The following is a 57,671-nucleotide window of genomic DNA, read 5'->3' as shown; positions in this document are numbered from 1 at the left end:
GATTCCCTTTTAACTCAAGGAGGCCGGCAGTCGCAGTCTACGGTTAAGAAGGTCGGGAATCCAGACTGCCAGCCATCATCTTCTCACAGAACTGGACATCAGCAGGTGAATGCCTACAATCGCCCGGCAAGCTAGTTTATTACCAGGATTAAAGATGACACCCGAACAGCTCCCGATTGAACAATACGACGCGCAACTGGCGGAAAAAGTCAGCCGTTTACAGGCGATGATGGTGCCCTTTGCCGCGCCTGACGTGGAGGTGTTCCGCTCACCGGTCAGCCACTACCGTATGCGCGCCGAATTCCGTATCTGGCATGATGGCGACGATCTGTACCACATCATCTTTGATCAAGAGACTAAGCAGCGCATCCGTGTGGATCAATTCCCTGCTGCCAGCGCGTTGATCAACCAGTTGATGCCAAAATTGATCGATGCGATCCGTGATAACAAAGCGCTGCGTTTCAAGCTTTTCCAAATCGACTACCTGTCGACGATGAGCAATCAGATTGTGATTTCGCTGTTGTATCACCGTAAGTTGGAAGCGGACTGGACGGAAGCCGCCACCGCGCTGCGCGACACCCTGCGCGCTGAAGGCATCGATGTGCAGTTGATTGGCCGTGCGACCAAAACCAAAATCTGCCTTGATCGCGATTACGTCGATGAATGCCTGCCCGTAGCGGGCAAAGAGATGATTTATCGTCAGGTGGAGAACAGCTTCACCCAGCCTAATGCGGCGATGAACATTCAGATGCTGGAATGGGCGCTGGATGTCACTCAGGGCTCACGTGGTGATTTGCTGGAGCTTTACTGCGGCAACGGCAACTTCTCACTGGCGCTGGCGCGAAACTTCCATCGCGTACTGGCAACCGAGATCGCGAAACCTTCGGTGGCGTCGGCGCAGTACAATATTGCCGCCAACCATATCGACAATGTGCAGATCATTCGCATGGCGGCGGAAGAGTTTACGCAGGCGATGAATGGCGTGCGCAGCTTCAACCGCTTAGAAGGTATCGACCTGAAGAGCTATCAATGCGAGACCATCTTTGTCGATCCACCACGCAGTGGCCTGGATGAGGAAACCGTGAAGATGGTGCAGGCGTATCCACGCATCCTGTATATCTCCTGCAACCCGCAAACCCTGTGCGACAATCTTGCCACGCTGAGTGAAACGCATGACGTGTCGCGGCTAGCGTTGTTCGACCAGTTCCCGTACACCCATCATATGGAATGCGGCGTCTGGCTCACGCGTAAAGCGTAAAACAAAACGGGAACCCTGCGGTTCCCGTTGTTGTATTTAGCTTTTGTTCCTGGCGCGGCGGAAGCGAGTGGCAATCCAGAACACCAGCGCCACCATCAAAATGGTCGGGATGAAGTTGGAACCGATATCCGGATATTCAGCACGCACCAGCGCGCTATACACCAGAATACCCAACAGGAAAAACGCCGCGGCCAGTGAAGGCATGCCATCGGGCATATTGCGGTTAAGATAACGCTGATGCAGACACCAGGCTGCGAGGCCAAGGGCGATCAGCGGGAATATCGAAAAAGGCACAAACGTACTGAACAGCACCGAAAAGGAGCCGTTGATCGCTAAACCGGTGATAAAAGCCAACAACAGGGTTCCTTTATCGCGTGGGTCTTGCTCAATCATTTCATTATCCTTATCACATTACTCTTCGGGTTTTTCCAGGGTCACCGCCAGACGTTCCTGCTCCCGGCGATACCAGTAATAAGCGCCTTTGGCGATCATGCGCAATTGCAGCACCAGGCGATCTTCCAGCTTGCGACGCTGTTCGATATCCACATCCAGCGCTTCCGCACCGGCGCTGAACACGATGGTCACCATGGCTTCGGCCTGCGCTTCGGTAAAGCTGCGCGGCATCCGATTTTCCAGCTCAAGGTAATCCGCGAGCTCAGCAATAAAGTGCTGAATTTCTCGCGCAACTGCGGCACGAAACGCGGCCGATGTTCCGGAGCGCTCGCGTAGTAAGAGACGAAAAGCGTTGGGATTGTTCCCGATAAATTCCATAAATGTGGAAACGGAGGTCTTGATGATGCTGCCGCCCTTGGCAATGCGCTGGCGTGCCTGGCGCATCAACTGGCGTAACATCAGGCCGCTTTCGTCGACCATGGTCAAACCCAGTTCATCCACATCTTTAAAGTGACGATAAAACGAGGTAGGTGCAATCCCGGCTTCACGCGCAACTTCACGCAAACTCAGGCTGGCAAAACTCCTTTCTGCACTTAACTGACTGAAGGCTGCTTCAATCAGCGTACGTCTTGTACGTTCTTTCTGTTGCGCCCTGACGCCCATTTTCCCGGCCTTTTAAGTGATCTGGAAGGCACTATAACAAACTTTTCAGCGTACAGTGGCGCAAAGTTTGTGACCGCCTGTGTACCTCACGCTTTGTCAAAACTGGGGATTTTTCGCTGTTAGAATTCAGAAGTGCGCGGTGAGATGTTAGAATCTCGTTGTAAAAATGTGATAGAAAAATAGGACGTACTGGTATGCAAAAGTCTTACGATTACGATGCCATTGTGATTGGCTCAGGTCCTGGCGGCGAAGGTGCGGCAATGGGCCTGGTGAAGCAGGGAGCGCGCATTGCAGTGATCGAACGCTACCATAATATCGGCGGCGGTTGTACTCACTGGGGGACCATCCCCTCCAAAGCTTTACGTCACGCTGTCAGCCGTATTATCGAGTTCAATCAAAACCCTCTTTATAGCGATCACACCCGACTCCTGCGCTCCTCATTTGCTGACATTTTGAATCACACCGAAAACGTTATCAGTCAGCAAACGGCAATGCGTCAGGGATTTTATGAGCGCAACCGTTGTGAGCTTTATCAGGGCGATGCCCATTTTGTTGATGCCAACACCATCGAAGTTGAACAGCCCGATGGCACCCGCGAACGCTTAACCGCAGAAAAATTCGTGATTGCGTGCGGTTCACGTCCTTACCATCCTGCAGACGTCGACTTTACGCACCCACGCATTTACGACTCCGACTCCATCCTCAATCTGCATCATGAACCTGGCCATGTGATCATCTACGGTGCCGGTGTGATTGGTTGCGAATACGCATCAATTTTCCGTGGCCTGAACGTCAAGGTGGATTTGATTAACACCCGTGATCGTTTGCTGGCATTCCTCGATCAGGAAATGTCAGATTCGCTCTCCTATCACTTCTGGAACAGCGGCGTGGTGATTCGTCACAACGAAGAGTTCGAGAAGATTGAAGGTGTGAGTGATGGCGTGATCATGCACCTGAAGTCGGGCAAGAAAGTGAAAGCGGATTGCCTGCTGTATGCGAACGGCCGTACCGGTAACACCGATTCACTGGCGCTGGAAAATGTTGGGCTGGAAGCTGATGGTCGTGGCCTGTTGAAAGTGAACAGCATGTACCAGACTGCGCAGCCGCACATCTATGCAGTGGGCGACGTGATTGGTTATCCGAGCCTGGCTTCAGCCGCCTACGATCAGGGCCGAATTGCGGCACAGGCGATCATTAAAGGTGAAGCCACTGCTCATTTGATCGAAGATATTCCCACCGGGATTTATACCATTCCGGAGATCAGCTCAGTGGGTAAAACCGAACAGCAGCTGACTGCGATGAAAGTGCCTTACGAAGTGGGTCGTGCGCAGTTCAAACATCTGGCGCGTGCGCAGATTGTGGGGATGCACGTGGGTAGCCTGAAGATTCTGTTCCATCGTGAAACCAAAGAGATTTTAGGTATTCACTGCTTTGGCGAACGTGCGGCAGAAATTATTCACATCGGGCAAGCCATTATGGAGCAGAAGAACGGCGGCAACACGATCGAGTACTTCGTGAATACCACCTTCAACTATCCGACCATGGCCGAGGCCTATCGCGTCGCGGCGCTCAACGGCTTAAACCGCCTGTTTTAACGACGTGTCCAGATGACCCTGCATGTGGGTTTTGATTGCTTCTGCCAGCTGCTCATAGCGGCTGCGCAGAGGTGATCCTGGGCGATAAACCAAAGCAATCGTGCGCTGCGGAACCGGCTTATAGCAAGGCAGATAGCACACGCCATCACGCACTCGCTCATTCGGCACCGCCAGCGAAGGCAGCAAAGTAATGCCGCTTCCTGCCGCGACCATGTTGCGTAGCGTTTCCAGGCTGGTTGCGCGGAAATGGGTATCTTCATCCGCACCGGCTTCAAAGCAGAAGCCCATGGCTTGATCGCGCAAGCAGTGGCCATCTTCCAGCATCAGCAGCTTTTCGCCGGCCAGATCAGACATCGGCACACGATCGCGATCGTGCCATGGATGATCCTTGTAGATCGCCAGCTTCATTGGCTCATCAAACAGCGGCACCTCAATAAAGGCTTCGCTCTCTTTCACCAGCGCCAGAATCGCGCAATCCAGTTTGCCACTGTCGAGTTGTGCCAGCAGTTGCTGCGTTTGCGCTTCGTGCAGGTACATTTCGAGTTTAGGGAAGGTTTGATGCAGCATGGGAATGATCTGCGGCAGCAAATACGGGCCAGTGGTTGGAATCAGACCAATATGCAGCGGTCCGGACATCGCTTCGCCCTGTTGGCTCGCCATCTCCTTCAGCACTTTGACTTCGCGCAGCACAGTTCGCGCCTGATCCACCAGCAACAGTCCAGCCTGGGTAAATAACACCTTACGGCTGGTACGCTCCAGCAGCATCACACCGAGCTCATCTTCAAGCTTTCGAATTTGACCGCTCAAGGTAGGTTGGCTGACATGACACGCATCAGCTGCACGCCGGAAATGGCGATGCTCCGCAAGCGAAACCAGATACTCCAGATCACGAATGTTCATTGATTTCCTCCAAACCACGATAGCCCGTGGCGATAGATAGAATAGCAATGAACGATTGGCCCTATCAAGCGATGAACAGGAATAATACCGGCCATAGCAAGCAATGTTGAAAAAGACGCTGAGATGACGTCGAGCATCACCTGCAATCAGCGGTAAAAATCAAAGTGTTGGCCGGGAGTGCCAGCCCTTGATGATGTGCCTATAACAATATGTATTTCTGAAGCTAGAGGTTGGCGGGCTACCGAAAAGGAGCCCGCTCTTTTTTTAGCCTAAACGCTTTTTCGCTTCAGCGATGGCAAATGCGACTTGCTGAGGCGACACACCGCCCTGTGCATTACGCTTGTCGAGGCAGGATTGCAGCGACAGAATCGGATAAACGTCATCCTCAATCACCGCACTGAACTGCTTCAATTGCGCCAGGCTTAACGCTTCCAGCGCCACGCCCTGCTTGATCGCTTCAACCACGGTTTCACCAACAATGTGGTGCGCTTCACGGAACGGTACACCTTTGGCCACCAGATAATCCGCCAGTTCGGTGGAGTTGGCGTAACCCTGCTCGGCCGCTTCCTGACAACGTGGACGTTTCACCTGAATGCCGTCCAGCACCAGTACTGACATATGCAGACAATCAACCCAGGTATCGAGCGCATCGAACAGGCCTTCTTTGTCTTCCTGCATGTCTTTGTTGTAGGCGAGCGGCAAGCCTTTCAGTGTCATCATCATGCCGGTCAGTGCGCCTTGTACACGGCCACATTTGCCGCGAATCAGCTCCAGTGCATCCGGGTTTTTCTTCTGTGGCATCAATGAAGAACCCGACGTTACTTTGTCAGACAGTTCAAGGAAGCCCGCTTCGCCAGTGTTGAAGAAAATCAGGTCTTCTGCGAAACGTGAAAGGTGAATCATGCCGATTGAGGCATCCGACAGCAGCTCCAGCACGTGGTCACGATCAGACACGGTATCAAGGCTGTTACGTGTGGCAGAGGCAAAGCCTAACCAGCCCGCCAGCTGCTGGCGATCGATTTCATATGCGGTGCCGGCCAGTGCGCCACAGCCCAGCGGGCTCACGTCTAGGCGCTTCAGCGTATCCTGCAGACGGCTTTCGTCACGCGCCAGCATTTCGACATACGCCAGGCACCAGTGCGCAAAAGTCACCGGCTGCGCGCGCTGCAGGTGCGTATAGCCCGGCATCACCGCATCCTGATTGGCTTCAGCGGTGGCAACGAGGGCTGATTGCAGTTCACGCGTGGCGTCCAGCAGCACTGCGACCTGCTCTTTGCACCACAGTTTCAGATCGGTAGCGACCTGATCGTTACGGCTACGGCCAGTGTGCAGTTTTTTGCCCAGTGCGCCGACTTTGTCGATTAGCTTGCCTTCTACCCAGCTATGGATATCTTCGGCATCGCTTTGCAGAATCTGCTCTGGATTGGCGTGCACTTCTGCCAGCAGTTCATTCAATGCGGCTTCCAGTTGCTGCTGCTCATCGCTGCTCAGCACATTCACGGTAACCAGCGCTTTAGACCACGCTACCGAACCGGTGATGTCCTGCTCCGCCAGACGATAGTCAAAACGCAGTGAATCGTTGAACTGTTTAAACCGTTGGTCTGCTGCCTGCGAAAAACGTCCGCCCCAAAGTGCCATCTGCTTAACTCCTGAATGCTGTTATAGAAAGGGCGGCCCGAAGCCGCCCTTGCAAAATGTGTTATCTGCCGCGGTATTACTTCTTCTGCTCGTTCAGTGCACGAATGCGTGAAGAGAGAGAGAACAGACGGATGAAGCCGCCCGCGTGGCTGTGGTCGTAAACTTCGTCTTCGCCGAAGGTCGCGAACTCTTCCGAGTACAGGCTGTTCGCCGAGGTTTTCTGAATCGCAGTGGCGTGGCCTTTATACAGCTGCAGTACCACTTCGCCATTCACCTCTTCTGCCAGGGACTCGGCAGCAGCCTGGATAGATTTACGCAGCGGCGCAAACCAGCGACCGTCGTAAACTACATATGACATTTCGTGGCCCAGCTGCTCACGCCATTTGAAGCTGTCACGATCCAGTACCAGCTGCTCAACCGCACGCAGTGCGTTGACCATAATGGTGCCGCCAGGGGTTTCATAGCAGCCGCGAGATTTGATACCGACCAGACGGTTTTCCACGATGTCGATACGACCCACGCCGTGTTTCGCGCCCAGCACGTTCAGTTTTTCCAGACACTGGAACGGGCTCAGCTTCTCGCCGTTTACCGCCACCACACGACCTTTCTCAACGGTCACAGTGACGTTCTCTGGCTGATCTGGCGCTTCCAGTGGATCAACGGTCCACACCCAGCAATCTTTGTTCGGTGCATTCGCTGGGCTTTCCAGCACGCCACCTTCAGTAGAGATGTGCCACGCGTTCTCATCACGGCTGTAGATTTTTTCCAGTGATGCCGTCGTTGGGATGTTACGCACTTTCAGGTAATCCAGCAGCGCTTCACGTGAACGCAGATCCCACTCACGCCATGGCGCAACCACTTTCAGCTGTGGCGCCAGTGCGGTGTAGGTGGTTTCAAAACGCACCTGATCGTTGCCTTTACCGGTCGCACCGTGGCACAGCGCGTCTGCACCGACTTTCAGCGCCAGCTCAACCTGCGCTTTGGCGATGATTGGACGTGCCATTGAGGTGCCCAGCAGGTAAGTGCCTTCGTACAAAGCACCGGTTTGCAGCACGGGATACACGTATTCGCTGATGAACTCTTCACGCAGGTCAGCAACGTGACACTCAGATGCACCAGACTGCAGCGCCTTCTTCTCAACGCCTTCCAGATCGGCTGGGTCCTGGCCAATGTTGGCCACGAATGCCACCACTTCACAACCGCCGTAATTCTCTTTCAACCATGGAATGATGGCCGAAGTATCCAGACCGCCAGAATAGGCCAGAACGATTTTTTTGATGTTTTGCGTGCTCATGTCTTAAATCCTTGATTATGCGAGAATCCGGGTGCCAATCGACACGCCGTTGAAAAGGGTTGGCAGCTGTTCAGCATGGCGCCAGCTGGCGATATCAACCGGACGACCTAAAGTACGTGCGGCATCGAGTGCCGCGTTCACTTTAACGATCATGCCATCAGTAATAATGCCCTGATCGATCAGCTGCTGTGCTTTATCGGCCGTCATCTCTTCGATACGTTGACCTTTGCCATCGAGAATACCGCTGACATCTGAAAGCAGGACTAAATCAGCACCAATGGTCGCTGCCAGCGCGGTCGCTGCCTGGTCAGCGTTGACGTTCATCAGATCGCCGCCGTCAGTAATACCGATGGAGCTGATCACCGGCATATAGCCCGCGCTCAGTAAGGTATTCACCAGCGCTGGATTACCTGGCGTCGCGTTGCCTACATGCCCGAGTTCTTCATCGAACTGCGCCACGTTTACCAGGCCCGCATCACCGAGGCATAAGCCCACAGCACCAATGCCGTACTTCTTCGCCCAAGCCAGCAAGGTCTTGTTCGCTGTACCCGCCAGGGCACCAGTAATAATGTCAATCTGATCGGCTGGCGTCACGCGCAAACCGTTCTTCTTTTTCACTGGCAGAGCGAGCTTCTTCATCAGCTCGTCAACCAGGCAGCCGCCGCCGTGCACAATGATCAGCGGACGCTGATGTTCATTGCGGTAGGCCAGCAGCGCATCAAACAAGCGGGCCAGCGCTTCTTCGCTATCCAGCAGTACGCCACCCAGCTTAATAATCAATGGATTCATTGCAGTTTCCGTCCGTTAAATCAGAGACAATGTTTCAGGGTAGCCGAAACGAATATTCAAACACTGAACCGCCTGCGAAGAGGCACCTTTCAGCAGGTTATCTTCGGCCGCCACCACAATCAGGTGCTCGCCCTGCATGGCAAAGCCAATATCGCAGAACGGCAAGCCGACCACGGCTTTCAATGCCGGGACACCTTTGTCATACACACGCACCAGCGGTTTGTCGTGGTAAGCCTTGTGGAAGGCATCTGCCACGTCTTGCTGCGTCACGCCCGCTTTCAGGCGGCAGGTGGTGGTCGAAAGAATACCGCGCGGGAAGCTACCCAGATGCGGGGTGAAAATCACAGGCGTACCGAGATGCGCCACGATTTCAGGATGATGACGATGATTGAACAAGCCATACGGCTGCAGGCTCACTTCACAGAAGCTGGTGCCGACGTTGGCTTTACGCCCTGCGCCGCTCACACCACTGGTGGCATTGATCACCGGCCATTGTGCATCGTTAAGCAAACCGGCTTCGACCAGCGGCTTCAATGACAATTGTGCAGCCGTTGGATAGCAACCCGGCACAGCAACCAACTGTGCATCTTTGATTTTGTCATGCTGCCATTCGGCCAGGCCGTAAACGGCTTTATCCAGCCAATCCTGATGTTGATGGCTGAAACCATAATATTGAGTATAGAAAGCATCGTCGTTGACACGGAACGCACCGGAAAGGTCAAACACCACACAGCCTGCTTTGAGGAATTCGGGTGCCAGATCGTGGCTGACTTCATGCGCGGTCGCGAGGAACACCACATCGACTTTGTCTGCCCACTCGGAAGCCTCACTCAGCGGCTGCAGCGGCAAATCGACAATGCCTTTCAGCTGCGGATGCAGATCGGAGAGTAATTTTCCGGCGTCCGGGCTTTGCGCTGAAACCGCCAAAGCGGTTATGTTCATATGCGGATGGCGATTCAGGTAAGTGGCAAGCTCTACGCCAGCATAACCACTGGCACCAACGATCAGCGTATTCAACATCAGGCTGTAACCCTTTTTACAGTCACTCATTCCGGGTCGCGGCTTTGCCCCGTTGCCCACGATGCCGTTTGCAGATGATTTTACGCTTCACTTGCAAACGACGTTATTGTATTTTTATTCACTATTAATGCATGAATATTGATACATCCTAACCCAAGGACCGTCAACAGTGAAGACAAAATTACCACCTTTTATCGAACTCTACCGCCAGCTGATTGCCACACCATCGATCAGCGCCACTGACAGCGCGCTGGATCAGAGCAATGAAACTTTAATCAATTTGCTGGCGGGCTGGTTCCGCGATTTAGGCTTCAGTGTTGAAGTCCAGCCAGTCCCGGGTACGCGTCATAAATTCAATATGCTGGCACGCAGCGGTTTGGGTGCTGGCGGCCTGCTGCTGGCAGGCCATACCGATACCGTTCCGTATGATGATGGCCGCTGGACGCGCGATCCTTTCACCCTGACCGAGCACGACAACAAGCTATACGGTTTAGGTACGGCGGATATGAAAGGCTTCTTTGCTTTTATTCTGGATGCGCTGCGTGACGTTGACGTGACCAAACTGAGCAAGCCACTGTACATCCTCGCCACCGCCGATGAAGAGACCACCATGGCCGGTGCGAAGTACTTTTCCGAATCCACCCAGTTGCGTCCAGATTGCGCCATCATTGGTGAGCCGACCTCACTGAAGCCGGTGCGCGCGCACAAAGGTCATCTGTCGAACGTGATTCGTATTCAGGGTCAGTCAGGCCACTCCAGCGATCCTTCACGCGGTGTGAACGCCATTGAGCTGATGCATGAATCCATTACCCAGCTGATGCAACTGCGCAATACCCTGAAAAATCGCTATAACCACGATGGATTTGCGATTCCTTACCCGACCATGAACTTTGGTCACATTCACGGTGGCGATGCCGCGAACCGTATCTGCGCCTGCTGCGAATTGCACATGGATATTCGTCCGCTGCCGGGCTTAACTCTGAGCGATTTGGATGGCTTGCTGAATGAAGCCTTGGCGCCAGTAAGCGAACGCTGGCCGGGGCGTTTAACGGTAGGTGAACTGCACCCGCCGATTCCTGGCTACGAATGTCCGGCCGATCATGAGCTGGTGAAAGTGGTAGAGAAACTGCTGGGCGTGCCGACTGAAGTGGTGAACTATTGCACCGAAGCGCCTTTTATCCAGCAATTGTGTCCAACGCTGGTTTTAGGTCCAGGATCGATCAATCAGGCGCACCAGCCAGATGAATTTATCGATACCGCATTTATTAAGCCAACTCATGCGCTTATCACGCAGGTTGTTCAGCATTTTTGTCACTGATTAACAATAGATGGGGCAATTCACTGTTAAAACAGTAAATTGCCCGGTCATTGTTCGGGATTTGATAATAAGAATAACTTATCTCGCTTCCCCCCAAGTTAATTCTATGAATTTCCGGTAGTTAGCAGCGAATTATCGTCAATTTAAGTCAATTGACGAACAGGAAGAACCGTGGCTAGATAAAAGACGATGTTATGCCCGTTGGGTGTAAGGGTACTTTCAAGACGATAAGGGTGTCAGGGTCAAATGAACGAACAATATTCCGCAATGCGAAGTAATGTCAGTATGCTCGGCAAACTGCTCGGGGATACGATAAAGGATGCACTGGGAGAGAACATCCTCGATCGGGTGGAAACCATCCGCAAACTCTCTAAGTCCTCCCGCGCAGGCAATGACACCGATCGTAAGGAACTGCTGAACACGCTGCAAAACCTGTCTAATGACGAGTTACTACCTGTTGCACGCGCGTTTAGCCAGTTCCTCAACCTGACCAACGTGGCAGAGCAGTATCAGACCATCTCCCGCAGCGGCGATGGCGCGAATAATCCGGAAATCCTGAAGAAGACCTTTGAACGTCTGAAGCAGCAAAACGACATCAGCGAAAGTTCGATTCGCCAGGCGATCGAAGAACTGTCGCTGGAGCTGGTGCTGACCGCTCACCCAACGGAGATCACCCGACGTACGCTGATCCACATGCTGGGCGAAGTGAATAGCTGCCTGCAGCAACTCGACCACAGCGATCTCTCCGATTACGAGCGCACGCAAGTCATGCGTCGCCTGCGTCAGTTGGTCGCACAAGCCTGGCATACCGATGAAATCCGTAAGTATCGTCCAACACCGATTGATGAAGCCAAATGGGGCTTTGCCGTGGTCGAAAATAGCCTGTGGCAAGGCGTACCGGCATTCCTGCGCGAGCTGAACGAGCAGGTTGAAGAGACCTTTGGTATTAAGTTGCCCGTCGATTTCGTGCCGATTAAATTCACCTCGTGGATGGGCGGCGATCGCGACGGTAACCCGAACGTCACCGCACCTATCACACGCCATGCGATGCAGTTGAGCCGCTGGAAAGCCGCCGATCTGTTCCTGCGCGACGTGGGCGTGCTGATTTCTGAACTGTCGATGTCCGAATGCAGCGATGAAGTACGCGAGTTGTGCGGCGATCCAGAAGCGCTGGAACCGTACCGCATGATTCTGAAGCGCATCCGTGGCCAGCTGATGACCACGCAAGCTTATTTAGGCCGTCGTTTGAAAGGCGAGCGCCTGCCGCGCCCTGCCGATCTACTGGTCTCGAACGATCAACTGTGGCAACCGCTGTTCGCCATCTATCAATCTCTGCAACAGTGCGGCATGGGCATCATCGCCAACGGTCAGTTGCTGGATACGCTGCGCCGCGTGAAGTGCTTTGGCGTGCCGCTGGTGCGTATTGATATCCGCCAGGAGAGCACCCGTCACACCGAAGCGATTGCCGAAGTGACACGCTATCTGGGGCTGGGTGACTACGAAAGCTGGTCAGAAGCCGACAAACAGGCGTTCCTGATCCGCGAACTGAATTCCAAACGTCCGCTGCTGCCGCATCAATGGGAGCCGGGCGACAACACCCGTGAAGTACTGGACACCTGTAAAGTGGTGGCTGAAGCACCGCAGGGTTCCATCGCCTCCTACGTGATTTCAATGGCGAAAACGCCATCGGACGTGCTGGCGGTGCACTTGCTGTTAAAAGAAGCCGGTATTCCTTACGCGATGCCGGTAGCGCCACTGTTCGAAACCCTCGACGATTTGAACAACGCCAATGACGTCATGACGCAGTTGCTGAATATCGATTGGTATCGCGGTTTCATCAACGGCAAACAGATGGTGATGATTGGTTATTCCGATTCGGCGAAAGATGCCGGCGTGATGGCCGCCAGCTGGGCGCAGTACGAAGCACAGGATGCGTTGATCAAGACCTGTGAGAAAGCCGGCATCACGCTGACGCTGTTCCACGGACGCGGGGGTTCCATCGGCCGTGGCGGCGCACCGGCACACGCAGCACTGCTGTCGCAACCGCCGGGCAGCCTGAAAGGCGGCCTGCGCGTGACCGAACAAGGCGAGATGATTCGCTTCAAATATGGTTTGCCAGAAGTCACCATCGCCAGCCTGTCGCTGTATACCGGTGCGATTCTGGAAGCCAACCTGATGCCACCGCCCGAGCCTAAGCGCGAGTGGAAAGAGATCATGAACGGTTTGTCAGCCCATTCCTGCGCCATGTATCGCGGCTATGTGCGTGAAAACCCGGACTTCGTACCGTATTTCCGTTCGGCCACGCCAGAGCAAGAGCTGGGTAAACTGCCACTCGGTTCACGTCCGGCGAAGCGTCGTCCTACCGGCGGCGTGGAATCACTGCGTGCGATTCCGTGGATCTTCGCCTGGACGCAGAACCGTTTGATGCTGCCAGCCTGGCTCGGTGCCGGTGCGGCGCTGCAGAAGGCGATGGACGAAGGTCATCAGGATCAGCTGGAAGCGATGTGTAGCCAATGGCCGTTCTTCGCCACCCGTCTGGGCATGCTGGAGATGGTGTTCTCGAAAGCTGACCTGTGGCTGGCGGAGTATTACGATCAGCGTCTGGTTGATAAATCACTGTGGCCGCTGGGTCTGCAGTTGCGCGATCAGCTGGCTGCGGATATCAAAGCCGTGTTGACCATCGCCAACGATGCGCATTTGATGGCTGACCAGCCATGGATCGCCGAGTCTATCGCGCTGCGTAACGTTTACACCGATCCGCTCAACGTGTTGCAGGCTGAACTGCTGCATCGTGCACGTGCGCAGGAAGAGCGTGGTGACGAGCCGGATGCGCGTGTTGAACAAGCGTTGATGGTGACGATTGCGGGTGTAGCAGCGGGTATGCGTAATACGGGCTAGTGGCGTAAAACGCTAATCACGAAGGGGCCAATGTGCCCCTTTTTTAATGGGTGTTGCGCGTCGCGGGAAGAGGCGGCAATTACGTAAAGCCGCTATCTCGTCCCTGATCGCTCGGCGTGCGCCATCCCTGGCGCCCAACGCTTTACTCCATTTGCCGCCTCTTCCCGCTGGGTAACATGGTGCCAATGAAAAGAGGGCACATTGGCCCCCTCATAATTCTATTTAATAAAATCAGTTCGTTAAGGTCGGACGCACACCCAGCGTGTGACAGATGGCGTAACTCAATTCTGCGCGGTTCAGCGTGTAGAAGTGGAAATCCTTCACCCCTTCGCGTGACAGGATTTTCACCATGTCCATGGCGATATTGGCGCCGACCATTTTGCGGGTTTCTGGATCGTCATCCAGTCCGGCAAACATCGCATTCATCCAGCCCGGCACGCGCACGTTAGTCATGGTGGCAAAGCGCTGCAGCTGTTTGAAGTTAGATACCGGCAAAATGCCCGGCACGATTTCGACATCAATGCCTGCCGCAACACAGCGATCGCGGAAGCGCAGGTAACTCTCAACATCAAAGAAGAACTGCGTGATGGCGCGGTTGGCACCGTTATCGACTTTACGCTTCAGGTTGATCAAATCCGCTTGCGCACTTTTCGCTTCAGGATGCACTTCCGGATAAGCGGCTACGGAGATATCAAAATCGCCCACTTCTTTAAGCAATTCAACCAAATCAGCGCCGTACATCTCAGGCTTGCCGCTACCCGGAGGCAAATCGCCGCGCAGGGCCACGATGTGACGGATACCGTTATCCCAGTAATCGCGCGCGATGGTGCGTAACTCATCACGCGTGGCATCAATGCAGGTCAGATGAGGAGCCGCTTCCAGGCCGGTGCGCTCTTTAATGCCTTTGATGATGCTGTGTGTACGGTCGCGTTCGCCAGAGTTCGCACCGTAGGTGACAGAGAGGAATTTCGGTTTCAGGATGCTCAGTCGATCAATCGAACTCCACAAGGTTTCTTCCATTTCACTGGTGCGAGGCGGGAAAAATTCAAAAGAGACATTAATTTGCCCGTTCAGCTCAGCCAGGCTTTGGTTCAACGCTTCGCGCTGATTGGCGTGAAAGAAACTCATCCAGATTACCTCGTCGTCACATATCGATTAACTTGCGGCCTGCGAACATCTATACGTTTAGACGTCCAGATGCACAAAATGAACCATTAGCGCGTTAGCGTCAACTTAAAATTAATGTACAGGCGTGACAAATATTCAATCAAGTTGAAAGAGTTTCATGTTCGCGCAGAGGGTGAAAAGCGCAGACGGCGGGCACCGTCTGCGTTGCAAGGCAGACTACAGCAGTTGTGCGAGGCGATTGATATCCGATTGTAACGCACCGGCTGTCACATCACGGCCAGCGCCCGGCCCGCGGATCACCAGCGGATTATCACGATACCAGCGGCTTTCGATAGCAAACACGTTATCGCACGGCAGCAGTGAAGCCAGCGGGTGTTCCGGACGCACCGCTTCCACCCCCACACGGGCCTTTCCGTTGGCATCGAAACGTGCCACATAGCGCAGCACCAGGCCCATCTCCTGCGCCGCTTCAAAGCGTTGCAGCATTTGGTCATTCAACTCGTCGGCATTCTCGAAGAAGTGGTCAATCGATTCTTCTTCGCAATCCGACGGCACCAGCGATTCAACACGCACCTGATCCGGCTCGATGTCATAACCGGCTTCACGCGCCAGGATGACCAGCTTGCGCATCACATCCTGCCCCGACAGATCTACGCGCGGATCGGGTTCGGTGAGACCTTGCTGCCAGGCCTGATCCACCAGCTCACTGAACGGCACGGTGCCATCAAATTGCAGGAACAGCCAGGACAGCGTGCCGGAGAAAATACCACTGATGGCCAGAATGCTGTCGCCGCTTTCGCGCAGATCGCGCACCGTATGGTTCACCGGTAATCCTGCGCCTACCGTGGCGTTATATAGCCAGTGACGGCCGGTTTTGGCGAACGCATCACGAATCTGCCGCCAACTCTGGCTGCTGGATGCGCCTGCGACTTTGTTCGCGCTAATGACATGGAAACCGTGGCTGGCAAAATCAAGATATTGCTGTGCCAGCGGTGCGCTGGCGGTGACGTCCAGCACCACTAAATCATCGAACGGATGGGCGCGCATCCACAGGAACAGCGACTCTTCATCGCGTTCTTCGGCTTCGTCATCAAAAAAGGCGAGCGCACGGCTGGCTTCCAGACCTTCGTAGCTCAGCAAACTACGACTGCTATCCGCCACGCCTGCCAACACATACTCAAAGCCGGTACGCGCCGATAAGCCTTCCTGCTCGCGGGCAAACAACTCCAGCCAGCGTGAGCCGATATTGCCTTTACCAAACAGCATCAGACCGATGCGCTTTTCCGCGCGGAACAATGACTGGTGCAGCCCCTGAATCAGGTGCTGCGTCGGTCCTACGCGCAGTACGGCAACAATACTGATGTGATCTTCTGACTGCCAGACAAACTCAACCGGCTGGTCTTTGATCTGTTGCCAAAAACGATGGCTATGGAGCGGGTTACGCGTCACGCCTGCGCCGACCAACGCCACCAACGCTAAGCCATCGCGCAGTTGCAGATGACCCGGCAGCGCAGCGTCCTGCAACAAATTGAATGCGCTGTTCACCACTTCGGAGGTGTAGCAGAGTTGCAGCAAACGGCGATCGGGATGGACACCCATCGCCAGCGGACGCAGTTGCGCACGCTTCAGCAGCAGATCGATCTCTTTCTGCTGCGTTTTGAAATCGTGGTTTTCTGGGATGTGGATCTCTACCAGGCACACATCGTCGTGGCTGGTGACAATACGCGCGCCGGTACCGGAAGCCAGTACGCGCTCAATGCGCGTTGAGCCCTGCTCAGGTTGATAGCTGCAACGCAACTGCAGATCGATATCGCTATTCGACACGGGCTGCAGCGTACGTGTATGCAATACCGGTGCGGCCAGACGCGCCAGTTCGCTGGCCTCATCTAAGCGCAGTAAAGGCAGCAAACAGGCGTCGGACACTTTACGCGGATCGGCGCTATAGACACCGGCCACATCGCTCCAAATGGTGACACGGTTTACGCCTGCCAGCGCACCGATCTGCGTGGCTGAGTAGTCCGAACCATTGCGACCCAGTAACACCGTTTCACCGGCATCGCTACGGCTGATAAAGCCGGTTACTACCAAACGCTTATGAGGATGCTGAGCCAGCAGCGCCTGTAGCAATGGCCAGGACTTGCCTTCATCGACCTGTGGCTGCGCAGCACGTTCGGCACGCAGAAAGTCACGCGCGTCCAGCCATGCAGACTCGATATCACGCTGGCTCAGCACTGCCGCCATCAAGCGTGCCGACCAGATTTCACCGTGCCCCACCACTTCGGCATACACCGCATCGGTGATAGCGCCGTCAAGCAGTGCCGCCAGACGTTCTAAATCGCGAATAAAGGCAGCGGTCAGCGTTTCAGCAAATTCAACAGGCAACAGCGCAGCGATCAGTTCGCTGTGAAAACGGCGTAAAGCTTGTTGCACCTGATGGGCAGATAAGCGATCGCTCTGGCTCAGTTTAAGCCAGCTAATCAGCTGGTTGGTGGTGCTGCCTGCGGCAGAGACCACCATTAAATCGCCCGGCTGGCTGTAATCCGCCATGATGCTGGCGACACGTTGATAACAACGTGCATCCGCCAGGCTACTGCCACCAAATTTATGCAACTGCTTGTTCGGCGTTCCCGCGCCTGCTGAACTTGTCATGCTTACTCCTCGGCTGCGATCCGGAATGCATTATCCAGATCGGCGATTAAATCTTCGTGATCTTCAATTCCGACAGAAATACGCAGCAGCGTTTCTGAAATACCCGCTGCCGCGCGCGCTTCCGCAGACATGCCGGCATGCGTCATGGTCGCGGTGTGCGAAATCAGGCTCTCCACGCCACCCAGGGATTCCGCCAGCGTGAACAACTGCAGCGCTTTCAGGAAGCGGCGCAGACGCGCTTCATCAGCGTCAAGTTCAAAGCTGAGCATCGCACCAAAGCCACGTTGTTGACGCACCGCGTACTCATGTCCGGCATTTTCCGGCAGAGACGGATGATACAGTTTTTTCACCAGCGGTTGTTGCTTCAGGTAATCAACAATCGCCAGCGCATTACGCTGCGCTGCCGCCATACGCGGCGCCAGCGTGCGCAGACCGCGCAACAGCAGGTAGCTATCAAACGCTGCGCCGGTTACACCAATATTATTCGCCCACCAGGCAAGATCCGTGGCCATCGCCGGATCTTTAGAAATCACCGCTCCGGCCACCACATCCGAGTGACCATTCAGGTATTTGGTGCAAGAGTGGATAACCAGATCGGCTCCCAGCGCCAGCGGATTTTGCAATGCCGGACTCAGGAAGGTGTTATCCACTACACTGATCGCACCCGCTGCACGCGCCGCCTGGCAAATGCCGGCGATATCTACCACGCGCAGCAGCGGATTGCTTGGGCTCTCCACCAACACGAGTTTGGGTTTCTCGGCCAGCGCGGCTGCCAGCGCGGCTTTATCACCCTGATCGACAAATTTCACGCGATAAGCACCGCGTTTGCTCAGGCTGTCGAACAGGCGATAGCTGCCGCCGTAGCAGTCATGTGGGGCAACCAGCAGATCGCCCGGCTTCAGGAACACGGTGGTCACCAGATGAATCGCTGACATCCCGGTATTGGTTAATACCGCGCCCGCACCGCCTTCCAGTTCTGCCAGCGCGCGTTGTACCACATCACGCGTGGGGTTACCGCGACGTGAGTAGTCATGTGCACGCGGTTCATTAAAGTCGAGGAAGTTGTAGGTGCTGGAGAGGTGAATCGGTGGGACAACGCAGCCATATTGCTCGTCATCATTCAAACCGCTGCGTACTGCGATGGTTGCCTGTTTACGCGTCATGGTGCTTACTGTTCCTGAAGTGTAATAAGAAGTGGCAACAGGATAACATTCAGCGCATAGACGTCAATACATCTGGACATCTAAATGTCTTTGCGTATAGATTGAGCAAATCATCAATACCCGCTAAAATTACGCGTCATCGCCTGGTGTTCAGCGCGCTTTCCTGTGAAAAGCGATGCGTAAGCATAAAACCGGCAGTTTAAGCGGTCAGGCATCGAAAAATCGGGCATAATCAACGGATTTCCCCATATTCAACTTTTATTGATTAAGGTAACCCATGGCTGAATGGAACGGCGAATATATCAGCCCTTACGCTGAACACGGCAAGAAGAGCGAGCAGGTTAAGAAGATTACAGTTTCTATCCCGCTGAAAGTGCTGAAAATTTTAACGGATGAACGCACGCGCCGTCAGGTGAATAACCTGCGTCATGCCACAAATAGCGAATTGCTGTGCGAAGCCTTTTTGCATGCTTTCACCGGGCAGCCGCTGCCAAATGATGTCGATTTGCGCAAAGAACGTAGCGATGAGATTCCGGAAGAAGCTAAGCAGATTATGCGTGAGATGGGCATCGATCCCGACACCTGGGAATACTGAGTCCAGAAACAAAAAAACCCAGCCAAGGCTGGGTTTTTTCTTGCTGCCGAATCCGAAGATTCGATGGCAAATAATCTTATTTCTTGCTGCCTGGGATGCTGAAACGCTTGTTGAAGCGATCAACACGACCACCAGAATCAACAACACGCTGCTTACCAGTGTAGAACGGGTGGCATTTGCCGCACACGTCCAGGTTCAGGGTACCAGTCATGGTTGAACGGGTATTGATCACGTTGCCGCAAGAGCAGGTGATGGTCACAGCTTCGTATTTCGGGTGAATACCTTGTTTCATGGGAGAACCTCATAAAAGGCCGTGTCGCTCTCCGTGCCAGGCGAACCTGCACAGCACCACACGCGGTTAATAATTAAGTGTATCTTTGACAAGTTATCTCATCAAAGGCGGCATAGTATACAGAAATTGACCGCACCAGGCAAATATCAGTTGTTTATTCTCTGAGCCACTGGGAGGCAGTGAACGTCCTCATCCCAGTCCATCTGATGGAAAGAGCGTGCGCAGCCAATGTGTCTATGCGCTGTGGCGGTGGCGGTGGCGGTGGCGGTGGCGGTGGCGGTGGCGTGAAGTATGACGAGGGTTGCATCAGCGTGTACACTACTTCTCCTTATTACAGTACCGGATAGAGATCGACATGCCCGTTGTTCAGGTTGCCCTGCCCGTTCCGCTGCCTCGCCTGTTTGACTACCTGCTGCCCGCCGATGCGCCGCAGCCGGTAGTGGGCGCGCGCGTCAGCGTGCCGTTTGGCAATCGCAAAATGATCGGCATTGTGGTGGCGATAAAAGAAAGCAGCGACCTGCCTCTGATTCAGCTCAAACCGCTGGAGAGCGTGCTGGACGATCAAAGCCTATTCTCTCCAGCGCTGTGGCGCATCCTTAACTGGGCCGCCAGCTATTACCATTCGCCGCTCGGCGAGGTGCTCAACCATGCTCTACCTGTGCTGCTGCGTCAGGGCAAACCGGCGCAGGAAACGCCGTTGTGGCAGTGGGTGGTCAACGACGCCGGACGCGAAGTGGCCATGGAAAGCCTGAAGCGTGCACCCAAGCAGCAGCAAGCTTTAGCGGCACTGCGCCAGCAACCTCTCTATCGCCATCAGGTCAGTGAACAGGATCTGACTGACGCCGCGCTGCAATCATTGCGTGCCAAAGGTCTGTGCGATCTGCGTGAACACGCACCGCAGATGCACGACTGGCGCACCACCTTTGCGGTGAAGGGCGATCGCCTGCGTCTCAATACCGATCAGGCGATGGCCGTCGGCGCGATGCGCAGCGAAGATGATCATTATGCAGCGTGGTTGCTGGCAGGCATTACCGGTTCGGGCAAAACCGAAGTCTATCTCAGCGTGCTAGAGAATGTGCTGGCGCGCGGCAAACAGGCGCTGGTACTGGTGCCGGAAATCGGCCTGACACCGCAAACTATTGCACGCTTCCGTGAACGCTTCGATGCGCCGATCGATGTGCTGCACTCGGCACTCAATGACAGTGAGCGTCTTGCGGTATGGCTGCGTGCGCGCAGTGGCGAAACCGCGATTATCATCGGTACGCGTTCCGCGCTGTTCACACCGCTGGCGCGTCCGGGGGTAATCATTATTGATGAAGAACACGACAGTTCGTACAAGCAGCAGGAAGGCTGGCGCTATCAGGCGCGCGACCTGGCGGTGTTTCGCGCTCACGAAGAAGATATCCCGATTGTGATGGGTTCTGCCACACCGGCGCTGGAAACGCTGCACAATGTGCGCGTCGGCAAGTATCGACAGCTCAATCTTACCAAACGCGCGGGCAACGCCAAACCGGCACTGCAACAGCTAATCGACCTTAAAGGCCAGCAGCTTAAGGGTGGGCTCGCGCCCGCATTGCTGGGCAAAATGCGCCAGCACCTGCAGGCCGATAATCAGGTATTGCTGTTCCTCAACCGCCGCGGATTCTCGCCTGCATTGATGTGCCACGACTGCGGGTGGCTGGCAGAGTGTCAACGCTGCGACAGCTATTACACGCTGCATCAGCATCATCGTCAGCTGCGCTGCCACCACTGCGACAGCCAGCGCCCGCTGCCCAATCAATGTCCGGGTTGCGGTTCCACACACCTGATGCCGGTCGGCGTCGGTACAGAGCAGCTTGAGCAGCAGCTCAGCAGACTCTTTCCCGGCGTACCGGTGTCGCGCATTGATCGCGATACCACCAGCCGCAAAGGTGCACTGGAGCAGCATCTGGCGGATGTGCATCGCGGCGGTGCCCGCATTCTGGTTGGCACACAGATGCTGGCAAAAGGGCACCATTTCCCCGACGTGACGCTGGTTTCCCTGCTGGATGTCGATGGCGCCTTATTCTCCGCCGATTTCCGCGCCGCCGAACGCTTTGCTCAACTCTATACCCAAGTGGCCGGGCGCGCCGGGCGCGCCGGTAAACAGGGTGAAGTACTGCTGCAGACGCACCATCCCGAGCATCCGCTGTTGCAAACGTTGCTGCATCGTGGCTATTTCGCCTTTGCCGAGGAAACCTTGCTGGAGCGCCAATCGGTGCAGCTGCCGCCGTGGACCAGCCACGCGCTGTTCCGCGCGGAAGACATGGACAATGCGCAGGCCGCTGAATTCCTCACACAGCTGCGCAATTTACTCGAAGCCAGCCCGCTGAAAGATGAGGCTATGTGGCTGATGGGTCCGGTTCCGGCATTGGCACCAAAGCGCAGTGGGCGCTGGCGCTGGCAACTGTTGCTACAGCATCCTTCGCGTAAACGCCTGCAACAGCTGCTAAGCAGTTCGCTACCGCTGATCTCCACCCTGCCCGCCGCGCGCAAAACCAAATGGACACTGGATATCGACCCCACCGAGAGTTAGGCCGCATCACATCTGCGAGCCAGATCGAAAAAAGTCGCACAAGTCACAATTTTTATGCAAATTAAGTAACAACCTCACCCGACGTTGGGTTATCAATAGTGCCCATCCCGGCTGAAGCCCGGCAATGTCTGAAAATCAATGCGCTGTACCGCGTCAGGAGTTATACGTTGGACCAGAAGCAACCTTCATCTGCTGCCACCATGAAAGATGTGGCCGAGAAAGCCGGCGTCTCTACCGCCACGGTTTCTCGCGCGCTGATGAACCCGGAAAAAGTCTCGGCTGCCACCCGGCAGAAAGTAGAACAAGCGGTGATTGATGTCGGCTATGCGCCACACGGGCTGGCGCGCAATGCCAAACGCGGCGAAACGCAAACCATATTGGTAATAGTGCCGGACATCTGCGATCCGTTCTTTAGTGAAATCATCCGTGGCGTCGAAGTCACCGCGGCGCAGGAAGGCTATCTGGTGTTGATTGGCGACTGCGCACATCAGGATCAGCAGGAAAAAACCTTCCTCAACCTGATGTTGACGCGCCAAATCGACGGCATGGTGCTGCTGGGTTCACAACTGCCGTTCGATGCAGGAATTGAAGATCAGCGTAACCTGCCGCCGATGGTGATGGGCAACGAATTCGCCCCGGAAATGGCTCTGCCTACCGTGCATATTGATAACCTGACGGCGGCATTTGAAGCTGTCAATCATCTGCTGCAACTCGGTCATCGCCAGATTGCCTGCATTACCGGGCCGGAACATATCCCGCTCAGCCAGTATCGTTTACAAGGCTACATTCAGGCTCTGCGCCGCAGCAGTATCGCCATTGATCCCACGATGATTGTGCACGGTGATTTCACCTTCGAAGCTGGTGCCAGTGCGCTGAAACAGTTGATGAGCTTACCGCAGCCGCCGAAAGCCATTTTCTGCCACAGCGACTTGATGGCATTAGGTGCAATGAATCAGGCACGAAAGCTGGGCATGCGCATTCCGCAGGATCTTTCCGTGGTGGGATTTGACGATATCGAACTGGCGCAGTATTACGATCCCCCACTCACCACCGTGGCACAGCCGCGATTTGCCATTGGTCGTGAGGCGATGCTGCTGTTGCTGGATGAACTGCAGGGCAAACGCGTCAACAACGGCTCACGTTTACTCGACGCGGAATTACGCGTGCGCGGAAGCACCGCACCCGCCACAAAAACGGGAAAAATGGTCTAGGCTTCACTGCATTTTCAGCGGATTCTGAAGGCAGACTTTGCTGGTCAAAGTTCCAGCCCTTGAGTAACATGACGCATTCGTTGCCGGGCAATTAACAGAACTTTTACACCCGTCTTAATTTAGGGTTTCGCCCATTGGCATTTTTTTGAAGGGTATCAGAACGAAAGTGGCACAGAGAGATTATGTAGGCCGCGGGCGTTCAACAGGGACGCGTCGCAAAAAACCCGCTGCAGGCCGCAGTAAGAAAAGCAAAGGCGGCTCCGGCACGTCAAAGTTGATGATCGTACTGGCCGTGGCCGTGCTGGTCACCTTTGCCGGTGGTTTATGGTTCATCTCTCATCATAAAAAAGAAGAGACTGAGGTCATTCCGAATCATAAAGCCAACGGCAACGGCCTTCCGCCTAAGCCGGAAGAGCGCTGGAAATACATCAAAGAGCTGGAAAATCGCCAAATCACCGTGCCGACGCCGACTGAACCGTCTGCTGGTGGTGGTGTGCAATCACAAACACAGCTGACGGATGAGCAGCGCCAATTGCTGGAACAGATGCAGGCTGATATGCGCCAGCAACCGACGCAGCTCAACGAAGTGCCGTGGAACGAACAAACTCCGGCACAGCGTCAGCAAACTCTGCAACGCCAGCAGCAGGTTCAGCAACAACAGCAACAGATGCAGCGCCAGCAGCAACAGTTACAGCAGCAACAACGTCAACAACAGTTGCAGCAACAGCAGGCGACGCGTCAACAACAACAGCCAGCGCCGATAACGCGTGAACCAGTGCAACAGCCGAAACCCCAGGAAACGGCAAAAGCGAAACCGGAAGAGAAAGCCGCTTCGCAGCGCTGGATGGTGCAGTGTGGATCGTTCAAAGGCACTGACCAGGCAGAGTCTGTGCGCGCAGGTCTGGCTTTTGAAGGTTTCGAGAGTCGTATCACCACCAGCGGGGGCTGGAATCGTGTGGTAATCGGGCCGTTTAAAGATCGCAGCAGCGCTGACAGCACGGTCAAACGCTTACACAGCTCCGGACACGGAAGCTGCATTCCTCTCGCTTTACCTTAAGTCATTCGCCTCGCGGCAAGTGCGTGAATCCCCTGAGCTTGCATCAGTAAGTTACAGGGGTGAACGCACCTCGCCAACGTACCGGCCATTTCAAGTAAGACAAATCTCGGGGTTGAAACCCTCCAAACCTACCCCATATCTGGTTGCATGATACTTCGCGCTCTGTGCGCGAAGTTACTTATCCACTGCAACAAGGGGTCTGCCCGTGACAACAATAGTAAGTGTACGACGCAACGGCCAAGTCGTGATTGGCGGTGATGGCCAGGCTACGCTCGGCAATACCGTGATGAAAGGCAACGTGAAGAAAGTGCGTCGTCTCTACAATGATAAAGTGATCGCTGGTTTTGCTGGCGGCACCGCAGATGCCTTCACCCTGTTTGAACTGTTCGAGCGCAAGCTGGAAATGCATCAAGGCCACCTGGTGAAAGCCGCGGTCGAACTGGCAAAAGACTGGCGTACCGATCGCATGCTGCGCCGTCTTGAAGCGCTGCTGGCGGTAGCTGATGAGAACTCCTCACTGATCATCAGCGGTAATGGTGACGTCATTCAGCCGGAAAATGATCTGATTGCTATCGGTTCTGGTGGGCCTTACGCCCAGGCAGCGGCTCGTGCCCTGCTGGAGAATACCGACATTGGTGCGCACGATATCGTTGAGAAGGCGCTGAACATCGCTGGCGATATCTGCATTTACACCAACCACAACATCAACTTTGAAGAATTACCGTCTAAGGCTAAGGACTAAACATCATGTCTGAGATGACTCCCCGCGAGATTGTCAGCGAGCTTAACCGCTTTATTATCGGCCAGGACGGCGCAAAGAAGGCCGTGGCGATTGCGCTGCGTAACCGCTGGCGCCGCATGCAGCTCGACGAAGAGCTGCGACATGAAGTGACGCCAAAAAACATCCTGATGATTGGCCCGACCGGTGTCGGTAAAACCGAAATCGCGCGTCGTCTGGCAAAACTCGCCAACGCGCCTTTCATCAAAGTCGAAGCCACGAAATTCACCGAAGTGGGTTACGTGGGGAAAGAAGTCGACTCAATTATTCGCGATCTGACCGACTCTGCCATCAAAATGGTGCGCAGTCAGGCCATCGAGAAAAACAAATACCGCGCCGAAGAGATGGCGGAAGAGCGCATTCTTGATGTGCTGATCCCACCAGCGAAAAATAACTGGGGCCAGGCTGAGCACACTGCCGAACCTTCTGCGGCCCGTCAGTCTTTCCGCAAGAAACTGCGTGAAGGCCAGCTGGATGATAAAGAGATTGAGATCGATCTGGCCGCATCCGCAGCCGGTGTTGAAATCATGGCGCCTCCAGGCATGGAAGAGATGACCAGCCAGCTGCAGTCGATGTTCCAGAACCTCGGCGGACAGAAGCAGAAAGCGCGCAAGCTGAAGATCAAAGAAGCCATGAAGCTGCTGATTGAAGAAGAAGCGGCAAAACTGGTGAATCCGGAAGAGCTGAAGCAAGACGCCATCGAAGCCGTTGAGCAGCACGGTATCGTGTTCATTGATGAAATCGATAAGATCTGTAAGCGCGGCGGCCAGAATGCGGGCGGCCCGGATGTATCACGCGAAGGTGTACAGCGCGACTTGCTGCCACTGGTGGAAGGCTGCACCGTGTCCACCAAGCACGGCATGGTGAAAACCGACCACATTCTGTTTATCGCTTCAGGCGCGTTCCAGGTCGCCAGCCCGTCAGATCTGATTCCAGAACTGCAGGGTCGCTTGCCGATTCGTGTAGAGCTGCAGGCGCTGACCGTGAATGATTTCGAACGTATTCTGACGGAGCCAAACGCTTCTGTGACCGTACAGTACAAAGCACTGATGGGCACTGAAGGCGTGAACGTTGATTTCACCGAAGACGGCATCCGTCGCATCGCCGAAGCCGCATGGCAGGTGAACGAAACGACTGAAAACATCGGTGCGCGTCGTCTGCACACGGTGCTGGAGCGTCTGATGGAAGACATCTCCTATGACGCCAGCGATCGCAACGGCGAATCCATCACCATCGATGCTGATTACGTAGGCAAGCATCTGGACGAATTGGTGGCCGACGAAGATCTCAGCCGCTTTATTCTGTAAAGGTTCCATCGTTATCCGCTGCCCGGCCACTGTGCCGGGCATTTTTTTACGCAGGATATTGATGCAGCGCTTTTTTTAGCGGGTGATGATTTTGCCAACAATCGTCAGATAGCGATATACTTACCGCTCCTGTGGCAAACAGACGATACCCTCATGAAATACGATACTTCCGAACTCTGTGACATCTACCATGAAGAAGTGAACGTGGTTGAACCGCTCTTTTCCAATTTTGGCGGACGCACCTCATTCGGTGGGCAAATCACCACAGTGAAATGTTTCGAAGACAACGGCCTGCTTTACGATCTGCTGGAAGAGAATGGCCGGGGTCGCGTGTTAGTGATTGATGGCGGCGGCTCGGTACGTCGTGCTCTGGTTGATGCGCAACTGGCGCGTCTGGCAGCGCAAAACGAGTGGGAAGGCCTGGTGATCTACGGCTCAGTGCGTCAGGTGGACGATCTGGAAGAGCTGGAAATTGGTATTCAGGCGATTGCCGCGATTCCGGTCGGTGCGGCGGGAGAAGGGATTGGCGAAAGTGACGTGCGCGTTAACTTTGGCGGCGTAACCTTCTTCTCTGGAGACCATCTTTATGCCGATAACACCGGCATCATTCTGTCGGAAGACGCCCTCGATATCGAGTAAGCCTCAACAAAAACGGGTGCCGCAGCACCCGTCATGGGTTTAAGCATAGACGCTTAAACCTCTTCCATTTTTCCCAACAGTGCACGCAGACGCTCCTGCCACACGTGCTGTTCTTCTTTCAGATGCTGGTTTTCACGCACCAGTGCATCCTGGTTGCCGGAAGCCTGGCTAGCTTCGTTGCGCAGCGTATTATTCTGATCTTTCAGTTCTTCGATTTCCATCTGTAGCAGGGTGATGGTATCAATCGCCTGCTGTACTTTGGCTTCCAGTTTCTCGAACACTTCAAATGACATCTTTATGACCTCTCCTAAATCTCTTGCAAGGCGTTGATGGTGCTGGGACTGCCTTGTTATGGTGCGTCCAGCCACGATGTCCCGATTGTATGTAGCCACACCCCGCAAGTCCAGCGACACAAGGCCTGCACGGGCAGTCTGTAACACTTTTCAGTTAATGCTTAAAAAAATGCTCACGATCGCGCATTTTTGCGCGCGGTCACGATATTGGACTTAAGTAAAGCAGGGTTAATGGCCCTTAAAGAAAGGTAAAAGACGCGAAAACGCGCATTTTTATGACGGAGTACACATATTTCGATTTCGCTATTTCTCGTTTATGCTCGTTAACGATAAATTCACATCAGCCCTACATAAGAGCTGGGTGACTCATGGATTGAGAACAAAAACTGATAAAATTTAACCTCGCTTCAGGAATGCCATTATGAGTCAGACAACGAACACACTAAAAGGTCAATGCATCGCCGAGTTTCTCGGTACCGGTTTGATCATCTTTTTTGGTGCAGGCTGTGTTGCTGCATTAAAACTGGCTGGTGCCGCATTCGGTCAGTGGGAAATCTGTATTATCTGGGGTCTTGCTGTCTCCATGGCCGTATATCTCAGTGCGGGCGTATCCGGCGCGCATTTGAATCCAGCGGTAACGGTCGCGCTGTGCCTGTTTGCTAACTTTGAAGGCCGCAAAGTGCTGCCTTACATCCTGGCGCAGGTTGCCGGTGCCTTCTGTGCGGCGGCGCTGGTTTATGGCCTCTACTACAATTTGTTCTTTGATTATGAAGCCAGCCATCAAATGGTGCGAGGCAGCGTGCAGAGCCTCGATCTGGCCGGTATCTTCTCAACCTACCCTAACCCGCACATCAGTGTCGGTCAGGCGTTCCTGGTTGAGATGGTGATTACGGCGGTACTGATGGCGGTGATCATGGCGCTGACCGATGACGGCAATGGCGTACCACGTGGTCCACTGGCTCCGCTGTTAATTGGTCTGCTGGTTGCCGTGATTGGTGGTTCAATGGGCCCGCTCACCGGCTTCGCACTCAACCCGGCGCGTGACTTCGGTCCTAAGCTGTTCGCCTTCATCGCAGGTTGGGGTGATGTGGCCTTCACCGGCGGCAAAGATATTCCTTACTTCCTGGTTCCGATTTTTGGCCCACTGGTGGGTGCTTGCCTCGGAGCCTTCGGTTACCGTTCACTGATTGGCCGTAACCTGCCGGTCAACGTGGCGGAAGCCAGCAAAACAGAAAAACCGGTCGCACGCGCTGAGCAGCGTAAAGCGTAAGTTTCATCGTTAATCATCAGGAAAATAAAATGACTACGACTGATAAAAAATACATTCTCGCGCTCGATCAGGGCACGACCAGCTCGCGTGCCGTGGTACTCGATCATGACGCGAACATCGTCGCCGTCTCGCAGCGCGAATTCACCCAGATTTACCCGAAAGCGGGCTGGGTAGAACACGACCCAATGGACATCTGGGCGTCACAAAGCTCAACGCTGGTCGAAGTGCTGGCCCATGCCGACATCCGTTCTGATGAAATTGCCGCGATTGGTATCACCAACCAACGTGAAACTGCCATCGTGTGGGATAAAGAGACCGGTAAGCCGATCTATAACGCCATCGTCTGGCAGGATCCACGTACAGCGGACTATTGTAACAAGCTGAAGAAAGAGGGTCTGGAAGAGTACATCCAGCACACCACCGGTCTGGTGATTAACCCTTACTTCTCAGGCACCAAAGTGAAGTGGATCCTCGACAACGTTGAAGGTGCGCGCGAGCGTGCAAAACGTGGCGAGCTGCTGTTTGGTACCGTTGATACCTGGCTGGTATGGAAAATGACCCAGGGGCGTGTGCACATCACCGACCACACCAACGCCTCTCGTACCATGATGTACAACATCCACAAGCTGGAGTGGGATGAGCGTATGCTGGAGATCCTCGATATTCCGCGCGAAATGCTGCCGGAAGTGAAAGGCTCTTCTGAAATCTACGGCCAGACCAACATCGGGGGTAAAGGCGGTACGCGTATTCCAATCGCGGGTATTGCAGGTGACCAACAGGCAGCCTTGTACGGCCAGCTGTGCGTACAACCGGGTATGGCGAAAAACACCTACGGTACCGGCTGCTTCATGTTGATGAACACCGGCACCGAAGCCGTGACTTCAACGCACGGTCTGCTGACTACCATTGCTTGCGGCCCGCGTGGCGAAGTGAACTACGCACTGGAAGGTGCGGTGTTCATCGGCGGTGCCTCCATTCAGTGGCTGCGTGATGAGATGAAGCTGATCAGTGATTCAACGGACTCTGAATACTTCGCCCTGAAAGTGAAAGACACCAACGGCGTCTACATGGTGCCTGCGTTTACCGGTCTGGGTGCGCCTTACTGGGATCCGTATGCCCGTGGCGCCATCTTCGGTCTGACGCGCGGTGCCAACGCAAATCACATCATCCGTGCAACCCTGGAATCGATTGCTTATCAGACACGTGACGTGCTGGAAGCGATGCAGAACGATGCAGGCACCCGTTTGCAATCTCTGCGCGTGGACGGTGGTGCGGTCGCCAACAACTTCCTGATGCAGTTCCAGTCAGACATTCTCGGTACGCGCGTTGAGCGTCCGGAAGTACGTGAAGTGACCGCGCTGGGTGCAGCTTACCTTGCTGGCCTGGCGGTGGGCTTCTGGAGCGATCTGGAGGAAGTACGTGCGAAAGCGGTCGTTGAACGTGAGTTCCGCCCAAGCATCGAAACCACCGAACGCAACGTGCGCTATGCAGGCTGGAAGAAAGCCGTGGCGCGTGCGCAAGCGTGGGAAGACGCTGAGTAATACCTTTGACCCGCGGCACCCTGCCGCGGGTTTTTCTCCCCGCCCTGCTTTCCCCTCCGTGTTACACTGCCTGCCTGTTTTTTATCAGGTGCAACCATGAAACGAGAACTCGCGATTGAATTTTCCCGTGTGACCGAAGCCGCTGCATTAGCGGGCTATCACTGGTTAGGACGCGGCGATAAAAATGCGGCCGACGGTGCAGCCGTCCACGCCATGCGCATTATGCTCAATACCATTGATATCGACGGTCAGATTGTGATTGGCGAAGGCGAAATCGACGAAGCGCCGATGCTCTATATCGGTGAAAAAGTCGGTACCGGCCGTGGGGATGCGGTGGATATCGCTGTCGATCCTATCGAAGGCACACGCATGACGGCGATGGGTCAGGCCAACGCACTGGCAGTATTAGCCGTGGGCGATAAAGGTAGCTTCCTGCACGCACCTGATATGTACATGGAAAAACTGATTGTCGGGCCCGGCGCGCGCGGTGCTATCGATCTCAACCTGCCGCTCGAAGCCAATCTGAAGAACATCGCCATCGCTCTGGATAAACCCCTCAGCCAGCTGACCGTGTCGATTCTGGCTAAGCCGCGCCATGACGCGGTGATCGCTCAGCTCCAGCAGCTCGGCGTGCGTGTGTTTGCCTTCCCGGATGGTGATGTTGCGGCCTCGATTTTGACCTGCATGCCTGACAGTGAAGTGGATGTGCTTTACGGTATCGGCGGTGCGCCAGAAGGTGTGGTGTCCGCTGCAGTGATCCGTGCAATGGATGGCGACATGCAGGCTCGCCTATTGGCGCGCCACGACGTCAAAGGCGACAGTGAAGAGAACCGTCGTTTGGGCGAGCAGGAGCTGCAACGTTGTGTTGAAATGGGCATTAAAGCCGGAGAAGTGCTGAAGCTGGAAGAGATGGCGCGTAACGATAATGTGATTTTCGCCGCCACCGGTATCACCACCGGTGACCTGCTCAAAGGCATTACACGCAAAGGCAACATCGCTACCAGCGAAACCCTGCTGGTGCGCGGTAAATCACGCACCATCCGCCGCATCCAGTCGATCCATTATCTGGATCGCAAAGACGCGGCGCTGCATCAGTTTATCCTGTAATCGCCTGTTTGCCGCTCTCCGGATGACGTGAGAGCGGCCACCAGCACAGCAGCATCACCAGCGATGTGACAAACATCAGCATGCCGAGGCTCGACTGATCGTGCTGCGGCAGTAGCGCCGACAGCCAGGCAATTACGCCAGAGCCCAAATTCTGTATGCCACCAATCAGCGCGCCCGCACTCCCTGCTAACCATGCATACGGCTCCATCGCACCGGATGTTGCCAATGGGAACAGCATCCCGGCACCAAAGAAGAACAGTGCGGCAGGCACCAGCAGTGTCCAGATATTCATGATGCCGAACCATGCCGGAATCCACATCAGCAGACCCGCCAGCAAGCAACTGTTCACGCCGTACCACATCAGCGTATGCCAGGACTTCTGCTCGCGTCCGGCAAACCACGCACCAAAAAAGGCGGCCGGGATTGGCAGGATAAACAGAATGCTGACGGTGATGCCATCCAGACCGAGCACGCCCCCCATCAACACGCCACAGCTGGCTTCAAACACAGCGATGCCTGCCAGGGCGCCCACCAGCAGCAGCAGATAGCGGATAAAATTCCCGTCGCTAAGTAAGGTGGCATAACGGCGCAGAAACGGTGTGGCAGGCGTATCCACGGGACGCGTTTCGGGTAGCCAGCGCGCCATGGAAGCTGTGACGCCGACGCACAGCAACAGCAGAAAGGCAAAACAAGCGTGCCAGCCAAACAGGTGCGTCAGTAGCGCGCCAATCACCGGTGCCAGCAGCGGGCTCACCAGAATTCCCATATTCAGCAGACTATTGGCCTGGCGCAGGGCGATACCGGAATAGAGATCGCGCGGCATAGTGCGCGCCATCACCCCCGCGACGCCAGTACCCAAACCCTGCACCGCGCTGCCCAGCACCAAAATCTGCAGTGATGGCGCAAACATGGCGATCAATGCCCCCACGGCAAAGATCGTCATACCGATAAGGATCACCGGACGACGGCCAAAGCTATCTGACAACGGACCATAGATCAGTTGTGATCCACCATAGGTCATCAAATAAGCGGCCATGACCTGCTGCATGCTGCCACTGCGTACGTTCAGGGCTTCGGCCATGTTCGCCATCGCCGGCACATAGATGGTTTGCGCCATCTGTCCGACCGCCACCAGCACGATCAGCATGAATAACAGGAAGCGGTTTTGTGTTTTATTCTTCAACATGGAACAAAATGTCTGCCTGAGAAACAAAATAAAAGCAGCACTAAAAAAGTGCTGCTGGCGATTAATGGCGGCAAAAATATCAGGATTGCGTTACAAATCGAGAGGTGAGCGCAAAGCGACTGGCACAGTGGTGTCAAGATTACGTACCGGGTCGTAACCCGACCGCTACAGTTGATGTGGAGTGCGCATGATTTGTCGCTGAGAGCCCTTTACTCTCCGCTGGGCTGGAAATCTGTGAGAGGGCTGACGATGATAGTGATACGCCTGAATAATCAATAATAAGGAGCGATCATGGCAGAGTGGATCAATGCGGAAGTGAAAGAAGTGAAAAACTGGACCGATGCACTGTTCAGCCTGCGCGTTACCGCGCCGATTGATACCTTTACCGCCGGGCAGTTTGCCAAGCTGGCGCTGGAAATTGATGGTGAACGCGTGCAACGCGCCTATTCATATGTGAATGCACCGCGCGATCCCTTACTGGAGTTCTATCTGGTCACGGTGCCAGAGGGTAAGCTCAGTCCACGTTTGCAGGCATTGCAGCCTGGCGATCAGGTGATGGTGACCAAAGAAGCCGCCGGATTCTTTGTACTCGATGAAATTCCCGACTGCAGCACGCTTTGGATGCTGGCCACTGGCACGGCGATCGGTCCTTATTTATCGATTCTGCAACAGGGCGAAGACCTGGAACGGTTTGATAACATTGTGCTGGTACATGCGGCACGTTTCGCCGATGACCTGAGCTTCCTGCCGTTGATGCAGCAGCTGCAACAGCGTTATCAGGGCAAATTGCATATTCAGACGGTGGTGAGTCGCGAAGAGATCGCCGGTTCGCTGCACGGTCGTGTTCCGCAGCTCATTGAGAGCGGTGAACTTGAACGTGCGGTGGGTTTGCCGATGACCGCTGACACCAGCCACGTGATGCTGTGTGGTAACCCGCAAATGGTGCGCGATACCCAGCAATTGCTGAAAGATACGCGTGAGATGCGTAAACATTTCAAACGCAAACCCGGCCATATGACCAGCGAGCATTACTGGTAATCCATGCGGTGTGAATTTTCCCTGTGCGGGTTTTGACTTTGGTCGGTAAAAACCGTTCTAATCGTGGGCTAAGTGAATGATTTAGGGCCGAAGCAATGAAGAACCTGCCAGTCGCGCTGCTCTTGAGCGTCGCGCTGACATTTCCCGCCTGGGCGGAGGATGCGACACCGCAGGATCGAAGCGATCACCTGCCTGCCGCCCCTTATCTATTGGCAGGTGCCCCCACCTTCGATATGACCATCGCGCAGTTCCGCGAGAAGTACAACGCAACGAATCCGGACCTGCCGTTGCAGGAATATCGTGCGATTGATAATCGAGACGATAAAAGCAACCTGACGCGCGCCGCCAGCAAGATCAATGAAACACTCTATGCTTCTACCGCGCTGGAGCAGGGCACCGGAAAAATCAAAACGCTGCAAATTACCTGGCTACCGGTTCCCGGCCCGGATATGAAAGCCGCGCAGGCACGTGCGATGGATTACATGACAGCATTATTGCGATTTTTTGTCCCAGGTTTATCGCCTGCAGATGGACGCAAAAAGCTTGATGCATTGCTCAGCGCAGGCAAAGGCGCACGCTATTTTGCCAGTACTGAAGGCGCATTGCGTTTTGTGGTCGCGGATAACGGTGACAAAGGATTAACCTTCGCGGTTGAGCCAATAAAACTGGCGCTCGCGACCCCTTGATCACCGCGGCAAAAATGACGAAAAGCAAAGCCAGCGACACGTTTGATCTCTATACTGTCTGGCAGACATCGCTGCCCGATGGCAGCGCTATTTCATGAATCGCGTTATGCGGAGGAAAGAATGCGACATCCACTGGTTATGGGTAACTGGAAACTGAATGGCAGCAAGCACATGGCAGGCGAGCTGATTGAAGGTCTGCGCAAAGAGCTGTCTGGTGTTGAAGGTTGTGGCGTAGCAATTGCTCCACCCACTCTCTATCTTGACCTGGCAAAACACGCCGTCTCCGGCAGCCACATTGCACTGGGTGCACAGAACGTTGACGTTAACCTGTCTGGCGCATTCACCGGTGAAACCTCCGCAGAAATGCTGAAAGATGTCGGCGCGAAATACATCATCATCGGCCACTCTGAGCGTCGTACTTACCACAATGAAAGCGACGAGTTCATCGCCAAGAAATTTGCTGTTCTGAAAGCAGCCGGCCTGGTACCAGTCCTGTGCATCGGTGAAACTGAAGCAGAGAACGAAGCGGGCAAGACTGAAGAAGTGTGCGCACGCCAGATCGACGCCGTGCTGGAAACCCAGGGTGCTGCCGCGTTCGAAGGCGTTGTTATCGCCTATGAGCCAGTCTGGGCAATCGGTACCGGCAAATCAGCCACTCCAGCGCAGGCCCAGGCCGTGCACAAATTCATTCGTGACCATATCGCGAAGAAAGATGCGGCGATTGCTCAGCAGGTTATCATTCAGTACGGCGGTTCTGTTAACGACAAAAATGCCGCAGAACTGTTCACCCAGCCAGATATCGATGGCGCGCTGGTTGGCGGTGCTTCACTGAAAGCCGATGCGTTCGCAGTGATCGTGAAAGCAGCTGCAGCAGCGAAAAACGCCTAAGTTTTTCGGTGTGGAACAAGGCGGCTGATGAGCCGCCTTTTTTATTGCCAGAGATTCGTACTGAGACATGTAACTCATACACTGAGGAAGATGTGATGAAACAGTTCTGGAACCCTCCAGCGTGCTTATACGTTTCATTGAAGCTTTATATTGGAAACCATGGTTAATGGTTCAAAATCTGGCATTGGTGGTCCTGCAACTCCTCCGCAGAACCGCTGTTTAGCATTAACCAGTTACGTTCCAGCGCCAGCAACGCTAAGCGCCCATCCGGTAATTCCGCCAGTGCCATCCCATATTTTCCCATCTCGCTGCGCGCATTAGGCACTTCAGTCGCCAGACGAATAAAGACACTTTGCTGCGCCAGTTCAGCCGTCGACAGTGTGCGAATCAAATAGCGATGTTTGCGCAGCGTGGCTGGTTGCCACTGTTCATTGAGCTTAGGGCTTAACGCATCAAGCCGCTGGCGCACATCAGGACGCAGACAGGAGATGTGGATGTGCAGTTGATTCTGCGTACGGCCATATTGCGCATTAATCGCCAGTGACAGCACGCTATCATCAATCGGTGCACCGCGTTTTTTGGCCAACAGACTGCGCTGCAGCCAGGCGGCGGCAAACAGATTGGGCGTGGTGGGTTCGAGAATAATCGGGCTTTCCATGCCAGTGATTTTTTCAATCGGCATCAGTAAATACTGCAGTGGACCGTTGAGGTCTTTCAGCGTGACATAACCCTGTGCCGTATTCACTTGCTGACAAGGGGCGGGATTGCCACTCTTCGCCAGATTGGGCTCGCACTTTTCACTGATGATCTGCCAGAGGGCATTGGAGTTTTTCTGGAAATGGAAGGCGCTGACGATCAGTCCGACAATCAGCACCAGCAGTAAAACGGTTAGCAACTTCAGGGTGCGACGACTTCCCTGCATGGCCGAATTCCTCTGTTCATCACCTGCCAGCATCCTCGCCTGCCGTCTGGGCAATGTCACGGACTTTTACTGCACTGTAATGCAAAACGGCCAGCATCAGGCTGACCGTTTCAGTTTGATGCGATGAGGATTACGGTTTCATGACCTGATCGTAACTACCACCATCGGCGAAGTGCGCTTTCTGCGCTTGCGTCCAGCCACCGAACTTGCTGTCGATAGTGAACAGTTTCACCGGCGCAAAGGTGCTGGCAAACTTTTTCGCGACTTCAGGATCGCGTGGACGATAAAAGTTTTCCGCTGCGATGGTCTGGCCTTCTGGTGAGTAGAGATACTTCAGGTAATCTTCGGCAACTTTACGCGTGCCCTGCTCATCCACCACCTTATCGACCACCGAAACGGTTGGTTCTGCCAGAATCGATTCGCTTGGCGTGACGATTTCGAACTTGTCTTTACCCAGCTTGTTCACTGCCAGATACGCTTCGTTTTCCCAGGCAATCAGCACATCGCCGATGCCACGTTCTACGAAGGTGTTGGTGGCGCCACGTGCACCCGAATCCTGCACTTCTACGTTCTTGAACAGCGCCTTCACATACGCCAGCGCTTTGGCCTGGTCACCGTTGTTTTGATCCAGTGCCCAGCCCCATGCGGCCAGATAGTTCCAGCGTGCGCCACCTGAGGTTTTCGGGTTCGGGGTGATCACCGATACGCCGGGTTTAATTAAATCGTTCCAGTCATGAATGCCCTTCGGGTTGCCCTTACGGACCAGGAACACGATGGTGGAAGTATAAGGGGCGGAGTTGTCTGGCAGGCGCTTAATCCAGTTTTTATCGATCCGTCCACGGTCAGCAATAGCATCCACGTCAGACTGCAGCGCCAGGGTCACGACATCAGCACGAATGCCGTTGATCACAGAGGTCGCCTGCTTCCCTGAACCGCCATGAGACTGACGGATCACCACATTGTCACCCGTTTCCTGCTTGTAGTGTGCGCTAAACGCTTTGTTGTACTGCTCATACAGCTCACGCGTTGGATCGTAAGAAACGTTTAACAGCTGGATATCCTTTGCCAAAACACTGGTGGAAGCCAGTAACAGGGTGACACCAATACTCCACTTGTTCATTGCTTGCTCTCCCGAGGTCGTTATAGAACAAGACTGACATAAACCAATTCAATGATTAAAGAATTAAAAATAAGTGGTTATAACTGGAGAGAATATAAGTGGGAATAAAAAAGGGCACGGTGGAGGCCGCGCCCTATTTTAGTTTGATTAGTAGAGTTTTTTCGCCGTATCCAGCCAGTCGCGCTTGAATGGGCGCTTCATGTTTTCAATCGCGTCAATGATGTCGTGATGCACCATCTTCTCATTCTGAATACCGACACAACGTCCGCCGTAGCCCTGCAACAGCAGTTCGATGGAGTAGGCACCCATACGTGACGCCAGGATACGGTCGTAAGCGCATGGTGCACCGCCACGCTGAATATGCCCAAGCACCGTTGCACGTGTTTCGCGTTTGGTTTCTGCTTCGATGTAATGCGCCAAATCGTCGATATCACAGATGTGTTCGGTAATGGCCACAATGGCGTGTTTTTTACCTTTGGCGATACCCGCTTTGATCTCTTCGACCAGTTCTTCACGGGTATAAGGAATTTCCGGCAGCACGATGAATTCACAACCGCCGGCGATGGAAGCAGCCAGAGTCAGATCGCCGCAGTAACGACCCATCACTTCCACGATGGAAATGCGCTGATGCGAAGAGGAGGTGTCGCGCAGACGGTCAATCGCTTCAACCACGGTTTCCAGCGCCGTGAAGTAACCGATGGTGTAATCGGTACCGGCAACGTCATTATCGATGGTGCCTGGCAGACCAATGCACGGGAAACCCATTTCCGTCAGACGTTTGGCACCCATGTAGGAACCGTCACCGCCGATGACCACCAGCGCGTCAATGCCGCGCTTCTTCATGTTCTCAATGGCAACCTGACGAACTTCCTCATTACGGAAATCCGGGAAGCGCGCAGAACCGAGGAAAGTGCCGCCACGGTTGATCATGTCGGACACGCTGTATCGGTCGAGATTGATCATACGGTCTTCATACAAACCCAGATAGCCGTCGTAGATACCAAAAACTTCAAGGCCTTCACTCAGCGCGGAACGGACAACTCCGCGGATGGCTGCGTTCATGCCTGGGGCGTCACCGCCGCTGGTCAGTACTCCGATTTTTTTGATCATGACAACCTCTGGATTGTTCAAAACTAAGGATTATTCCTGCCTGCCGACCGGTGTAAACCCGCTCACGATCGTGCGGCTTAATAGTTGCAGATAGTATATCAAAGGCTTGATGCTGAATTGATTCAGGTCAGACAAGTTTTCGCTATTTTTTTACAGAGTTGTTAGCGTTACGTCATTTTTATAACGCAACGCCATGATATTTAAACGCTAAAACTGGAAAAAGCCTTGCTGATTTTCAGGCACCACCGAACAGGGATCCTGATGGATGATAACATCCGAACCGGGAAACTTAAGCCGGAGTGCTTGCTCGATCTGATCCGCTACCTGATGCGCCTGCACCAGCGGCAGGTGGTCATCCATTTCCAGATGAAGCTGGATAAAACGGGTTGGCCCGGATTGACGCGTACGCAGTGCATGGGCACCGCGCACACCTGGCCAGTCGCTAACCAAATCGATAATCGCCTGCTTCTCTTCTTCCGGCAATGCGCGGTCCAGCAAAGATTGCACCGCTTCATAACCCATGCGCAAAGCGTTATAGAGGATGTACACCCCAATCCCCAGCGCAAAGAGCGCATCTGCCCGGACAAAACCATAGCTGCTTAACACCAAAGCCACCAGGATCGCGCCGTTCATCACCACGTCAGATTGATAGTGCAGCATATCCGCACGTATCGCCTGGCTGCGTGTCCGACGCACCACCCAGCGCTGGAAAGTCACCAGTAACAGGGTGGACAAAAGGGCGACCACAGTGACGACGATACCGACCAGCGGCGCACGTAATATATTGGGTGAGGCCAGATGCTGAATACCCGTGAGAAATAAAAACAGTGCCGAGCCGGAAATAAACATGCTTTGTGCCAGTGCGGCAAGCGACTCCGCTTTACCGTGGCCGAAGGTGTGATCAGCGTCCGCAGGCTGGAGTGAATAGCGCACCACCAGTAAATTGGTGAGCGATGCAGCGATATCCACCAGTGAATCGACCAGGGCGGCCAACATACTGACTGAGCCAGTCAGCCACCAGGCAAAAATTTTCACGATCAACAGTAATGTCGCCAGCGTCGTTGCCGCCAGCGCCGCGCGGTTGACGAGTTTCGCGTAGGAGGGATCCATGCCATGCCTCATAGAAGCGTCTGCTCAGCGCAACGCCTTTAGTCACATAATGGCTCAAGTTTATCATCGGCAAGCGTAAGCTGCGTGAAATGAATATTAAGGTGATGATGCAGCACAGGATTGGCAGATAAAAAAAACCCCCGCATCATGCGGGGGAAGACAGGGATGGTGTCTATGGCAAGGAAAACAGGGATACTATGTTACTGGTTACTGCTGGTACTACTCACTGCATGCAGCGGTGATGATGACTGCAATCCTGAGAGCTGACGCATATCGTTAAGTCGCCGCTCATAATTCTTCTGCAATGTCGCTTGCTGTGCAGGCGTTAGCAGGTGATACATCTGGTTGCGAACCCGAGCCATCTCAACTTGCAGTTCTATCTGCGCGCGGGCTTGTTTCTCTGCCTGCTGTCGGATAGCCGATTCGTTAAATTTGTCTGCAATGACAAGGTCATGCATAGTTTCAATATCCTGAACGCTCATAGCCGGGCGCTCATGTCGTGCTTGCTGCATCAGGTCTCGCATCTGTTGCCGCTGTTGTTCAGTCAGCTCAATGCCATCGAACATGTGGCTTTGCGGATTTTGCGTCATACTGCCTGTCGTCAATCCGCCGTTATGATGCATCTCGTCAATCGTCGTCGTGTCTGCTGCTTCTGCGCTGGCGTGACTGAGAACCATCGCTGAGGCAATGACGACGGCGGTTAAGTAGCGCATCGTTTACTCCCAGTTCGTTCCGTTTTGCGATTCAACGAGAGCTAGTGTACGGCGATAGCTGCAAACATCCGTCAGGGGGTGTAAAACTACGTAAAGCGTTGGATTGCAAGTCAAGGAACACGGTATTTTGCCTGCGGAGGGCAACAAAAAATGAATAAAATCCTGTTGGTTGATGACGACCGCGAATTAACTTCGCTGCTTAAAGAACTGCTTGAGATGGAAGGTTTTGAGGTGATTGTCGCCAGCGATGGCGAGCAGGCGCTTAACCTGCTGGATAACAGCGTTGACTTGTTATTACTCGACGTCATGATGCCGAAGAAGAACGGTATTGATACGTTGAAAGAATTACGACAACAGCACCAAACTCCGGTCATTATGCTGACCGCTCGTGGTAGTGAGTTGGATCGTGTTCTTGGCCTTGAGCTGGGCGCGGATGACTATCTACCAAAACCGTTTAATGACCGTGAACTGGTGGCGCGTATTCGGGCTATTTTGCGCCGTTCAAACTGGAGCGAACAACAACAGCAGCATGACAATAGTTCACCCACGCTGGAAGTGGATTGCCTGCGCCTCAACCCAGGCCGCCAGGAAGCCAGCTTCGATAGTGAAACGCTGGATCTGACGGGCACGGAATTCACTCTGCTCTATTTGCTGGCACAGCACTTAGGTCAGGTCGTGTCGCGTGAGCACCTCAGTCAGGAAGTGCTGGGTAAACGCCTGACGCCGTTTGACCGCGCGATTGATATGCACATTTCAAACCTGCGTCGTAAATTGCCGGAACGTCGTGATGGTCATCCGTGGTTTAAAACGCTACGCGGACGCGGCTATCTGATGGTTTCGGCATCATGATTGGAAGTTTGACCACCCGCATCTTCGCCATTTTCTGGCTCACCCTGGCGCTGGTGTTGATGCTGGTTTTGATGGTGCCCAAACTCGACTCACGCCAGATGACTGCACTGCTGGAAAGTGAGCAACGACAGGGCACCATGATTGAACAGCATGTTGAAGCTGAGTTATCGCAAGATCCCCCTAACGACCTGATGTGGTGGCGAAGGCTCTTTCGCGCCATCGACAAATGGGCCCCACCCGGCCAACGCTTGTTATTGGTGACCAGCGAAGGCCGGGTGATCGGGGCGCAGCATAATGAAATGCAGGTGATTCGTAACTTTATCGGCCAGTCTGATAATGCCGATCATCCGCAGAAGAAAAAGTATGGTCGTGTGGAGATGGTGGGCCCGTTCGCCGTGCAGGATGGTGAAGATAACTATCAGCTCTACCTGATCCGCCCCGCCACCAGTTCTCAACTGGACTTCGTCAATTTACTGTTCGACCGTCCGTTATTGCTGTTGATTGTCACCATGCTGATTAGCTCGCCACTGCTGTTATGGCTGGCGTGGAGCCTGGCGCGTCCAGCGCGCAAACTGAAACATGCTGCCGATGAAGTGGCGAGCGGAAACTTACGCCAGCATCCTGAACTGGAATCCGGTCCACAGGAATTCCTGGCAGCAGGTTCAAGTTTCAACCAAATGGTGAGCGCACTTGAACGCATGATGACCGCACAGCAGCGTTTGTTATCCGATATCAGTCATGAATTACGCACGCCACTGACACGTTTGCAGTTGGCTACCGCCCTACTGCGCCGTCGCAATGGTGAAGGTAAAGAACTTCAGCGTATCGAAACGGAAGCCCAGCGGCTTGATGGCATGATTAACGATTTGCTGGTGCTCTCACGCACTCAGCATAAAAATGCCTTAGTCAGTGAAGCGATGAAGGCGAACCAGCTGTGGAACGGTGTACTGGAAGATGCCAAATTTGAAGCCGAGCAGATGGGTAAAACCATGGATGTGCCGTATCCGCCTGGTCCGTGGCCACTGTACGGCAACCCGCATGCCCTGGAGAGCGCACTGGAAAACATCGTGCGTAATGCGCTGCGTTATTCCCACACGCATATCAGCGTGAGTTTCTCGGTGGATATTCAGGGTATTACCGTTCACGTTGATGACGATGGCCCAGGCGTCAGCGCTGAAGATCGCGAGCAGATTTTCCGCCCCTTCTATCGCACTGATGAAGCACGCGACCGTGAATCTGGTGGCACCGGTCTCGGACTGGCGATTGTGGAAACAGCCGTGCAACAGCATCGCGGTTGGGTGAAAGCCGATGACAGCCCATTAGGGGGGCTGCGCCTTACACTCTGGTTGCCGCTGTACTCCGCTCGTCAATAATTTGCTATGCTTCGGCCCTCGTTTCCGGGGGCCTTATGCTGAACATCGTTTTATTTGAACCAGAAATTCCGCCAAATACGGGCAATATCATCCGCTTGTGTGCCAATACAGGCTTCCAATTGCATCTGATTGAGCCGCTGGGCTTTGCCTGGGATGACAAGCGCCTGCGCCGCGCCGGGCTCGATTATCACGAATACACCTCACTCAAAAAACACGCCAATTACACTGCGTTTATCGAGTCTGAAGCACCACAGCGTCTGTTTGCACTCACCACCAAAGGCACACCTGCCCACAGCGCTGTGAGCTATCAGAAAGGGGATTATTTATTGTTTGGACCTGAGAGCCGTGGTTTGCCGGCAGAGATACTGAACGCGCTGCCAGCAGAGCAGAAGATCCGCATCCCAATGATGGCTGAAAGTCGCAGTATGAATCTGTCGAATGCGGTATCTGTGGTGGTGTATGAAGCGTGGCGCCAGCTTGATTATGCTGGCGCACTGATCAAGAGCTAAATTCCGTCGCCGTACTCGAAGCCCGCGCCGTTGAAGAGTTGGTCCATATCCATCGAAGGTTTATCGCTGGTGGGTTTGCCAACGATACGCGCAGGCACACCGGCTGCCGTGGTATGCGGCGGCACCGGTTGTAGTACCACCGAACCCGCACCAATTTTCGCGCCGCGCCCCACTTCAATGTTACCGAGAATCTTGGCACCTGCGCCAATCATCACACCTTCACGGATTTTCGGATGGCGATCGCCGCTGGTTTTTCCGGTACCGCCTAGCGTGACCGACTGCAAAATCGACACGTCATTTTCCACTACGGCGGTTTCACCAATCACGATACCGGTAGCATGATCGAGCATGATGCCGCGACCAATACGGGCTGCCGGGTGGATATCCACTGCAAAGGAGACGGAGATTTCGTTCTGCAGATAGACGGCTAACGCGCGGCGGCCCTCTTTCCAGAGCCAGTGGCCGATGCGATAAGCCTGTAATGCATGGAAGCCTTTCAGATACAGCAATGGCGTTGAATACTTATCAACGGCAGGATCGCGCTGGCGCACGGCTTGAATATCGTAAGCTGCAGAGACAATCATCTCTGGATCTTCACGATACGCTTCCTCAACGATTTCGCGTACCGCAATGGCTGGCATGATCGGGTTGGCGAGTTTGTTCGCCAGCATGTAGCTTAGTGCACTGCCAAGATTTTCGTGCTTCAGCAAAGTCGCGTGATAAAAACTGGCCAGCATGGGTTCACAATCAGCCAGCGCTCTGGCTTCAGCTTTGATGTTGTTCCAGACCAGTTCTAACTCTTCTGACGACATTGCTCTGTGCTCCCGATAAAAAAAGCGCCTGAGAGGCGCTGCAGGTGATTTAGCTGAGCATCCTGCTTCAGCTTTGGCTGTTTTCGTCCTTCCTTGCACGGCCAAGTAAACTCAATGCTGCCTCTCGCGCCGATTTTTCGCAATACAGTACCTGATAAATCTGCTCGGTTATCGGCATTTCAACACCCATTCTCGCCGCCAATGCTTTGACTTCTTTGGTGTTTCGGTACCCTTCTACAACTTGTCCGATAATGCGCTGCGCCTCATCAACGCTCTCGCCTTGTCCCAGCATCATGCCAAAACGACGATTGCGGGATTGATTATCGGTACAGGTCAGCACTAAATCGCCCAGCCCCGCCATGCCCATAAAGGTGGTGGGATCGGCTCCAAGAGCGGCGCCAAGGCGACTCATCTCCGTCAGCCCACGGGTAATCAGTGCGGTTCGTGCGTTAGCACCAAAACCGATGCCATCAGAAATACCGGCACCAATAGCAATCACGTTTTTCACCGCGCCACCCAGTTGCACGCCGATGAAGTCCGGATTGTTATAAACGCGGAAGCTTTTACCGCAGTGCAGTTTTTGCTGCAGATCCTCAGCGAACTGCGCATCAGTGGCCGCCAGCGCTATCGCTGTAGGCATACCCGCCGCAAGTTCTTTCGCGAAAGTTGGTCCGGAAACCACGGCCAGCGGAATTTGATCGCCAAGGATTTCACGCGCAACATCCTGCAAAAGACGGCCAGTCTCTTTTTCGAGACCTTTGGTTGCCCAGACAATACGTGAGTCTGCACGCAGATGCGGCTTCAACTGGGTGAGAACGTCGCCAAATACGTGGCTAGGCACCACCACCAACAGATCGCGGCTGGCATTCACCACCGTTGCCAAATCGGCTTCGGGAACAAGATTGTCAGGGAAAGGTACATCAGGCAGGAAAGCGGCATTACATCGGTCAGCCTGGAGCTGCGCCACGCTTTGCGGATTGTGGCCCCAGAGCAGAACCGGATGGCCGTTACGGGCCAGAGTAATGGCCAATGCGGTGCCGTACGAGCCGGCACCGATGACGCTAATCGAAGCGTTGAGGGTAGTCATCAGGCATCCTGACGTGGCGCTTCGCCTTCACCTTGCTGCTGCAGATAGTTCATGAACAGGGCATCAAAGTTAACTGGCGCCAGATTGAGCTGAGGGAAAGTACCACGAGACACGAGGCTGGTGATGCATTCACGTGCATACGGGAACAGAATGTTCGGGCAGTATGCACCGAGGCAATGTGCCATCTGAGTGCCTTCGATACCGCCGATAGTGAAGATACCTGCCTGCTGAACTTCGCACAGGAATGCGGTGTCTTCGCCAACGGTTGCTGTCACGGTAACGCGCAGAACAACTTCGTAGACTTCATCAGCCAGCTGAGATGAAGCGGTGTCCAGATCCAGTTTCACTTCCGGTTCCCACTCTTTCTGGAAAACCTGAGGCGCGTTTGGCGCTTCGTAAGAAACGTCTTTGGTATAAACACGTTGAATCTGGAACTGCATTTCGTTTGTGCTATGTTCTGACATGTTACTAAATCCTGTGAGTTAAATTGTCTGACCGAAAAATTATGCCTGGAGTAAGGGATCCAGTCCCTGACGCCCATCCAGCGCGTAAAGATCGTCACAGCCACCAATGTGCTGCGCATCAATAAAAATCTGGGGAACTGTCGTACGCCCGCTTCGCTGAATCATCTCTTCACGTTTCGCCGCGTTCCCATCAATAGGAATCTCCTGGAACGAAACACCTTTCTGATCCAACAATGCTTTTGCCCGGTGGCAATAAGGGCATGTGACTTTGGTGTAAATCTCAACATTAGCCATGCGGTTACCTCTGGGAATTATTTACCGCGTACCAGCGGCAGATTCTCACCACTCCAGCCGCTCACGCCATCTTTCAGCACGGAGACTTTTTCAAAACCTTCAGCGCTCAATTTAGCGGCTGACTCACCCGCGCTCTGACCAGTGGCACATACCACAATTATGGGCTGGGACTTGTGCTTTTCCAGTTCGGCAAAGCTCCCTTTTTTGATGTCAGCCGCTGCAATATTCACCGCACCTGAAATGTGCCCTTTGCGATAATCATCGCGCGAACGCACGTCTACAACCACCGCATCCTCTTTGTTGATCAGGTGGGTTGCTTCACCACGGCTGATGGTTTTTACCTTAGAGAACATTCCTTTAACGGTGGTCACAATCACCAGAACGAGTAAAACAACCCATGCCAGACTAAGGATGGTGTGATTGCTTGCAAACTGCATAATTTCTTGCATGAGGGGTAACGACTCCAGACCGGGCTAATAAGCTAAAACAAGGGTTCTGAGTATACCTGCGCCACTTAGCATGTACAGTCGCGAAGCGGGCAGAGTTACGATTTGTGCGTCATTTTCCAAAAAAAGTGTTCTAATCGCAAAATTGAGTCAAGGTTTATGCCGCTAAGCTCGGCACCGACATCTTTCGTAAAGCAAAACCCGCCCGGGATAACTGGTAAGCGGCTGTTCATCGTGGAATAATTATCGACTATGAAGGGAAAAGCGACCGTTACACACACAAGGACCTGTCACAACGGCCCAGCGCATCCGTTGTCATTTCGCTGGTCCGAAATCTCCCTGAGCTTGCTCTGCGCGGGCGCACTGTTATTGCCCGTTTACGCGCACAGTGCGGATGACAGTAAAACCCAGCTCAAGTCCATTCAGCAGGATATTGCTAACAAAGAGAAAAGCGTTAAAGCGCAGAAATTACAGCGCAGCAAACTTCTCGATCAACTGCAAAGTCAGGAAAAAGTGATTGCGCAAGCCAGCCGGCAGCTTAGGGAAACGCGCAATAGCTTGACCGCGCTCGACGGCGAAATCACACAAATTACCACCTCCATCTCTCGTCTGGAAAAACAGCAAGCTCAGCAGGAAAAACTGCTGGCTCAACAATTGGATGCGGCTTTCCGACAAGGCCAACACAATGGGTTACAGCTGCTGCTGGGTGGTGAAGAAGCACAACGCAGTGAACGCATACTTGCCTATTTCGGCTACCTTAATGCTGCACGCCAGAAAAACATCGACGATCTCAAACAAACTCAGCAACAGCTGTCCGAGCAGCGTCAGGCATTGCAAGGTAAGCAGGAACAACAAAAATCCCTGTTAGCCCAACAGCAGTCGCAGCAGGCCAAACTGGAAACCGCCAGTGCGGCACGTAAGAAAACCCTGACAGTATTGGAAAGCTCGCTGGAAAAAGATCAGGCCGATTTGGTTGAGATGCGAGAAAACGAAAGCCGTCTGCAGGATAAAATTGCCAAAGCCGAACGCGAAGCGCGTGAGCGTGCCGAACGTGAAGCACGCGAGGCAGAAAAAGTACGCCAGCGTCAGGCGCAGGCAAAAGCCAAGGGATCAAGTTATCAACCCACACAAAGCGAACGTGAGTTGATGGCGCGCACCGGTGGCCTCGGAAAGCCTGGTGGGCAGGCGGTATGGCCGGTGAATGGACGTATTGAACACCGCTTCGGTGAATCCATGCAGGGTGAACTGCGCTGGAAAGGTCTGGTGATTGATGCACCAGAAGGCACCGAAGTGAAAGCCATCGCCGATGGACGCGTACTGATGGCCGACTGGCTACAAGGCTACGGCCTGGTTGTGGTATTGGAACATGGTAAAGGCGATATGAGTCTTTATGGCTACAACCAAAGTGCGCTGGTGAGCGTGGGTACTCAGGTGAAGGCAGGACAGCCTATCGCCCTCGTGGGTACCAGTGGCGGCCGCGGCACGCCTTCGCTCTACTTTGAAATCCGACGTCAGGGACAGGCCGTCAATCCACTACCGTGGTTAGGAAGATAAGTGTTGTTTCAGCCTCAAAAGCTCTCAATTGCGTTCTGCGCACTGTTTTTCACACTATCGGCTCAGGCAGGTAAACTCTCAATTGTGATTGATGACTTCGGTTATCGTCCGGTTGAAGAGAATAAAGTGCTGCAAATGCCCGCTGCGATTTCGGTCGCTGTATTGCCGAATGCACCTCATGCTCGTGAGATGGCGACAAAAGCACATCAGGGTGGTCATGAGGTGTTGATTCACTTGCCAATGGCACCGCTCAGTAAGCAGCCGCTGGAAAAAGATACCTTAACCCCAGAGATGAGCAGCGAAGAGATCGCACGCATTGTTCGGGATGCCTCGGGTAAAGTGCCCTTCGCTGTGGGGCTGAACAACCATATGGGCAGCAAAATGACCTCCAGCCTGCCTGGCATGCAGAAAGTGATGCAGGTGCTAAATCAGTACAATTACTACTTTCTCGATAGCATGACGATTGGCAATAGCCAGTCTATTCCAGCGGCACAAGGTACGCATGTTAAGGTGCTGAAACGCCGGGTATTCCTTGACGATAGTCAGAATGAGGCATCGATTCGCGAACAGTTTACCCGTGCCGTAAAACTGGCACAGCGCGATGGTTATGCCATTGCGATTGGCCATCCGCACCCAACCACCGTCCGTGTGCTGCAACAGATGCTGCTATCACTGCCTGGCGATATTACGCTGGTCCGCCCAAGTCAGTTGCTGAATGAGCCTGTGCATCAGGGTAAAGCTCCGACGACAACCGATAAATCTCCAGCGCCGAAATTCCGTGCTCCGGGGGTGTGTAAGGTCAGTAAACCACTGCCGCCAGTGCCGCAAAGTCGAGCCGTTGAAATAGTGATTGAAAATGTGGCAGGTAGTAAGTTAATCAATCAGTTAGGTTTACTTTTTTAACGCAATCATCAACGTTTTTGAAAATTAGCGTTAGCCCCATTCGGGACTAGCGTTTTTTTCGTTATCATTACGAAATTAATTCCCGCGACTGATGTCAAATTTGCCAGGTTCTTAGGGTGAAATGGAATAATGAAAAAGCTTTGGAAAATAAACGTAATCAATAACGTACTCAGTTTACATGCCAGACTGAGCCAGATTGACAAAAACAAGACACCGCTAAGCTCAAATCATGAGTTTAAGCGCATTGTTATTTTCTCAACGACCGCATTAGGAGATCTCCTTTTTAATACTCCTGCGATCAAAGCCATAAAGCATCGCTATCCAGAGGCCAGGCTCATGCTGGTATCCAGTGATAAAAACCGTGATCTCGTTGAAAAAAGTCAATGGTTTGATGAAATAGTCATCTGGGATAATAAAATAGTTCATTCCCATCGCGTAATCAGGAGAATGAGAAAATTCAAACCTGATATGACTGTGCTACTGCATTCAACATTGGGCTATGACATTCTCTGCGCACGCCTGTCTGGCTCAAAATACATTATTAGAGATAATTTCAGAAGTGACAATACCGTCTTTAATCACTGGATAGATCATTATTCATCGGCAACAGATGTTCATATTATTCAGCGCAAACTCGACCTGATTAGTATTCTTGGATGCAATACAACAGATATCAGAATGCAATTTCCCATTGCAATTCACTCTGTAGAACGTGAAAACTATCGACCTGTAATTGGCTTTCAAATGGGGGCGTCCGGGAAAAACCGTTGCTGGCCAGTTGAACATTTTTCTGAACTAGCAGAGCGTATTTTAGAAAATAACAAAGATGCAAAAATAGTATTGACTGGTGCCACCCAGGATAAAAACATTGAAAAATCATTCTTTGATTTATTAAAAAATAAATACCATTCAAGGGTTCACTCTTATATTGGTAAGACTCGCCTACCTGAACTCTTACAGATAATTAAAAACCTTGATGTGTTGATCACAGGTGACACTGGACCACTACATATTGCTATCACGGCAGAAACGCCGACAGTGAGTCTTTATGTCAGTGCTAATCCCAGACATACAGGACCTTATCAGGATTTACACATCCATCAGACTATCAGAATTGAACCTGAATCTAATGATGATCCGCATTACCCATTAAGAAAAATAAGCGTTGATCAGGTTTATAACGTGATGATGAAAAATATTTCAGTCTAAAATTACACTACCAGATAGCAAGCGATCTGGTAGTGGTTTTTATCTAGGCCTTACGGGATGACAAAACTATCGCTAATGGCAACCAGAATAATACCCATGTTTCTCCTGGTCCACCAATCACAAACATCCCCTGAGTAACAAAAAACATCAAAGAGAAGAGATAAATTGAGGCTTCTAACCCCATGCCTTGATGATACTTTCTATACGCATGATACAAGCCAACCAGGATGAGTGATGCCATAAATAGCACACCCACCACACCGCCTTTTAAGAAGGCCGATACATAAATACTGTGTGTGGTTATAACATGTTGGCCAATACTGTTTACAAATGTCAGCTGCTTATCAAACCCCCAACCGAAATAGGGATGAATCATTGCATCTGAAATGGCATGATTCCAGATTCCAAATCTGATAAAACTCTGCGCATAAGAGGAAACAATGCGCGCATAAAAATCACTGCCATAATCGGTAAAGTAGAAGAATAATAAAATAGTAGCGATTGAAATCATGATATACAAAACATGTTTAAGGTGAACATGTTTATATTTAGCAAGTAAGACAGCTAAAGAAACCATTAAAGCCAATAATGGACCTCGACTTTGCGTCAAGATCAAGCCAATAAAGAGCAACGATGCAGGTATGTAAATCCAGTGTCGGCCTGACTCACGGGCAATAATCAGTGCACTTAAAATACCAAGAGCAAAATATCCACCGAGATCAATGACATTTTTTGGCGCGGCAAAAAAACCGTTTTCAAGTCTATTAGTCAGTAGCGTGCTTTTGTCTACCAACATAAATGTCAAAACAAGGACAATAAAACACCCGTAAAAAATGCATCCATAAACCTTCAGCAAACCATAACGCTTAATACAGTAATCAAACATACAAACGAAAAAAAGAAGATAAACGGTATGCTTCAGAGTTGAAATTATATTCTCTGGAACACTTGTCCATAAGTTCGTAATACTGTAATAAATGAGGAATAGTGCAATAACGCCTATTGACCTCCAGGGATATGGCTCGGGAAGACTAAGCTTTTTTCGCTGGAAAAACAAAAATATCATCATCGTTGTAATCGACAGATGAAATAAATTATTTACTTTTCCAACACCTGTAAATATGGTCATTAAAAATAAAAATGCCATAAAAGAAATAGATGCAATAAATTCTAAACTTTCAGTTTTTTTTAAAAATGACATCTGGCGTCGCCTTCTCGAAAATTTCCTCTGTCAGTCCACTATTCATAGACAAATTGTAAACCTTTATCCCTGCATGATTAAGCTCGATGCTGGCATTCAAGAATGCGGGCTTTATAACTTGAGTAAAGTTTTCCCCTAAAAAGCTTTTCTGCTTATTATTTTCATTTTCATAAAATCGTGGGGATGAAAAATTATTCATATCAACCCCTGCTAACAGTATACGATTTGAACTGAGCCATACGGCTATTTGCAACGCCCAATAGGCCACTGTACCCGCATCAAAAATACCTTGTCTGATATCCCATGAAAAACCTGATAATGGATCAGTTGGATAGACTGATAATCCTTTATTATCATTGAAATTCAAAGCATACTCAGCAGGTACTACTGATTTTCGAAATATCTTATAACTCAGATCTTCAATAATAGCCAAACGACACTTTATCTTATCGACTCCAATGCAATTCAACATATCATTGAGGCAATGAACTGTTGTAAAGAGCGTCAACTCAGGGTCGCCCAGTACTTTTCCGACAATATCAAAACGATTCTCAACAAAACCGCGATCGACAATAACATAATATGAAAATACGACTTTATCTCGTAGGTGATAAGCGCCATTAACACCAATAAATGTCGTTTCTGAAAGTAATTCAAAATCAAGATCATTCACTGACGGGCCAGTTGCCAGTATCGTCATATCATTGGTAACGGTTTTACGTAATGAATCTAATGCTTCAATTTTTATTTCATTTTTTCGCCAGACTAGCCGTTCAATATGGTCTTCTGCTCCACGTTGAATTCTGATATGAGGCCAAAAATTTTCATTGTGCCGATAAGCTCGTTCATGGGTATAACGATAGATTTGTTTAAATATTGATCCCATTCAAAGCAATTCCCGCAATTTTTCCATTACGCTCACGGCGGATATAGCCTGCATTCTGCCACCTGCACCGCGTAGCTCATGCTGATTCTTCCCATACCCCCCAATCAGCCCCGGATCAGTTGGACCAAACAGCGTAATATTCGGGCGGTCCAGCGCGGCGGTCAGGTGACTCAAACCCGTGTCGACCGAAACGACAGCGCGTGCCCCCGCCAACTGCTGTGCCACTTGCTCCAGCGCTAATTTTGGCAGCACCTCAACGTGGTTAAAACCTTCCGCCATTCTTAATGCACGCTGATGCTCATGTTCAGCACCCCAAGGCAGTTTCACTCGCAGACCTGTCGGCTGTACCCGTTCAATAAGTTCGCGCCAGTGCGCCTCTGGCCAATGTTTGTTATCGCGGGTGGTCGCATGCAAAAACACCAGGTATTGATGCGCATCGTTGGGCAGCGTAGAAAGGAAATGTCCCGCAATGGCATAATCACCCTGGGTCTCCGGTTTCGCATAATCCAGGCTTTTCGCAAATAGCTCACGCGTGCGTTCAACCGCGTGTTGCTGTTTATTAATTTCATGGCGTTTGTCATACCACCAGCTGGCAAAGGGTTCCCGCGCGCTGCGGCTGTCTTGCCCATGCTTTACGCCTTTAGCCAGTCGCGTCACCAGCGCGGCGCTTTTGATCAACCCCTGGGCATCAATCACCACATCATACTGGCGCGATTGCAGGTCTCGCTTAAACAGAACGCGCTCTTCACGCTGCTGGCTACCAAACCAATGTTTACGCCAGCGACGAATCGCCACCGGCAGCACTTTATCTACTGCCGGATGCCAGCTGGGGATCTGTGCAAAATTTTCTTCGACGACCCAGTCAAAACGGATGCCAGGAATGGCCTGCATCGCATCAGTGAGCGCCGGTAACGTGTGCAGCACGTCCCCCATTGAGGAGGTTTTTACAATCAAAACGTGCATGGCTACTCCTGCACCGGATGCAGCAGCGTGCTAAGTTCCTGATGAACTCGAGCAGGCTGAATATCAATGAGACTTTGGTGATAACCCTCTTCGGCATCACCTTTACGTACTTTGTGATAGCCAGAGATCAAACGAATTACGCGTGCCTGATGAGAGAGCGGCGGAGTGAAATCCGGGCTACTTGGGCCATATAAGGCGACCAAAGGACGATTCAGTGCGGCGGCAATGTGCATCAACCCGGAATCATTACTGACGATAGCCGCGCAATGTGCAATTAAGATAACCGCTTGTTCTAATTGCGTATCGCCGGCCAGATTTTTGCAGTGCGCTCGTGCTGATTCCGATAACGTCTGAACAATAGTGTCACCGGTTTCGCGATCTTTTGCGGAACCGAACAACACCACCTGGTACCCTTCGGCAATCAGTTGCTCGGCAAGCGCCGCGTAATGGTAGTGCGGCCAGCGCTTGGCTGGGCCAAATTCAGCGCCAGGGCAGAACCCTATAGCAGGACGATCGGCCGACAAAGAAAATTGCGCTGCTGTCATGCGCTTTTCATCTTCATCGACACGCAACTGCGGCCACAGTAAGGGCTGCGGCAACTGTTGTGCGGAGGCGATGGGTTTGTCGTAGCCCAGTGCAACATAGCGCTCCACCATCAGCGGAAACGCGGCTTTATCCAGCACACGCACATCGTTCAACACGCCATAGCGCATCTCACCACGCCAGCCGACACGACGCTTAATACCTGCAAAGAACGGCACCAGCGCTGATTTGAACGAATTTGGCAGCACATAAGCACGGTCATAATTGCTGACCTGAAGGGATTTGCCCAAACGCCGCCTTTCACCCAGTGCCAAAGCGCCATGGCCCAGTGGCATCGCCAGCGCCTGATTGACTTCCGGCATCCGTGACAGCAGTGGCCGGCACCAGGCCGGCGCCATCACATCAATGACCGCATCCGGGTGCTCAGCCTTGAGCGTGCGATAGAGACTTTGCGACATCATCATATCGCCGACCCAGGAAGGGCCAATGACCAGAATTTTCATCGCTGGTGCCGGTTTCCTTATGCTTTACGATTGAGCCAGGTCATGTATTCACCCACGCCCTGAGCAACGGTTTTAAATGGCTTGTCATAACCCGCTGCGCGCAGATTGGTCAGGTCCGCCTGAGTGAATGCCTGATAGCGGCCTTTCAGTTTCTCAGGGAACGGGATGTATTCAATCTGGCCTTGCTGATGGAACTTCAGTACTGCATCGGCGACTTCCTGGAAGGATTCCGCACGGCCAGTACCACAGTTGTAGATACCAGACACACCGTTTTCCCAGCACCACAGGTTTACCGCAACGACATCGTCAACATGGATGAAATCGCGGCGGAAGTCGTCGCTACCTTCAAACAGCTTTGGATTTTCACCGTTGCTGATCTGCGTGTTGAGGTGGAATGCCACGCTCGCCATACCGCCTTTGTGACCTTCGCGAGGGCCGTAGACGTTGAAGTAGCGGAAGCCACACACCGGAGAATCGGCTTCTGGCAGAATCTGACGCACGTAATGGTCGAACAGCATTTTTGAGTAGCCATAAACGTTTAACGGCTGCTCGTACTGGCGCTCTTCGATGAAGTTTTCATTACGCCCACCGTAGGTGGCTGCGGATGAGGCGTACAGGAAAGGAATTTCACGTTCAAGGCAGAAATGCAGCAAGTCTTTGGAGTACTGATAGTTGTTATCCATCATGTACTTGCCGTCCCACTCGGTGGTCGCCGAGCAGGCACCTTCGTGGAACACCGCTTCGATTGGACCCAGATCTTCGCCGGACATGATGTAAGAGAGGAACTCTTCTTTGTCCATGTAATCCGCGATATCCAGATCTGCGAGGTTCACGAATTTGGTGCCATCTTTCAGATTATCCACCACCAGAATATCGGTAAGACCGCGATCGTTCAGCGCTTTAACAATGTTGCTGCCAATCATGCCAGCGCCACCGGTTACGATAATCATATGCTTTGCCTTTAAAGAGTTGGGGTGAAACAGGAGGTTTCACGCACGAATGCCTAACATCATAACATTTCAGCCCGAGACAGGCAGCCAGATGACTCCGTAACCGCTGCACAATTTGCATCCATCGCGTGAACTATGCTGCAAAACAAAGATTTCTCTGGCGGAAATGTCGGCACGATGCATCCTGATCAGTAATATGTTCCAAAATTTTGCTATCTGAGGAGCAGAATCATGTCCAGTCAGTTTTATTCGCAAATCCGTCAACAGCTTGTGACAACACGTAGCGATGGATTGTTCAAACAAGAACGTACCATCACGTCGGCGCAGCAGGCTGAGATCCATGTCGCTAATAGCCCTCCGGTGATTAACTTCTGCGCCAACAACTATCTCGGTCTGGCGAATCACCCCGCGCTTATTCAGGCCGCCAAAGAAGGCATGGATTCCCACGGCTTCGGCATGGCATCCGTGCGCTTTATCTGCGGCACGCAAGATATTCATCAGCAGTTGGAACAAAAGCTGGCGGCCTTTCTCGGCATGGAAGATGCCATCCTGTTTTCCTCTTGCTTCGATGCCAATGGCGGTCTGTTTGAAACGTTGCTCAGTGCGGAAGATGCCATCATCTCTGATGCACTCAATCATGCCTCAATTATCGATGGCGTACGCCTGTGTAAAGCCCAGCGCTATCGGTATGCCAACAACAATATGTCTGAGTTACGTGCTCGGTTAGAGGAAGCGCGTGATAAAGGTGCACGCCATATTCTGATCGCCACAGACGGTGTGTTCTCGATGGATGGCGTGATTGCCAATCTGCAAGGCATTTGCGATTTGGCCGACGAATTTGACGCATTGGTGATGGTTGATGATTCCCACGCGGTCGGTTTTGTCGGAGCGACTGGACGTGGCACCCATGAATACTGCGGCGTAATGGATCGCGTAGATATCCTGACTGGCACATTAGGCAAAGCGCTAGGTGGTGCTTCAGGTGGCTATGTGGCTGCGAAAAAAGAGGTGGTTGAATGGCTACGCCAGCGTTCACGCCCTTACCTATTTTCCAACTCCCTGGCACCTGCCATCGTCGCCGCCTCGCTGCGGGTGTTAGACCTGCTCAGTGAAGGCGATGGGTTACGCCAGCGCCTTTGGGATAACGCCCGATTCTTCCGCGAGAAGATGACCGCAGCCGGCTTTACGCTGGCGGGTGCTGACCACGCCATCATCCCGGTGATGCTTGGCGATGCAAAAGTGGCTCAGCAGTTTGCCAGCCTGCTGCAAAAAGAGGGTATCTATGTCACCGGCTTCTTTTACCCGGTGGTGCCGCAGGGTCAGGCGCGCATTCGCACTCAGATATCTGCAGGCCATACGCAGGCACAGTTGGAACATGCCGTTGCCGCCTTTACGCGCATTGGTCAACAGTTGGGCGTGATTGCAGGAGCCGCAAAATGAAAGCACTAGCCAAGTTAAGAGCTGAAGAAGGCATCTGGATGGTGAAAGATGCGCCGATTCCGGAACCTGGTCACAACGACCTGCTGATTAAAATTCGTAAAACTGCAATTTGCGGCACCGATGTTCACATTTACAACTGGGATGATTGGTCGCGTAAAACCATTCCCGTTCCGATGATCACTGGCCATGAATATGTCGGCGAAGTCGTCGGTATGGGCGAAGAGGTAAGAGGCTTTACCCTTGGCGATCGTGTGTCCGGCGAAGGTCATATCACCTGCGGTCACTGCCGAAATTGCCGCGCCGGTCGCACTCACTTGTGCCGCAATACCGTGGGTGTCGGCGTCAATCGTCAGGGCTGTTTCGCCGAGTACCTGGTCATCCCTGCATTTAACGCTTTCAAGATTCCCGACAATATCTCTGACGAGCTGGCAGCGATTTTCGATCCCTTTGGCAACGCCGTGCATACCGCGCTCTCGTTTGATCTGGTCGGCGAGGACGTGCTGATCTCTGGTGCTGGTCCTATTGGTATTATGGCTGCAGCGGTGTGCAAACATGTGGGCGCACGCAATGTGGTCATCACCGATATCAATGATTATCGCCTCGGCCTGGCACGCCAGATGGGCGTGACACGCGCCGTAAATGTGGCGCAGGAAAATCTGCGCGATGTGATGGCTGAGTTGGGTATGACCGAAGGTTTCGATGTCGGGCTGGAGATGTCTGGCGCGCCTCCCGCGTTTCGCACCCTGCTGGAGGTGATGAACCATGGCGGGCGAATCGCCCTACTGGGCATTCCGCCGGGCGAGATGGCGATCGATTGGAATCTGGTGATCTTCAAAGGACTGTTCATCAAAGGCATCTATGGCCGCGAGATGTTTGAAACCTGGTACAAAATGGCAGCGTTGATTCAATCCGGCCTCGATTTAACGCCCATTATCACACATCGCTACCACATCGATGAATTCCAGCAGGGATTTGACGAGATGCGATCCGGGCGTTCAGGAAAAGTGGTATTGAGCTGGGATTAAGGATTCACAGGGAGGCTTTTGGGCCTCCCATGGCTTCACTTAATCAGCGCCAGATATTGCTGACAGATTGCCGCCGTATCAAATTCGGCAAAGGCATCCGCTGCTAACAACGGCGGGTGCTGATAAATGTCACACATTGCTGTTGCCAGCGATTCAGGATTGAGATCTGCCAGGCCGCGCGCTAAATCACCTTGCAACAGCCACATCGGGCCACCCGGACAACGCGTACTGACAACAGGCGTGCCACACAATATGGCTTCGATCAGCACATTACCAAAACCCTCGCTATCCGAACTGACAATCAGCATTGCCGCCCGGCTGATCCATGCATAAGGATTTTGTGTAAAGCCCTGGAAAATAACACGATTGGCAATCCCTAACGCTTGTGCCTGGGCTTCTAAAGCGGCTTTACGCTGTGCCGATCCCTGCCCCAATAACACCAACGGCAACTGAATATTGCTTAATGCGTAAGCCTTTAACAGGCGGTCATGCCGTTTGGTTTCGTGGAAGCGCCCGACATGCACCAGAAAACCAGAC

The 57,671-nt window shown here is 53.1% G+C and carries 54 protein-coding genes and 1 riboswitch (2 of these 55 cut by a window edge); of the genes, 25 read left to right on the top strand and 29 right to left on the bottom strand.

Features of this window, described 5'->3' with window-relative positions; all coding sequences use genetic code 11:
• A riboswitch (cobalamin riboswitch) is annotated at nucleotides 1-42 on the bottom strand; it reaches 138 nt to the left of the window's first position.
• A gap of 112 nt (nucleotides 43-154) precedes the next feature.
• Nucleotides 155-1,258, top strand: a complete 1,104-nt coding sequence (trmA, locus tag CRO33_RS22870; protein ID WP_097119682.1) for a tRNA (uridine(54)-C5)-methyltransferase TrmA — start codon at nucleotides 155-157, stop codon at nucleotides 1,256-1,258.
• A 36-nt stretch (nucleotides 1,259-1,294) separates the two neighbouring features.
• On the opposite strand, the gene CRO33_RS22865 is transcribed toward trmA, so the two are convergent.
• Both CRO33_RS22865 and fabR read right to left on the bottom strand, forming a co-directional pair.
• Nucleotides 1,295-1,651, bottom strand: a complete 357-nt coding sequence (locus CRO33_RS22865) for a YijD family membrane protein (RefSeq protein ID WP_097119681.1) — start codon at nucleotides 1,649-1,651, stop codon at nucleotides 1,295-1,297.
• Nucleotides 1,652-1,669: 18 nt separating this feature from the next.
• Nucleotides 1,670-2,314: an HTH-type transcriptional repressor FabR gene (gene fabR / locus CRO33_RS22860; RefSeq protein ID WP_034823706.1), complete on the bottom strand. Its 645-nt coding sequence runs from the start codon at nucleotides 2,312-2,314 to the stop codon at nucleotides 1,670-1,672.
• Between the two features lie 194 nt (nucleotides 2,315-2,508).
• Here fabR and sthA point away from each other — a divergent pair, with 194 nt between their 5' ends.
• A complete protein-coding gene (sthA, locus tag CRO33_RS22855) occupies nucleotides 2,509-3,909 on the top strand; it encodes a Si-specific NAD(P)(+) transhydrogenase (RefSeq protein WP_021506825.1) in 1,401 nt (466 codons plus the stop codon).
• Here the strand turns inward: sthA and oxyR are convergent.
• The 5 genes from oxyR to argC form a co-directional block, all read right to left on the bottom strand.
• The gene (gene oxyR, locus CRO33_RS22850; RefSeq protein ID WP_097119680.1) at nucleotides 3,892-4,809 is read right to left on the bottom strand and encodes a DNA-binding transcriptional regulator OxyR; all 918 of its coding nucleotides are present in this window, start codon (nucleotides 4,807-4,809) and stop codon (nucleotides 3,892-3,894) included. The genes sthA and oxyR overlap by 18 nt on opposite strands.
• 264 nt (nucleotides 4,810-5,073) lie before the next feature.
• The gene (gene argH, locus CRO33_RS22845; RefSeq protein WP_097119679.1) at nucleotides 5,074-6,447 is read right to left on the bottom strand and encodes an argininosuccinate lyase; all 1,374 of its coding nucleotides are present in this window, start codon (nucleotides 6,445-6,447) and stop codon (nucleotides 5,074-5,076) included.
• Nucleotides 6,448-6,523: 76 nt separating this feature from the next.
• On the bottom strand, nucleotides 6,524-7,741 hold the full coding sequence (locus tag CRO33_RS22840; protein WP_038644110.1) for an argininosuccinate synthase: 1,218 nt from the start codon (nucleotides 7,739-7,741) through the stop codon (nucleotides 6,524-6,526).
• 15 nt (nucleotides 7,742-7,756) lie between these two features.
• Nucleotides 7,757-8,530 (bottom strand): acetylglutamate kinase, encoded by a 774-nt coding sequence (argB, locus tag CRO33_RS22835; protein WP_058960105.1) that lies wholly within the window; start codon nucleotides 8,528-8,530, stop codon nucleotides 7,757-7,759.
• A 15-nt stretch (nucleotides 8,531-8,545) separates the two neighbouring features.
• Nucleotides 8,546-9,550 (bottom strand): N-acetyl-gamma-glutamyl-phosphate reductase, encoded by a 1,005-nt coding sequence (gene argC / locus CRO33_RS22830; RefSeq protein WP_034823925.1) that lies wholly within the window; start codon nucleotides 9,548-9,550, stop codon nucleotides 8,546-8,548.
• Between the two features lie 169 nt (nucleotides 9,551-9,719).
• On the opposite strand from argC, the gene argE reads away from it, so the two are divergent.
• The gene (gene argE, locus CRO33_RS22825; protein WP_045815696.1) at nucleotides 9,720-10,868 is read left to right on the top strand and encodes an acetylornithine deacetylase; all 1,149 of its coding nucleotides are present in this window, start codon (nucleotides 9,720-9,722) and stop codon (nucleotides 10,866-10,868) included.
• A 246-nt stretch (nucleotides 10,869-11,114) separates the two neighbouring features.
• On the top strand, nucleotides 11,115-13,766 hold the full coding sequence (gene ppc / locus CRO33_RS22820; RefSeq protein WP_045833619.1) for a phosphoenolpyruvate carboxylase: 2,652 nt from the start codon (nucleotides 11,115-11,117) through the stop codon (nucleotides 13,764-13,766).
• 231 nt (nucleotides 13,767-13,997) lie between these two features.
• On the opposite strand, the gene metF is transcribed toward ppc, so the two are convergent.
• From metF to metB, 3 genes are all read right to left on the bottom strand, one after another.
• A complete protein-coding gene (metF, locus tag CRO33_RS22815) occupies nucleotides 13,998-14,894 on the bottom strand; it encodes a methylenetetrahydrofolate reductase (RefSeq protein WP_097119678.1) in 897 nt (298 codons plus the stop codon).
• Nucleotides 14,895-15,110: 216 nt separating this feature from the next.
• Nucleotides 15,111-17,543, bottom strand: a complete 2,433-nt coding sequence (locus tag CRO33_RS22810) for a bifunctional aspartate kinase/homoserine dehydrogenase II (protein ID WP_058960107.1) — start codon at nucleotides 17,541-17,543, stop codon at nucleotides 15,111-15,113.
• Nucleotides 17,544-17,545: 2 nt separating this feature from the next.
• The gene (gene metB / locus CRO33_RS22805) at nucleotides 17,546-18,706 is read right to left on the bottom strand and encodes a cystathionine gamma-synthase (RefSeq protein ID WP_045815698.1); all 1,161 of its coding nucleotides are present in this window, start codon (nucleotides 18,704-18,706) and stop codon (nucleotides 17,546-17,548) included.
• 277 nt (nucleotides 18,707-18,983) lie between these two features.
• On the opposite strand from metB, the gene metJ reads away from it, so the two are divergent.
• Nucleotides 18,984-19,301: a met regulon transcriptional regulator MetJ gene (gene metJ, locus CRO33_RS22800; RefSeq protein WP_034823729.1), complete on the top strand. Its 318-nt coding sequence runs from the start codon at nucleotides 18,984-18,986 to the stop codon at nucleotides 19,299-19,301.
• Nucleotides 19,302-19,377: 76 nt separating this feature from the next.
• On the opposite strand, the gene rpmE is transcribed toward metJ, so the two are convergent.
• The gene (gene rpmE, locus CRO33_RS22795) at nucleotides 19,378-19,593 is read right to left on the bottom strand and encodes a 50S ribosomal protein L31 (RefSeq protein WP_021506837.1); all 216 of its coding nucleotides are present in this window, start codon (nucleotides 19,591-19,593) and stop codon (nucleotides 19,378-19,380) included.
• A gap of 355 nt (nucleotides 19,594-19,948) precedes the next feature.
• Between rpmE and priA the strand changes: the two genes are divergently transcribed.
• The 6 genes from priA (at nucleotide 19,949) to rraA (ending at nucleotide 27,139) form a co-directional block, all read left to right on the top strand.
• Nucleotides 19,949-22,147, top strand: a complete 2,199-nt coding sequence (gene priA, locus CRO33_RS22790) for a primosomal protein N' (RefSeq protein ID WP_097119677.1) — start codon at nucleotides 19,949-19,951, stop codon at nucleotides 22,145-22,147.
• A 167-nt stretch (nucleotides 22,148-22,314) separates the two neighbouring features.
• Nucleotides 22,315-23,358: a DNA-binding transcriptional regulator CytR gene (gene cytR / locus CRO33_RS22785; RefSeq protein ID WP_034823733.1), complete on the top strand. Its 1,044-nt coding sequence runs from the start codon at nucleotides 22,315-22,317 to the stop codon at nucleotides 23,356-23,358.
• 166 nt (nucleotides 23,359-23,524) lie between these two features.
• Nucleotides 23,525-24,415, top strand: coding sequence for a cell division protein FtsN (gene ftsN, locus CRO33_RS22780; RefSeq protein WP_097119676.1), 891 nt, complete (start codon nucleotides 23,525-23,527; stop codon nucleotides 24,413-24,415).
• Between the two features lie 205 nt (nucleotides 24,416-24,620).
• The gene (gene hslV, locus CRO33_RS22775) at nucleotides 24,621-25,157 is read left to right on the top strand and encodes an ATP-dependent protease subunit HslV (RefSeq protein ID WP_097119675.1); all 537 of its coding nucleotides are present in this window, start codon (nucleotides 24,621-24,623) and stop codon (nucleotides 25,155-25,157) included.
• 5 nt (nucleotides 25,158-25,162) lie between these two features.
• Complete coding sequence (hslU, locus tag CRO33_RS22770) at nucleotides 25,163-26,500, top strand: HslU--HslV peptidase ATPase subunit (RefSeq protein ID WP_045815700.1); 1,338 nt, start codon at nucleotides 25,163-25,165, stop codon at nucleotides 26,498-26,500.
• A 153-nt stretch (nucleotides 26,501-26,653) separates the two neighbouring features.
• Nucleotides 26,654-27,139, top strand: coding sequence for a ribonuclease E activity regulator RraA (rraA, locus tag CRO33_RS22765; protein WP_034823742.1), 486 nt, complete (start codon nucleotides 26,654-26,656; stop codon nucleotides 27,137-27,139).
• 53 nt (nucleotides 27,140-27,192) lie between these two features.
• On the opposite strand, the gene zapB is transcribed toward rraA, so the two are convergent.
• A complete protein-coding gene (gene zapB, locus CRO33_RS22760) occupies nucleotides 27,193-27,432 on the bottom strand; it encodes a cell division protein ZapB (protein ID WP_034823745.1) in 240 nt (79 codons plus the stop codon).
• Nucleotides 27,433-27,853: 421 nt separating this feature from the next.
• Here zapB and CRO33_RS22755 point away from each other — a divergent pair, with 421 nt between their 5' ends.
• The 3 genes from CRO33_RS22755 (at nucleotide 27,854) to glpX (ending at nucleotide 31,350) form a co-directional block, all read left to right on the top strand.
• Nucleotides 27,854-28,702, top strand: coding sequence for an MIP/aquaporin family protein (locus CRO33_RS22755; RefSeq protein WP_034823747.1), 849 nt, complete (start codon nucleotides 27,854-27,856; stop codon nucleotides 28,700-28,702).
• Between the two features lie 29 nt (nucleotides 28,703-28,731).
• Nucleotides 28,732-30,243, top strand: a complete 1,512-nt coding sequence (gene glpK / locus CRO33_RS22750; protein WP_058960112.1) for a glycerol kinase GlpK — start codon at nucleotides 28,732-28,734, stop codon at nucleotides 30,241-30,243.
• Between the two features lie 96 nt (nucleotides 30,244-30,339).
• The gene (gene glpX / locus CRO33_RS22745) at nucleotides 30,340-31,350 is read left to right on the top strand and encodes a class II fructose-bisphosphatase (RefSeq protein ID WP_097119674.1); all 1,011 of its coding nucleotides are present in this window, start codon (nucleotides 30,340-30,342) and stop codon (nucleotides 31,348-31,350) included.
• Here glpX and emrD read toward each other — a convergent pair.
• Nucleotides 31,340-32,536: a multidrug efflux MFS transporter EmrD gene (emrD, locus tag CRO33_RS22740; protein WP_058960114.1), complete on the bottom strand. Its 1,197-nt coding sequence runs from the start codon at nucleotides 32,534-32,536 to the stop codon at nucleotides 31,340-31,342. The genes glpX and emrD overlap by 11 nt on opposite strands.
• A 291-nt stretch (nucleotides 32,537-32,827) precedes the next feature.
• Between emrD and fpr the strand changes: the two genes are divergently transcribed.
• From fpr to tpiA, 3 genes are all read left to right on the top strand, one after another.
• A complete protein-coding gene (gene fpr, locus CRO33_RS22735; RefSeq protein ID WP_097119673.1) occupies nucleotides 32,828-33,574 on the top strand; it encodes a ferredoxin--NADP(+) reductase in 747 nt (248 codons plus the stop codon).
• A gap of 95 nt (nucleotides 33,575-33,669) precedes the next feature.
• Nucleotides 33,670-34,260: a YiiQ family protein gene (locus CRO33_RS22730; protein WP_034823757.1), complete on the top strand. Its 591-nt coding sequence runs from the start codon at nucleotides 33,670-33,672 to the stop codon at nucleotides 34,258-34,260.
• A gap of 120 nt (nucleotides 34,261-34,380) precedes the next feature.
• Nucleotides 34,381-35,148, top strand: coding sequence for a triose-phosphate isomerase (gene tpiA, locus CRO33_RS22725; RefSeq protein WP_097119672.1), 768 nt, complete (start codon nucleotides 34,381-34,383; stop codon nucleotides 35,146-35,148).
• Between the two features lie 163 nt (nucleotides 35,149-35,311).
• Here tpiA and CRO33_RS22720 read toward each other — a convergent pair whose 3' ends face one another.
• The 5 genes from CRO33_RS22720 to cpxP form a co-directional block, all read right to left on the bottom strand.
• Nucleotides 35,312-36,070, bottom strand: coding sequence for a CDP-diacylglycerol diphosphatase (locus tag CRO33_RS22720; protein WP_097119671.1), 759 nt, complete (start codon nucleotides 36,068-36,070; stop codon nucleotides 35,312-35,314).
• 130 nt (nucleotides 36,071-36,200) lie between these two features.
• Nucleotides 36,201-37,190, bottom strand: coding sequence for a sulfate ABC transporter substrate-binding protein (locus CRO33_RS22715; protein WP_034823765.1), 990 nt, complete (start codon nucleotides 37,188-37,190; stop codon nucleotides 36,201-36,203).
• A 147-nt stretch (nucleotides 37,191-37,337) separates the two neighbouring features.
• Nucleotides 37,338-38,300, bottom strand: coding sequence for a 6-phosphofructokinase (gene pfkA, locus CRO33_RS22710; protein ID WP_034823768.1), 963 nt, complete (start codon nucleotides 38,298-38,300; stop codon nucleotides 37,338-37,340).
• Between the two features lie 207 nt (nucleotides 38,301-38,507).
• A complete protein-coding gene (gene fieF / locus CRO33_RS22705) occupies nucleotides 38,508-39,410 on the bottom strand; it encodes a CDF family cation-efflux transporter FieF (protein ID WP_034823770.1) in 903 nt (300 codons plus the stop codon).
• Between the two features lie 200 nt (nucleotides 39,411-39,610).
• The gene (gene cpxP, locus CRO33_RS22700; RefSeq protein ID WP_097119670.1) at nucleotides 39,611-40,123 is read right to left on the bottom strand and encodes a cell-envelope stress modulator CpxP; all 513 of its coding nucleotides are present in this window, start codon (nucleotides 40,121-40,123) and stop codon (nucleotides 39,611-39,613) included.
• A 150-nt stretch (nucleotides 40,124-40,273) separates the two neighbouring features.
• On the opposite strand from cpxP, the gene cpxR reads away from it, so the two are divergent.
• The 3 genes from cpxR to trmL are packed head-to-tail and all read left to right on the top strand — an operon-like array spanning nucleotide 40,274 to nucleotide 42,854.
• A complete protein-coding gene (cpxR, locus tag CRO33_RS22695) occupies nucleotides 40,274-40,972 on the top strand; it encodes an envelope stress response regulator transcription factor CpxR (protein ID WP_034823774.1) in 699 nt (232 codons plus the stop codon).
• Nucleotides 40,969-42,345, top strand: a complete 1,377-nt coding sequence (gene cpxA / locus CRO33_RS22690; protein WP_034823776.1) for an envelope stress sensor histidine kinase CpxA — start codon at nucleotides 40,969-40,971, stop codon at nucleotides 42,343-42,345. The genes cpxR and cpxA overlap by 4 nt, the downstream gene beginning before the upstream one ends.
• 35 nt (nucleotides 42,346-42,380) lie before the next feature.
• Nucleotides 42,381-42,854, top strand: a complete 474-nt coding sequence (gene trmL / locus CRO33_RS22685) for a tRNA (uridine(34)/cytosine(34)/5-carboxymethylaminomethyluridine(34)-2'-O)-methyltransferase TrmL (protein ID WP_058960119.1) — start codon at nucleotides 42,381-42,383, stop codon at nucleotides 42,852-42,854.
• Here the strand turns inward: trmL and cysE are convergent.
• From cysE to CRO33_RS22660, 5 genes are all read right to left on the bottom strand, one after another.
• Complete coding sequence (gene cysE / locus CRO33_RS22680; protein ID WP_034823780.1) at nucleotides 42,851-43,666, bottom strand: serine O-acetyltransferase; 816 nt, start codon at nucleotides 43,664-43,666, stop codon at nucleotides 42,851-42,853. The two genes, trmL and cysE, sit on opposite strands and share 4 nt — an antisense overlap.
• 67 nt (nucleotides 43,667-43,733) lie before the next feature.
• On the bottom strand, nucleotides 43,734-44,753 hold the full coding sequence (gene gpsA, locus CRO33_RS22675) for an NAD(P)H-dependent glycerol-3-phosphate dehydrogenase (protein ID WP_034823782.1): 1,020 nt from the start codon (nucleotides 44,751-44,753) through the stop codon (nucleotides 43,734-43,736).
• Complete coding sequence (secB, locus tag CRO33_RS22670; protein ID WP_034823785.1) at nucleotides 44,753-45,217, bottom strand: protein-export chaperone SecB; 465 nt, start codon at nucleotides 45,215-45,217, stop codon at nucleotides 44,753-44,755. The genes gpsA and secB overlap by 1 nt, the downstream gene beginning before the upstream one ends.
• Nucleotides 45,218-45,256: 39 nt before the next feature.
• On the bottom strand, nucleotides 45,257-45,511 hold the full coding sequence (gene grxC / locus CRO33_RS22665) for a glutaredoxin 3 (RefSeq protein ID WP_007885328.1): 255 nt from the start codon (nucleotides 45,509-45,511) through the stop codon (nucleotides 45,257-45,259).
• 17 nt (nucleotides 45,512-45,528) lie between these two features.
• Nucleotides 45,529-45,960, bottom strand: a complete 432-nt coding sequence (locus CRO33_RS22660) for a rhodanese-like domain-containing protein (protein ID WP_034823789.1) — start codon at nucleotides 45,958-45,960, stop codon at nucleotides 45,529-45,531.
• A gap of 249 nt (nucleotides 45,961-46,209) precedes the next feature.
• On the opposite strand from CRO33_RS22660, the gene envC reads away from it, so the two are divergent.
• The 3 genes from envC to CRO33_RS22645 all read left to right on the top strand — a co-directional run bounded on the left by envC (nucleotide 46,210) and on the right by CRO33_RS22645 (nucleotide 49,623).
• Complete coding sequence (envC, locus tag CRO33_RS22655; protein ID WP_097119669.1) at nucleotides 46,210-47,511, top strand: murein hydrolase activator EnvC; 1,302 nt, start codon at nucleotides 46,210-46,212, stop codon at nucleotides 47,509-47,511.
• Nucleotides 47,512-47,514: 3 nt separating this feature from the next.
• On the top strand, nucleotides 47,515-48,414 hold the full coding sequence (locus CRO33_RS22650) for a divergent polysaccharide deacetylase family protein (RefSeq protein WP_097119690.1): 900 nt from the start codon (nucleotides 47,515-47,517) through the stop codon (nucleotides 48,412-48,414).
• A gap of 129 nt (nucleotides 48,415-48,543) precedes the next feature.
• Nucleotides 48,544-49,623 carry a glycosyltransferase family 9 protein gene (locus tag CRO33_RS22645; RefSeq protein WP_058960120.1) on the top strand — a complete coding sequence of 360 codons (1,080 nt, stop codon included), beginning with the start codon at nucleotides 48,544-48,546 and terminating at the stop codon, nucleotides 49,621-49,623.
• A gap of 43 nt (nucleotides 49,624-49,666) precedes the next feature.
• Here CRO33_RS22645 and CRO33_RS22640 read toward each other — a convergent pair whose 3' ends face one another.
• From CRO33_RS22640 to rfaD, 5 genes are read right to left on the bottom strand one after another with little or no spacing between them, the layout of a single operon-like run.
• Nucleotides 49,667-50,824, bottom strand: coding sequence for an O-antigen ligase family protein (locus tag CRO33_RS22640; protein WP_097119668.1), 1,158 nt, complete (start codon nucleotides 50,822-50,824; stop codon nucleotides 49,667-49,669).
• Nucleotides 50,802-51,710: a sugar glycosyltransferase gene (locus CRO33_RS22635; protein ID WP_097119667.1), complete on the bottom strand. Its 909-nt coding sequence runs from the start codon at nucleotides 51,708-51,710 to the stop codon at nucleotides 50,802-50,804. Before CRO33_RS22635 ends, CRO33_RS22640 begins: the two co-directional genes overlap by 23 nt.
• A complete protein-coding gene (gene rfaC, locus CRO33_RS22630; RefSeq protein ID WP_097119666.1) occupies nucleotides 51,711-52,673 on the bottom strand; it encodes a lipopolysaccharide heptosyltransferase RfaC in 963 nt (320 codons plus the stop codon).
• Nucleotides 52,674-52,675: 2 nt separating this feature from the next.
• Entirely contained in the window at nucleotides 52,676-53,719 is a 1,044-nt protein-coding gene (gene rfaF, locus CRO33_RS22625) for an ADP-heptose--LPS heptosyltransferase RfaF (protein WP_097119665.1), read from the bottom strand.
• Nucleotides 53,720-53,736: 17 nt separating this feature from the next.
• Complete coding sequence (gene rfaD, locus CRO33_RS22620) at nucleotides 53,737-54,669, bottom strand: ADP-glyceromanno-heptose 6-epimerase (RefSeq protein ID WP_045815712.1); 933 nt, start codon at nucleotides 54,667-54,669, stop codon at nucleotides 53,737-53,739.
• 231 nt (nucleotides 54,670-54,900) lie between these two features.
• Here rfaD and CRO33_RS22615 point away from each other — a divergent pair, with 231 nt between their 5' ends.
• On the top strand, nucleotides 54,901-56,109 hold the full coding sequence (locus CRO33_RS22615; protein WP_097119664.1) for a glycine C-acetyltransferase: 1,209 nt from the start codon (nucleotides 54,901-54,903) through the stop codon (nucleotides 56,107-56,109).
• Nucleotides 56,106-57,134 (top strand): L-threonine 3-dehydrogenase, encoded by a 1,029-nt coding sequence (gene tdh, locus CRO33_RS22610; protein WP_097119663.1) that lies wholly within the window; start codon nucleotides 56,106-56,108, stop codon nucleotides 57,132-57,134. Before CRO33_RS22615 ends, tdh begins: the two co-directional genes overlap by 4 nt.
• A gap of 35 nt (nucleotides 57,135-57,169) precedes the next feature.
• Here tdh and CRO33_RS22605 read toward each other — a convergent pair whose 3' ends face one another.
• Nucleotides 57,170-57,671: the end of a glycosyltransferase gene (locus tag CRO33_RS22605; RefSeq protein ID WP_097119662.1), read on the bottom strand. 581 nt of this gene lie beyond the right edge of the window; only the last 502 of its 1,083 coding nucleotides appear in the window; the start codon falls outside the window, past its right edge — the gene reads right to left on this strand; the stop codon is at nucleotides 57,170-57,172.

This window comes from Pantoea sp. GL120224-02 (genome assembly GCF_900215395.1).
Lineage (GTDB): Bacteria > Pseudomonadota > Gammaproteobacteria > Enterobacterales > Enterobacteriaceae > Pantoea > Pantoea communis.
The sequence above is the reverse complement of the archived record's forward strand: the minus strand, read 5'-3'. Positions and strand labels throughout refer to the sequence as shown.

Coding starts and splice junctions, on each gene's coding strand:
- grxC (WP_007885328.1), bottom strand. CDS start 45,511: ATGGCTAATGTTGAGATTTACACCAAAGTCACATGCCCTTATTGCCAC.
- secB (WP_034823785.1), bottom strand. CDS start 45,217: ATGTCAGAACATAGCACAAACGAAATGCAGTTCCAGATTCAACGTGTT.
- fpr (WP_097119673.1), top strand. CDS start 32,828: ATGGCAGAGTGGATCAATGCGGAAGTGAAAGAAGTGAAAAACTGGACC.
- envC (WP_097119669.1), top strand. CDS start 46,210: ATGAAGGGAAAAGCGACCGTTACACACACAAGGACCTGTCACAACGGC.
- argH (WP_097119679.1), bottom strand. CDS start 6,447: ATGGCACTTTGGGGCGGACGTTTTTCGCAGGCAGCAGACCAACGGTTT.
- priA (WP_097119677.1), top strand. CDS start 19,949: ATGCCCGTTGTTCAGGTTGCCCTGCCCGTTCCGCTGCCTCGCCTGTTT.
- CRO33_RS22865 (WP_097119681.1), bottom strand. CDS start 1,651: ATGATTGAGCAAGACCCACGCGATAAAGGAACCCTGTTGTTGGCTTTT.
- rraA (WP_034823742.1), top strand. CDS start 26,654: ATGAAATACGATACTTCCGAACTCTGTGACATCTACCATGAAGAAGTG.
- oxyR (WP_097119680.1), bottom strand. CDS start 4,809: ATGAACATTCGTGATCTGGAGTATCTGGTTTCGCTTGCGGAGCATCGC.
- CRO33_RS22645 (WP_058960120.1), top strand. CDS start 48,544: ATGAAAAAGCTTTGGAAAATAAACGTAATCAATAACGTACTCAGTTTA.
- CRO33_RS22640 (WP_097119668.1), bottom strand. CDS start 50,824: ATGTCATTTTTAAAAAAAACTGAAAGTTTAGAATTTATTGCATCTATT.
- CRO33_RS22635 (WP_097119667.1), bottom strand. CDS start 51,710: ATGGGATCAATATTTAAACAAATCTATCGTTATACCCATGAACGAGCT.
- fieF (WP_034823770.1), bottom strand. CDS start 39,410: ATGGATCCCTCCTACGCGAAACTCGTCAACCGCGCGGCGCTGGCGGCA.
- CRO33_RS22730 (WP_034823757.1), top strand. CDS start 33,670: ATGAAGAACCTGCCAGTCGCGCTGCTCTTGAGCGTCGCGCTGACATTT.
- rfaC (WP_097119666.1), bottom strand. CDS start 52,673: ATGCACGTTTTGATTGTAAAAACCTCCTCAATGGGGGACGTGCTGCAC.
- CRO33_RS22810 (WP_058960107.1), bottom strand. CDS start 17,543: ATGACAAGTTCAGCAGGCGCGGGAACGCCGAACAAGCAGTTGCATAAA.
- sthA (WP_021506825.1), top strand. CDS start 2,509: ATGCAAAAGTCTTACGATTACGATGCCATTGTGATTGGCTCAGGTCCT.
- ppc (WP_045833619.1), top strand. CDS start 11,115: ATGAACGAACAATATTCCGCAATGCGAAGTAATGTCAGTATGCTCGGC.
- CRO33_RS22715 (WP_034823765.1), bottom strand. CDS start 37,190: ATGAACAAGTGGAGTATTGGTGTCACCCTGTTACTGGCTTCCACCAGT.
- metF (WP_097119678.1), bottom strand. CDS start 14,894: ATGAGTTTCTTTCACGCCAATCAGCGCGAAGCGTTGAACCAAAGCCTG.
- fabR (WP_034823706.1), bottom strand. CDS start 2,314: ATGGGCGTCAGGGCGCAACAGAAAGAACGTACAAGACGTACGCTGATT.
- cpxA (WP_034823776.1), top strand. CDS start 40,969: ATGATTGGAAGTTTGACCACCCGCATCTTCGCCATTTTCTGGCTCACC.
- hslU (WP_045815700.1), top strand. CDS start 25,163: ATGTCTGAGATGACTCCCCGCGAGATTGTCAGCGAGCTTAACCGCTTT.
- CRO33_RS22755 (WP_034823747.1), top strand. CDS start 27,854: ATGAGTCAGACAACGAACACACTAAAAGGTCAATGCATCGCCGAGTTT.
- tdh (WP_097119663.1), top strand. CDS start 56,106: ATGAAAGCACTAGCCAAGTTAAGAGCTGAAGAAGGCATCTGGATGGTG.
- rfaF (WP_097119665.1), bottom strand. CDS start 53,719: ATGAAAATTCTGGTCATTGGCCCTTCCTGGGTCGGCGATATGATGATG.
- CRO33_RS22615 (WP_097119664.1), top strand. CDS start 54,901: ATGTCCAGTCAGTTTTATTCGCAAATCCGTCAACAGCTTGTGACAACA.
- metJ (WP_034823729.1), top strand. CDS start 18,984: ATGGCTGAATGGAACGGCGAATATATCAGCCCTTACGCTGAACACGGC.
- CRO33_RS22840 (WP_038644110.1), bottom strand. CDS start 7,741: ATGAGCACGCAAAACATCAAAAAAATCGTTCTGGCCTATTCTGGCGGT.
- CRO33_RS22660 (WP_034823789.1), bottom strand. CDS start 45,960: ATGCAAGAAATTATGCAGTTTGCAAGCAATCACACCATCCTTAGTCTG.
- cpxP (WP_097119670.1), bottom strand. CDS start 40,123: ATGCGCTACTTAACCGCCGTCGTCATTGCCTCAGCGATGGTTCTCAGT.
- cpxR (WP_034823774.1), top strand. CDS start 40,274: ATGAATAAAATCCTGTTGGTTGATGACGACCGCGAATTAACTTCGCTG.
- argC (WP_034823925.1), bottom strand. CDS start 9,550: ATGTTGAATACGCTGATCGTTGGTGCCAGTGGTTATGCTGGCGTAGAG.
- glpK (WP_058960112.1), top strand. CDS start 28,732: ATGACTACGACTGATAAAAAATACATTCTCGCGCTCGATCAGGGCACG.
- cysE (WP_034823780.1), bottom strand. CDS start 43,666: ATGTCGTCAGAAGAGTTAGAACTGGTCTGGAACAACATCAAAGCTGAA.
- glpX (WP_097119674.1), top strand. CDS start 30,340: ATGAAACGAGAACTCGCGATTGAATTTTCCCGTGTGACCGAAGCCGCT.
- argB (WP_058960105.1), bottom strand. CDS start 8,530: ATGAATCCATTGATTATTAAGCTGGGTGGCGTACTGCTGGATAGCGAA.
- trmA (WP_097119682.1), top strand. CDS start 155: ATGACACCCGAACAGCTCCCGATTGAACAATACGACGCGCAACTGGCG.
- tpiA (WP_097119672.1), top strand. CDS start 34,381: ATGCGACATCCACTGGTTATGGGTAACTGGAAACTGAATGGCAGCAAG.
- zapB (WP_034823745.1), bottom strand. CDS start 27,432: ATGTCATTTGAAGTGTTCGAGAAACTGGAAGCCAAAGTACAGCAGGCG.
- rfaD (WP_045815712.1), bottom strand. CDS start 54,669: ATGATTATCGTAACCGGTGGCGCTGGCATGATTGGCAGCAACATTGTT.
- CRO33_RS22720 (WP_097119671.1), bottom strand. CDS start 36,070: ATGCAGGGAAGTCGTCGCACCCTGAAGTTGCTAACCGTTTTACTGCTG.
- gpsA (WP_034823782.1), bottom strand. CDS start 44,753: ATGACTACCCTCAACGCTTCGATTAGCGTCATCGGTGCCGGCTCGTAC.
- metB (WP_045815698.1), bottom strand. CDS start 18,706: ATGACGCGTAAACAGGCAACCATCGCAGTACGCAGCGGTTTGAATGAT.
- pfkA (WP_034823768.1), bottom strand. CDS start 38,300: ATGATCAAAAAAATCGGAGTACTGACCAGCGGCGGTGACGCCCCAGGC.
- emrD (WP_058960114.1), bottom strand. CDS start 32,536: ATGTTGAAGAATAAAACACAAAACCGCTTCCTGTTATTCATGCTGATC.
- trmL (WP_058960119.1), top strand. CDS start 42,381: ATGCTGAACATCGTTTTATTTGAACCAGAAATTCCGCCAAATACGGGC.
- rpmE (WP_021506837.1), bottom strand. CDS start 19,593: ATGAAACAAGGTATTCACCCGAAATACGAAGCTGTGACCATCACCTGC.